Here is a 57,671-nt window from a genome sequence, read left to right as displayed (position 1 = left end):
TAATGCAAACATCCTTTATGTTTCAATAATGCACAACGGATATTCAAGCGAGAACCCATTATCAAGCCACATCGTGGCTATTGACCTTCAGAAAAATGAAGTGATTTGGCGAAGCGAGCCACTTGTATCAGGCCTTTGTAATTTCATCGTGGATGGCGATACAATCATCTGCGGATATGGTTTTACATCGGAGCCAGACTACATCTACTTGCTAGATAAGCATACAGGCGATAAGGTGGATGAGATTTCGGTAAAATCAGCACCAGAGCAGTTTGATATCAAGGGTGACACACTTTATGTGGCCACATACAACACAGCCTACGAGTTCACAATTCAAAGATAGAAAAGGATAAATGAATGAGCGAAAACGAAAAACTTGAGTGGGAAGAGGTATCCTGCGAGCATATTGTAAATGACGAATGGATAGATTTCAGAAAAAGCAGATACAGATTTCCCGACGGAAGAGAATTTGAGCCATACTATAGCTACAGCCGCCGTGATTATGTGGTAATAGTAGCCACAGATGAAGACGGAAATTATATTTGTGTTAGACAGTACCGTCACGGAATCAAGCGAGTGACCACAGAGTTTTGTGCTGGCGGAATTGAGCGCACAGATGGCAAAGAATATGGCAACCGCCAGGATGCTGAATCTACAGAGGATGCTCTTGCGGCAGCAAAGCGCGAGCTTATGGAGGAAACAGGATACGAAAGCGACGACTGGAAGTTCCTTCTGACAGTTCCATCAAATGCCACTATGGCGGATAATTACGCCTATATTTATGTTGCAAAGAACTGCAGAAAGGTGAGCGGACAGAACCTTGATGAGACAGAAGTCTTAAACGTACATCTTTACAATAGAGCACAGATTGATGAGATGATTGCCTCAGGTGAATTCCCACAGGCTAATCACATTTTGGCCCTTCTTCTTGCAGATAAAGAATGTAATAAGTAATAAAAAAGTGATTACTCCGATAAAACAGAGTAATCACTTTTTGAATTCCATAAAATCCACTCATCATAGCCGGCATCGTAGACAGCCTGAATCTCGCTGTCGATGGCGGCTTTATCATATTCTATGTGGCCTTCCACATTTTCTGCGGTGAAAGCCTGAAGCCATGGGCGGACTGTCGATTTATCTTCATCTGCGATGGAAGCCAGCGCATCAGTGGAGCCAGATAAAGCACCGTAGATGGTATCGTAAGGATTGGCATCGGGTACATCCAGACCGAAATCTCCGGCAGCATAATGAGATGGATAAATCATTGGGCTGATGTAATCAACAGTTGAGGCGAAGTCAGTGTAGCTTTGTCCGATGTGTTTTGCATCCACATCACTTGTAATGATTGTTCCGAAGACATTGGCGCTGACAGGGGTAAAAGCTTTTTCATGAACAGCAGAAGTGATTTGTGAAAGGAAGCTGTTGATGTATTCTTGTCTGCTTTCATCATCAGAGGCAACGCCATAAACAGCATCTTCTGAGTTCTGGCCTACTGGAAAACGAACATAGTCAAGCTGTATCTCATCAAAACCGAGGAGAGCGCAATCTACAGCAATGTCTGTCACATAATCCCATACTTCCTGTTTGCATGGATTAACCCATGCATTTCCCATTGAATCAACCACTGGCTCACCAGTTGAATCCAACAACGCCAGCTCAGGATAAGCCTCAGCTAAAACTGGATCCTTAAAACAGGAAATTCGTCCAATGACGTAAATATCGTTATCATGAAGGGTTTGCAGTAGCACTTTAATGTCTTTTATGTATGGGATACAAGCTTTGGTCTCGTCGGTATCTGGATTGTCTAGATAAAAGGAGATGTTTCCGGAATCTTCCTTAATATCAAGTACAACAGCATTTAAATCAGTGGAGTTGATAAGATCTATTAATTCATCCATTTTTTCAGCGCCGGCGGTTGGCGCAGTCACATAGATGCCATGGACCTTAGGATGTGAGAAGGAATGTTCATCAGGTGAAATAATAGGAGCGGATCCATTATCATCACTATGTTCATTGATAACGGAGGCTTTATTAACTGAACTTATAATCAGCACGGCAACAAGAATGGCCGCGGAAATTCCAAATGCAATAGCTAAAGGTAAATATCGTTTTATATATTTCATAAAAATCTCCCCAAAAGTATGTTAGGTATAATAATACAACATATTTAAATAATTTTAAAACGCTCTGACAAAATAGTGCTAGAATTAGAACAAGAGATTTGTTGTAATGAGAATGATTCTATGATACAAAATATAGTAAAAATCTTAGGATAATAGGAGTGGCTATGACATATTTAACTTGTTTTTTTCTCGATAATGAGAAGGATATTATTGTAAATCTCTACAAGAATCTAGACAGGATGTACTATGTCCTGACCACGCCAAATCACAGTACGGGCAACCTCATTCGTAACCTTTCAAAAACCTGTAAGCTTCCGCTATCTCAGGATGACAATGGAATGCTTATTATCACAGACGAAATCCCATGTTTTATAGATGGAAATAATCAGGAAAGCTATATATTCAAGCTGGCAGAAACAGAGATTGCAAGCATTTATCCAGATGGCACTGTAGAAAGAAAAGCTACAATCCCTGCCATTGCAAAGACACTCATGAGCCAGACAAAGGATTTCAAGCTTCCTGCTGGAAAGACCATATTCAAAACATTCATCCGCAAGGATTTAAAATTCAGAGCAGATTTGCACACCCACATGAACGGCAATTTAACAGGCGATATCCTTATTGCGCTGGGAATCGCTCATCAGATTCGCTATCCACTTTATTATGTGAAGAAGCTGGAGCTACAGCTCACTGACGCTCAGTGGGAAAAGGTAAATGCGCAGCGTGAAAAGGTTGCTCGCCAGTTCGTTTCTTCGGATTTACAGGGCAAGTATCTGGACCGCAGAATCAATGATAATACATTTATAAACTTTGCAGACCTAATCCTAAATAACCTGGACAATGCAGAGATGAATATCGTAAAGATTAGAAATTCTCTGGCTGTTATCAAGGATGGACAGGCCGTATTTACAAATCTGGAAAAGGTTTACCTATATCGCTATGTATTCTGTAAGGGAAAAGAAAGCGAGGAGCAGATACCTTTTGCAAAGGTGGATATGATTCCAGATGAGGATGTTAAAAACGCCCTTAAGCAGATGCTTCGTGATAGGGAAAATCCTGATTATTGTCACAATACAATCTTCCAGGATAAGCTTCTTTGGATTGCCAGAAGCTACAAAAAGCAGGGCGTTTGCTATGCAGAAATCAGTGACACAACCCTTGTTAAAAAGTACGAATCAATCGAAATGCTTAGACAGGTACATGCGGTGATGCCAAGCATCTACCAGGAGACGGGCGTCATGATTCGTTTCCTTGCAGCTATGCGACGTATCCCTCTTACAATCGTAAAGGATGCCGTCACTCCAGCCAACTACTTAGAGCAGAACCTAGAGGTGCTTAAGGCTACAGCCCTTGATCCATACGTGGCAGGCTGCGACTTCGTAGGTGAGGAGATAAACGATATCATCACTCTCAAGCCTGCCTTCAAAGAAATCGTAAAGATTGCAAAGGCAGACCCAAGCTTTGTTATCAGAGTTCATGCAGGAGAAAACGATAGCCAAAAGGATAACATCGCTCATTCAATTGCCTGTGTAAAAGAATCATTAGAGCCAGGTCAGCAGATGCCAAGAATGCGATTAGGCCATGGACTTTATACATACAGCCTTGCTTCGAAGAAGGGCAAGGAGACATTAAAAGAGCTTAAGGAAAACAATGTGGTTCTTGAGTTCCAGATTACAAGTAACGTTAGATTGAACAACCTGAACTCACTTCAGAACCATCCACTTAAGCAGTACCTTGAAAAAGAAATTTCCTGCGTGCAGGGTACAGATGGTGCAGCCCTTTATGGCACAAACTCTATCGACGAGCAGCTTTCTCTGGAGAAAATGCTTGGTCTTACAGACGAAGAGCTTAAGCAAATGCATGATTCCGAGAGCAAGATAATCGAAGAGAGCCAGAAGGCATATTCTACTAAGAAGGCAGCATTCACAGAGCTCTTAGGTGACAGAGACATGGAGGAGGTTCTACTTGAAAAGATGCAGGCTGTTACCATTTCAAAGGCCAAGGCAAAATCTGCACCAAAGCTTGATGCCAACACAGAGCTGAAGGACCAGATCGAGGAAATCACATGGGATAGAACACCAGTTGTTCTCTTGGGAGGAAGCTTTAACACTGAAAATAGAACAACCAAAATCAGCGCCAATGCTATAAAGCAAATGGACGACATGCTCGAATACATGAGCCCAGATGAGGTTTGCTTTGTCATAGGTCATAAGCTTTCCGGCTATGAAAAATATCTTTTAGACCACAATGATAAGGGCTTCAGAATCTACTCATTTGTGCCATCACTCATCACAAAAAAAGAGGCAGAAAAAATCAAAGACGCCAATGTGAAGGTGCGAGTATCGATTGAGTCGGAAGGCATGGGAATATACAAAAGTATTAACTATGAGATTTTCGAGCGCCGCCCATCAGTGGTAGTAGCCTTCGATGGAAACAGTGCAGCAGCTAATCTTATTCAGGAAGCAAAGAATGGAAAAGGCCGCTCAGCTATCCTGATTTGGAACCATTCAAAGACTCTTATGCAGAAGGCAAAATCCCTTCACGGCTATGTATATTCCTTCGATGGGGACAATCAGTTGGTAGATATGCTTGACTCATTAAAAACTAAATTTAAGAGCAAATAAATAGCTCAAATTTATTTACTAAAAAAAGCAAATGAGCTATATTTAAAGGAGCGAATTTTAGCGACATAATAACAAAAAGGAAGAATATTTGTTAAGGAGGAAAAAATGGGTTTTTTTGATGATTTTGGAAAAAAGATTTCCGATGCTAGTCAAGGAGCTATTGCTAAAACAAAAGATTTTGCAGATGTAGCAAAGCTTAACTCAAATATTTCAGATGAGGAGCGCAGAATCAACAATGCATATCAGCAGATTGGTAAGCTCTATTTTGAAATGCATCTTGAAGACTTTGAAGATTGCTTCAAGGATCACTTTGCTGCAATCAATGAATCACTTGGAAAGATTCAAGACTACAGACAGCAGATTACAAACATTAAGGGCGTTGTAAAGTGCCCTAACTGCGGAGCTGAGGTTCCTAAGGATTCAGCTTTCTGTAGCTCATGCGGTACACCAGTACCAAAGCAGGATGTACCTGCAGCAGAGGCAGTTCCAGTAGAGGAAGCAACTCCTGTTGAGGCACCTGCAGAGGAGGCTCCAGCAGTAGAAGCCCCAGTAGAAAAGAAGTGCCCATCATGCGGTGCAACACTTGAAAATGGTGCATTATTCTGCACAAATTGTGGAACTAAAGTAGAGGAGAATTAATAGATTATGGAAAAGACAAAATTAGGTTTACCAGTAGGTTTATTTGGAGCATTTGCGATTGCAGCAGTAGGTTTTGGTGGATATGTAGCAACAGCTCTTGTAGTAGGATATGTTCTTCTTATGGAAGAAAACACATGGTTAAAGAAGGCTGTAGTTAAGGCAGCTGCAACAATGGTATTCTTTGATTTCCTTATTGCATTAGTTGGAATCATTCCAGATGCTGCTGATTGGGTTGTATCTCTCATCAATACATTTGGTGCAGATATCTACGGAAACTTTGTTTCAAATATCTTCAACCTTGTATGCAGTGTGCTTAGCATCTGCGAAGATATCATCTTCCTTGGTCTTATCTTCAAGGCTCTTAACCAGGGCACAATTGCTATTCCATTTGTTGATGGTTTAGTTGACAAGAATATGTAATATAAATTTCATCATTTAAACAAACTAATTTGCTATACTGACCCCACAGTAAAGGTGGGATGCAGTATGGATTACAATTGGCAAGACGAGAGTAAGCCTTATAGTTCTGACGATGCATATGAGGATTTGGAAAAGCTTAAAGAAATGCTTCACGAGGCTCAGCGCAAAATCAACAGAGGCAAGCTTGAGAAAAGCGATATTGATTTGAGCATCAATATCGAAGTAGATGAAAATAATAAATAGTGTTTAAACCCCTGATTATTCTAATCAGGGGTATTATTTTATATAAACCGTGAAAACTCGGTGAATTTTGCAAAAAAGATTGCGTGCTACTTAATAAAAAATATATAATAAACCCGTAAATTAAATAAAGAAATGAGGAAAAATTATGTGGTTATTTTTTACCCTCGCAACAACCTTTATCTGGGGTCTTGCGGAGCTATTCTATAAGAAAGGGGCAAGACCGGAAGAGAAATTCGCACACCTAAAGATTTGCGTTTCAGTAGGTGTGATTATGGGTATGCATGCAATCTTCACATTGCTTACTCAGGATATCGGATATGATCCAATCAACCTTGTCCGTTACCTTCCAGTATCCCTTTGTTACATTCTTTCAATGGCATTTTCGTTCTTTGGAATGCGATTCATTGAGGAATCAATCTCAGATCCAATCGAGAACACATCAGGTGCCATCGTATCACTTATGTGCGTAATCATCCTTGGTGAGACAATTGCCACAGGCTCAATCATTGCAATCGTCATCATCGTTATCGGTATCCTTGGACTTGGATTCCTTGAGAACAACGGCGATACAGACCGAAAGAAAAAGCTTGGAAAGAAGATGGCAATTATCGCATTTGCGATGCCATTCTGTTATGCAACACTTGATGCACTTGGAACATTCCTTGATATCTATTATTTGGAAATGGAAACAAGTCCACTTGCAAACGTAAAAGAGGCAACAATCGAAGAGGTGGCAAACACATCTTATGAGCTTACATTCTTCATTGGTGCAATCATTCTTTTGCTTTTCATGTGGAGCCGCGGAGTGAAGTTTGAGCTTCCAAAGCAGAGAGATAAAGTGCTTGCAGGTGTTTGCGAGACAGCAGGTCAGTTTACATACGTATATGCCATGAGTGGAAACGGTGCAATCGCTGCGCCAATCATTTCAGCAGTATGCGTAGTATCACTTACACTTTCAAGAATCTTCCTTAAAGAAAAGCTTACAAGAAAGCAGTATCTATTCTTGTTCCTTGTTATCGCAGGTATTCTAATTTTAGCGACAATTGAGGGAGACTAAAAATCGTAAATGCGATATAATCAAGATAATAAAGGAGATAAAATGGGGCGTACATTATATTTGGAATGTAATTCAGGCATCAGTGGCGATATGACTGTAGGTGCGCTTTTAGACTTGGGGGCCGATAAACAATATCTATCAGAGGTCCTAAGCACAATAAAGGCCGAGGGCTTCAAGATTGCATACAGCAGAGTGAAGCGAGCAGGCTTGGATTGCATGGATTTTGATGTAATCCTTGATGAGGAGCATGATGGACACGATCATGATATGGATTATCTTTATGGACATCTCCATGAGGAACATCATCATGACCACGACCATGAACATCATCATGAGCATAGGGACATGAAGGAGATAAATCAAATTATCGATTCTGCAGCCCTTACAGATAGAGCAAGAGAGATTGCCAAAAGAATTTTTAATGTGTTGGCAGAGGCAGAATCAAAGGCTCATGGGGTACCGGTGGAGCAGGTTCATTTCCACGAAGTGGGGGCTATCGATTCTATCGTTGATATCATTTCCATCGCAGTTTGCATGGATAATTTAGATATCACTGAAGTGATCGTTCCAAAGCTATACGAAGGCCAGGGAACAGTCAGATGTCAGCATGGAATTTTGCCAGTGCCGGTGCCAGCAGTGACCAATATTGTTTCTGAATACAAAATTGGATTAGAAATTCTAGATATCAATGGAGAGTTAGTCACTCCAACAGGGGCTGCCACTGTAGCAGCACTTAGAACAAGCGATACATTGCCAAAGGAATTCGTGATTGAAAAAGTTGGCATGGGTAGCGGTAAACGAGACTATGGTTTAGCAGGTTTTTTACGAGCAATGATTATTAAATAATCGGGGAGAAAAGGGGTTACTTACATGGAGAAGATTGAAGAATTTAAGGATTACTCAGCTAGTGAAGTTTTGTATATGCTAAAGGATTTGCCTGATGCCTGCTGTGTTTTCAGGGTTATGACAGATCCTTTTGGCACTGTACATGACATGCAGTTCATTTTCGTAAACGAAAAATATGCATCTTTAGTTGGAAAACCAACAGCAGAATTAATGGGTGCAACATACTATACAACTGTTTCAAACAGGGATGAGGATTGGATAAGACTCAGCTATCAGTCTGCAATTATGCGTCAATCGGTCATCAATCGCACGTTCAATACGCAGTTCAACAAATGGTTTGAATTCTGGGCAGTTCCTGTCTATAAAAAAGGCTTCTGTGCCTTCATCATTCATGATGTTACAGCAGAAAAGCGCAGAGAGGAAAACCATGAAATAACATCTAATTCTAATAATCTAATCTTGGATTGCGCCAAGGTTCTTTCCACAAGCGATTTTAAAAGAGGCATTAGGGCTACACTTAAGTCTCTTGGCACTAAATTAAAAGCAGATAGAGTTTATATCGTAGAATCAAAAGGTGGCGATCTGGGAGATATCTATGAGTGGACTGATAAAAAAAGCGGCACAGGCTTGCCAAACAGAAAAGACTTTGAGCGATTCGATTTCTTCACAATGTGGGATAGGCAGTTGCTGGAGAATAGGGTTGTAATTGTTGAGGATACAAAAGAAATCATTAAGAAAAATAAAGAAGTATACGAGGATGTGCTTCAGGGAACAATTTCCCGTTACATTATCACGGCTATACAGGACAAGGGTGAGACAATCGGCTATCTTGTTGCCGACAATTTCTCTTTGAACCTGGAAATAAATGTGGCAGAAGTATTTGAAACGGTTTCAATATTCATTTCCGAGGAGCTTAGAAACTACATCCTTGGTCAGGAAATGCAATATATGAGTTCACATGATGCTATGACAAACCTTAGAAACAGGAATGCATTTACAGCAACTCTAAACATGATAGAGGGTATGAAGATATCTGTTGGTGTCTGCTTTGCTGATATTAATGGCCTTAAGGCAATCAATGATGAGCAGGGCCACGATGCAGGTGACGAGTACATAAAGGAAGCGGGAGCCATTGTAGAATCAGTCTTTAAAAAGAAATACAGCTATCGAATTGGTGGGGACGAGTTTGTTGCTATCGTACCTCAGGTTGAGAAGGATTATTTCGAAGAGCTGGTAGCAAAGCTTCGTAAGAAATGTAAAAAAGTATCAATGGCCATAGGAGCAACATGGCAGGAAAATGCAGAAAATATGGAAGAGATGATTAACACTGCCGACAAGCTGATGTACAATGATAAGGCAGAGTTCTATTCTTTAAATAACGACCGAAGACGCTAGGATATATTATGGCAAAACAGAAAAAGCAGATTGAATACAGATATTATGAGATTCCAGAAGGTCATTATGTAATGGCTCTTTTGGGAGATAGTTGGGTTCGTAGCTACGGAGCGGAGCAGGAAAATCTGCTTCATTTCCACAACTACATGGAGATTGGTTACTGCTATTGGGGCAATGGCCAGCTTACAATCGAGGAGGCCAATGTTAATTACAAAGGCGGTATAATCACCATCATCCCAGAGAATATTCCACACGAGACCAAAAGTATCAACAATGGAATCTGTAAATGGGAGTATCTGTACATCGATATTAACAGCTTCATAAAAAAGGAAATGCAGTTCAAGCGCATGCTTCCTGAGGAAGTAATAAAGCGCCTTAACAATCAGGGCTATGTAATTCAGTGGAATCAGAATAAGACATTGAATACCATTGTTAGAAACATTATTGAGGAATATCGTGAGCAAAAGCCTTACTATAAGGAATCTGTAAAGGGCTATCTGAGAGCATTTATAGTGGAGCTGCTTCGTATCAACGAGGATATGAGTTCTTCCCTTACAATCGAGGAGAAACGCTTAAATAGCTACATCGAAAAGAGTATAAATTACTTTGCAGAACACTTCGCAGAGGAAATAAAGATGGCAGATGTTGCCGATGAATGCGGCCTTTCTGAAAGCCATTTTAGACGAATATTCGAAGAGACCATGAGCATGAAGCCTTTAGATTATTTGAACATGGTTCGAATAGACAAGGCATGCGAGATAATCCAGAACAAGGATTACGCCATGGAGGAAGTTGGATTTAGAGTTGGATATCAGACTCCATCAACCTTCAACCGCAATTTCAAAAAGCTCACTGGCAAGACTCCATACCAGTGGAAAAAAGAAGAGAATCATTTAGGAATAACAAAAAAGAATTATCAAATCAGTGCAAAGAAAGGATGGTAATTTAGCTAATGCTAAATCACCATCCTTTTTTCACGTTCTCAACATATTTTCGTAGAAAAACAATTATTTAACAATCTTTGATAGTCGAATTTGCACTTTTTTAGAGCAAATTTGTCAGACAATAACCATATATAACTAGTATTATGACCATATGAGGGGTAGGTATTGGGTAATAAGTTGTGCATGATGCACAATAGCCCCCGAACAATTTATACAAATGAAGGAGAAGAAGAGAATGAAGAGAAGATTACTTTCACTCATGCTTGTTGGTGCAATGGCAGCTTCTATGGTAGCATGCGGCAGCTCAAGCTCAGACACAGCAGCAACAGGCGATGCTGCTACAACAGAGGATGGCGCAGCAGCTGCAGCCGATGTTCAGTCAGATGACGAGAACACACTTACAGTTTATGCTTGGGACGAAAACTTCAATATCCCAGCACTTCAGGCAGCTGAGAAGGATTACCAGGATGTTAATCCAGATTTCCATCTTGAAATCATCACACAGTCACAGTCTTCAGATGTTGAGAATGCTGTAACACTTGCAGCAGAGGCTGGTGACTACAGCACATTACCAGATATCGTACTTTTCCAGGATCACTACATCCAGCAGTACGTTACAAATTATCCAGATGCATGGCAGGATGTTGACGATGCTGATTGCGATTGGTCAGGACTTGGAGCTGAAAAGCTTTCATACTCTACAATCGATGGCAAGCATTACGGATTCCCTGTAGATGCAGGAACAGCAATTTTTGCTTACAGAACAGACCTTCTTGAGCAGGCTGGTTACACAATCGACGATGTAACAGGCATTACTTGGGATGAGTTCGATGAGATTGGTAAAGATGTATACGCTGCAACAGGCAAGTATTTACTTTGCATGGACGGCGACGGAAACGACTTATTCTACATGATGCTTCAGGCTGAAGGTGCTTCACAGTTTAAAGACGGTGAGCCATACTTCACAGAGAATGAAAAGCTTGTAGATGTATTCAACGTAGTAGTTAAACTTGCTCAGGACAATGTTCTTTACCTTGCAAATGACTGGTCAGACTACACAGATCAGGCTATCCAGGGCGACATGGTTGCAGGTGTTTACAATGGTAACTGGATCATTCCTACAATCGAGCAGGTTGCAGACAACGCAGGTAAGTGGGAAATCACAACAGCTCCTACACTTACAGGTGAAGAAGGATATGCTTCAAATGGTGGTTCTTCACTTTACATCACAGCTAACTGCTCAAAGACAGACCTTGCTAAGGACTTCTTAGCTTACACATTTGGTGGTCGTTCAGCAGAGGACGGACAGTCTACAACATATGATGAGGCACTTACAAACGGTGGTGTTATCGGAACATGTGCAGCAGCTGCAGAGTCAGATGTTTACCAGCAGGGTGTTGCTTACTTCAACGATCAGCCAATCTACGCAACAATCGTTGAGTACACACAGCATGTACCAACAGTTGAGCAGTCAGATTATCACTACTCAGCACGTACACAGCTTGCTACAGCTCTTCAGAGCGTACTTACAGACGGTGTAGATGTTGACACTGCACTTGAGAATGCAGAGCAGCAGCTTAGATTTGATATGGGATTATAATTCCAATCAACTAAAAAGTACTAAAAGATAATTTTTGGGGAAGTGGTAAACCCACTTCCCTTTTTTAAAAAGAAGAGGGAAACATCGTGGAAAAGAGAAGAAGAGGAATGACGCTTGCTAATAAGCAATTAGCAGCCGGCTGGATTTTTCTTACACCAGCAACAATACTCATTTTCATAATGAGTTTTTATCCAATTATTAAGGCTTTTATAACATCATTAAAAACAGGTAAGGGCGTAAATATCGCATTTGCAGACCCACTTACTTACAATTACACTCGAATGCTACAGGATAGTATTTTCATGACATCCATGAAAAATACATTCTTTTATTTAATAATACAGGTTCCTATCATGTTGGTGCTTGCCATCCTATTGGCTCAGCTTCTTAACAACAAGGACTTAAAGTTCAAGGGACTTTTCAGAACATGTATCTTTTTACCATGTGCTACATCACTGGTTTCATACTCTTTGATTTTCAAGTCAATGTTTGCAACACAGGGTCTTATCAATTCAGTTCTTATGAAGATTGGTATCATCAGCGAGAACATCAACTGGCTTGGAACTCCAGCAACAGCAAAGGCCGTAATCATCATTGCTTTGATTTGGAGATGGACAGGATACAACATGGTATTCTACCTTGCAGGACTTCAGAACATTGAATACTCAGTATATGAAGCAGCAAAAATCGATGGTGCAAGTGGTTGGAAGACATTCTGGTACATTACAGTACCACTTCTTAAGCCAACAATCGTTATGACAGCAATCATGTCAATCAACGGTACATTACAGCTCTTCGACGAGTCAATGAACTTGACTAGTGGTGGACCTGCAAACTCAACAATCACAATGTCACACTACATTTACAACCAGGCATTTGGTCAAGGTGTTGGTCAGTTAGGATACACATCTGCAATGTCATTTATCGTATTCATTTTGGTTGGTATTCTAGCGTTTATTAGTTTGAAAGTAGGTGATTCACGTGACTAAAAAGAGAAATAAATCAATGATACAGCGTAGGCTCATACCTACTTACATCTTTTTGATAATCTGCTCGCTAATATCAGTTTTCCCATTGTATTGGATGATTGCAGCAGCAACAAATGAATCACTTGCAGTAGCTAGAGGTTCAATTGCATTTGGTAATCAGCTTGCTGTAAACTTTGAGCATTTACAAACAGCTGTACAGGGCACACTTTGGAGCAGTATGGGCAACTCATTCTTCTACTCAATTGTGCAGACTATATTTACACTTTTTGTATGTTCAATCGCAGGTTATGGCTTCGAGCTTTATCACGACAAGGGAAAGGATAGACTTTTCGGAATCCTTCTTCTTGCTATGATGGTTCCTGCAGTTGCAACAATGGTTCCTTTGTACGGACTTATTTCAAAAGCAAAATTACTTAATAGTGTTTGGGCGTTCATCCTTCCAGGAATCTCAACACCATTTATGATTATGATGTTCAGACAGAATTCTCGTAATTTCCCACCTGACATCATGGAAGCAGCCAGAATTGATGGACTTCCTGAATGGAAAATCTTCTTCAAGATGTATGTTCCAATTCAGAAATCAATCTATGCAGCAGCTGCTGTTATCACATTTATGAATGCATGGAACGCATATATGTGGCCAAAGGTAGTAATGAGCGACAACCGTGCTCAGACAATGCCAATGTTCATAGCAAACATTTCAAGTGGTTACACCGTAGATTACGGTATGACAATGCTTGGCGTATTATTCTGCTCAGTGCCTACAATGTTCGTATTCTTCGTACTTCAGAAGCAGTTTGCAGAAGGAATTACAGGATCGGTAAAATAAAATGAACGAATTCAATTATGAAATTGTAAAAGACCCAAGAGTTTTTCAACAAAATAGATTAGATGCTCACTCAGACCACGAATTTTATGACAGCGAAGCTTATGCATACGGTGAAAAATCTAATTTCAAGTACTCTTTAAATGGCACTTGGAAATTCGAATTTGCCAAGAATTATGAGTGTTGCGACAAGAACTTCTATGAGGACGGCAGAGATTGCAAGGGATGGGACGATATTAAAGTCCCAGCCCATATCCAACTGGAAGGCTACGATAAAATCATGTACGTGAACACTCAGTATCCATGGGATGGTCACGAGGCCGTAGAGCCTGGCGAAATACCAACGGAGGAGAATCCAGTTGGTAATTACGTCAAGTATTTTACAGTTCCAGAATTCATGAAAAAAGGTCCAGTTTACATCTCATTTCAGGGTGTAGAAAGTGGATTTGCTCTCTGGCTTAACGGCCAGTATGTTGGTTATAGCGAAGATTCCTTTACTCCAAGCGAGTTCGATTTGACACCTTTCATCAGAGAGGGAGAGAACAAGCTGGCAGTTCAGGTGTTCAAATGGACAGCTGGCAGCTGGTGCGAGGACCAGGATTTCTTCAGATTTTCAGGCATTTTCAGAGAGGTTTATCTGTATACAGTTCCGGAGACACACATTCGCGACATCCGTATCCAAACCCTTCTAGATGATGATTATAAAGATGCTACTCTTGTAATTGATATGGATGTTGTTGGAGAGGGACTTGTTCAGATGACTCTTTCTGATGATGATGCAGATGTGCTGAACAAAATGGCAGTAGAAAATGGCAAGAATCACATGGAAATTCACGTGAGGGAGCCAAAGCTGTGGAGTGCAGAACATCCTTATCTTTTCGATTTACAGCTGAATGTATTCGGCCCAACAGGCAGACTTTCAGAGGTAGTAAAGGAAAAGGTTGGCTTTAGAAAATTCGAGATGAAGGACCATATGATGCACATCAATGGAAAGCGCATCGTATTCAAGGGTGTTAACCGACACGAATTTTCATCGTCAACAGGACGTGCACTATCAGAGGAAGATATCCTAAAGGACATCATCACAATTAAGCAAAACAACATCAATGCAATCCGTACAAGTCATTATCCAAACCAGACATTCTTCTACAGATTGTGCGATATCTTTGGATTGTACGTTATTGATGAAACGAACTTAGAGACACACGGAACATGGCAGACACCTATCCAAATCCTGAAGATGAGGGATGATAGCTACGCTGTTCCGGGAGATAGACCAGAATACACAGACAACGTTATAGACCGCGCTCACAACATGTTTGAGCGTGATAAGAACCATCCATGTGTCCTGATTTGGTCACTTGGAAACGAAAGCTACGGCGGAACAAACCTTAGAAAGATGCAGGACAAGTTCCATGAATGGGACAATACACGTCTTGTACATTACGAGGGTGTTTTCAATGATAGAAGAGTAGATTTATCAGATGTTGAATCTACAATGTATGTCTATGTAAAAGATATTAAGAAATGGCTTTCAGAGCATAGAGAGAAGCCTTACATCAACTGCGAGTACATGCATGCCATGGGAAATAGCTGTGGCGCCATGAGCAAGTACACAGAGTACGCCTACGAGGAGCCACTGTTCCAGGGCGGATTTATCTGGGATTACATCGACCAGGCTATCACCAAGAGAGATGTAAATGGTGTTGAATTTGAAGGCTACGGCGGAGATTTCGACGATAGACCAAACGATGGCAGCTTCTCAGGGGACGGCATCTGCTACAGCAAGGACAGAGAGCCTAGCCCAAAGATGCAGGAGGTTAAATTCGATTATTCGAATATAAAGATAACCTTTGAAGACGGCAAAGCCATCATTGAAAACAGAAATCTGTTTACAAACACAAACGAGTACACAGCCATTCTTACAGTAGAAAAGCTTGGCGATTTAATTGCCGAGGAGGAGCTAGTAATCGATTGCCCTCCACTTGAGACTACAGAATATGCGCTAGAGCTTGATTTACCAAGGGATGACGAGTATGTAGTAACACTTTCATTTGTCCTTACAGAAGATACAATGTGGGCAAAGGCAGGCCACGAAGTGGCATATGGCCAGACAACAGTTGGCCGATTCACCTTCGAAAGAGGACCAAAGCAGCAGCTTAAGGTTACTCAGGGATTCCATAACCTGGGCGTAAAGGGAGACGATTTTGAGGTGCTATTCGTAGGACAGAAGGGCCTTAGCTCATACAAATATCATGGCAAGGAGCTGTTAAAGCGCATAGTGATGCCAAACTTCTGGCGTCCAATGACAGAAAACGATTTGGCGAACCAACTGCCATTTAGAGCGTCACAGTGGAAATTAGCAAGCAAATACATATCAACATCAGTTATGGATCAGGGAATCAACGAGTTCCCACAGGTGGATGCCACAGATGAGCGAGTGAAAGTAACTTATACATATCATTTGGCGACAAAGCCTGCAGGAACATGTCAGGTTGAGTATGTGGTATATGCAGATGGACTTGTTGAGTGCACCTTGAAGCTTCCTGCATCAGCGGAAATAGGCGAGCTTCCAGAGCTTTCAATGACATTTGCACTTGATAGCCAGCTTGAAAACCTGGAATGGTACGGCAAAGGTCCGGAGGAGACATACAACGACCGTGACCATGGCAAGCTGGGAGTATTTAGAAATAAGGTAGCTGATAACATGGCTAAATACTTAGTGCCACAGGAATGCGGTAATCATCAGGATACAAGGTATGCAAAGCTGACAGATAATCGCGGTGACGGAGTCCTCTTCCTTACAAAGAATAATGGATTCTCGGCCCTTCCTTACACGGTGCACGAAATCGACGAAGCAATGCATCCAACAGAGCTTCCACCAGTTCATTTCACACATGTGAGAATAGGCAAGCAAATGGGTGTTGCTGGAGATGATACCTGGGGCGCAAAAACACATCCAGAATTCATGCTAGATAATGCTAAAGACATGGAGATTTGCTTTAGTTTCAGGGGTATATAAGGTATAATTAGATTCGGCTACACACGTGGCCGGATCTTTTTATTTAGGAGGTAGGATAATGTTTGAATCAAACGACACATTCGTAGAAGAGGCAGTAAAGGTTATAGAAACAGCCCAGGACAAAACAAAAAAAACATGTGCTGCTGTAGCAACATTCTGCTTGTTGATTGGTACTGTTGGCTATTCAAGAGGGATTTTAACACTTATTATGGCGATTTTGCTCATTATTATGGGTATATTTACGATAATCTTATATTCGAACAAAAATATCGAGTATGAATATGACTACACAAACGGTAGCCTTGAAATTGCTAAAATCATTAACAATGAGAAGAGAAAAAAGGTTGTTACTATCGAGTCTAGCGAGATAAAGATGGTTGCAGCTGTTGGAACAAACGAATCTCTTAAGTTTGACCATGTTCAGCTTAAGACATATGATTGTTCAGCACACGATGAAGAAGTAAAAGATTACATCTTAGTGGCTCATAGCGAGGCAAAAGGCAACGATTTTAAAGTAATATTCAATCCTTCAGACAAATTGCTTACAGCAATGGAGAAATACAATAAGAGAGACATTTATCGTTAGAATTAAAGGAGTAATGTAATGAACGAGCAGGAGTTAAAAGTAATTTTTGAGGAAAAGTTCGGCCAGGGTGGCGATATTCGCACATACTTTGCACCAGGCCGTGTAAATCTTATAGGAGAGCACACTGATTACAACGGTGGCCACGTATTCCCATGTGCCCTAACAATCGGCACATATGCAGTTGCAAGAAAGCGTGAAGATAGAGCTATCAAGCTTTACTCAGCAAACATCGAGCAGGTAGGAGTTATCGAAAGCTCACTTGATGACCTTACAAATAAGGATGCATATCATTGGGCAAACTATCCACTTGGCGTAGTTTGGGCTATGATTGAGAAGGGTTCGGAAATTAAATCAGGATTTGAAATGTGTGTTTGGGGTAATATTCCCAATGGTTCCGGCCTTTCATCATCAGCATCACTTGAGGTCCTTACAGGCACAGTAATCACTGATTTATTCGGTATCGACAAGACAATGACAGAGTTAGCCCTCATTGGACAGTACTCTGAGAACAATTTCAATGGATGCAATTGCGGTATAATGGACCAATTTGCGGTTGCAATGGGTAAAAAAGACCACGCCATTTTCCTTGACTGTGCAGATTTATCCTATAAATATGCCAGCGTAAAATTGGACGGAGCAAAGATTGTAATCACAAATTCAAAGGTTAAGCACTCACTTGTAGATAGCGCATACAACGACAGACGTAACGAAAGCGCTCAGGCTCTTGCTGATCTTCAGACAGTATGTGGCATCAGCACACTTGGAGATCTTACAGACGAAGAATTCGAAAAGTACGGCTCAGCAATCAAGGACGAAGTAAACTATCGTCGTGCAAAGCATGCCGTAGCAGAGAATCAGCGTACAATAAAGGCTGTAGAAGCTCTTAACAAAAACGACATCGAAACATTTGGTAAGCTTATGAATGCCAGCCACGTATCACTTCGCGATGATTACGAAGTATCATGCGAGGAGGTTGATTTCCTTGTAGAGACAGAATGGAGCGTTCCAGGCGTAATCGGCGCTCGCATCACAGGAGGCGGATTCGGAGGCTGCACAGTTGCTATCGTAAAGGACGAGGCTGTTGAAAACTTCAAGGAGACAGTAGGTAAGGCATACAAAGAAAAGTATGACTTAGATGCTGAGTTCTACGTAGTAGACATCGGTGATGGAGCTAGAAGATTAAGCTAATAAAAGATTTTGTAGGGAGGCTATCCGAAAGGGTGGCCTCTTTTTTAATCTAAACAGTTGCATACAACTAATCCTTGTTTTAAAATTACAAAAGATTAAAAAGAATAATGGAGGTATGACATGATTAAAGTTGGTATTTTAGGATACGGAAATCTTGGACGTGGTGTAGAAGCTGCTGTTACTCTTAGCGAAGACATGGAGCTTGTAGCTATTTATACTAGAAGAGATCCAAGTACAGTTACAGTAAAGTCTAACGCACCTGTTAAATCTACTGCAGATTTGGATACAGGAAAAGAAGATATAGATGTACTTGTTATTTGCGGAGGTAGTGCTACAGATTTACCAGAAATGACACCAAAGTACGCAAAGCTCTACAATGTAATTGATTCATTTGATACACATGCAAGAATTCCAGAGCATTTTGCAAATGTAGATAAGGCTTCAAAGGAAGCTGGAAAGCTTGGTCTTATTTCATGCGGATGGGATCCAGGAATGTTCTCATTGAATCGTCTTTATGCAACATCAATCCTTCCAAAGGGACAGGCTTACACATTCTGGGGCAAGGGCGTTAGCCAGGGACATTCAGATGCAATTCGACGTATCGAGGGTGTTGTTGATGCTAGACAGTACACAGTACCAGTTCCAGAGGCTCTTGAAAGAGTTAGAAGTGGCGAGAATCCAGAGCTTACAACTAGAGAAAAGCACACAAGAGAATGCTTCGTAGTTGTTGAAGAGGGTGCTGATAAGGCTCGTATCGAGAAGGAAATCAAAGAAATGCCTAACTACTTCTCAGATTATGACACAACAGTAAACTTTATCTCAGAGGAAGAGTTAAAGAAGAACCACAGTGGTTTGCCACACGGCGGAAGCGTTATCTACACAGGCGAGACAGGATTTGATGGCAACAAGCACGTCATCGAATACAGCTTAAATCTCGATTCAAATCCTGAGTTTACAGGTGCAGTACTTACAGCATACGCAAGAGCAATTTCTCGCATGAACAAGGAAGGCGCTACAGGTGCTAAGACAGTCTTCGACATCGCACCAGCTTACCTTTCACCAATTTCTGCAGAAGAGCTTCGCGCTCACTTCCTCTAGAATATGGTGCCAGCAAGGTAATTCAACACAAGTAAATATAAAAAACAAAAAAGCAGCTAACTTAGTATAGATAAGCGCGAGTAGGGGATACCATGCCGAGCATGGGAAGGACCTACGCCGGCGGGAGGGTTCCCATGCGAAGGTATGGAGGGTGCCCTACGGGAGCTTGTAAAACTAGGATAGCTGCTTTCATAGTCTAGATAAATTTATAAATTGTAGTTGAGTGAGCCTTCTGGCCTGCTTTGGCGATTGGCTGCTCAAATGTAGGTACGTTTATTGCATTTGGGAAGTACTGAGACTCGAAGCATACTCCGAAGCGCTTGCCATAAGGGCAATCTCCCTTGCCGATGTGGCTGTCATCAAGGTAGTTACCAGCGTAAAGCTGTATGCCAGGTAAATCAGTGTAAACTTCCATCTTTCTTCCGCTTGCAGGATCTTCAAGTGTGCAACTTGGCTTGGTAAGAGATGGATTATTGAGGCAGTAATTGTGGTCGAAACCGCCTGCCCAGTTGAGCTGATCGTAGTCAGCATCTGTATCCTGCTTGAGAGCCTTAGGGGTAGTGAAATCCATTGGAGTTCCCTTTACTTCTCGGCATTCTCCGTGAGGAATAGACTCTGAATCAGTGTGAGTATATCTGTCAGCATCAATCCAAACGATGTGATCCATAACAGAACCTGAGTCATGTCCGTTCAAATTGAAATAGCTGTGGTTAGTTGGGTTGAAGATTGTATCAAAATCTGAAACCCCAGAATATTCAAGCTTTAATGAGTTGTCATCGCCAAGAGTATATGTGATAGTGATATCCATTTCTCCAGGGAATCCGCACTCACCATCAGCCTTGTGGCAAGTGAATGTGATATGGCTGTCATCAACAGACTCTACATTCCAAATACGCTTGTGCATTGGATGGAAGCCTGAATGAAGATTGTTCTTGCCATCGTTGGCATCGAGCTTGTACTCAACACCATTTAAAGTAAATTTTGAATCGCCGATACGGTTGCCATTAGGGCAGATGCAACATCCAAATCCAGGTGAATTCTCAAAATAATCCTCAATATTGTCATATCCTAAAACTACATCTGTAAGAATTCCTTCCTTATCTGGAACCCAAAGCTCTAAAAGGTTACAACCAAAATTCATGATTTTTGCCTGCATACCATTCTTATTAATAAGAGTATATGCAATCATATCTTCGCCGTTTTTAGTAACGCCAATTTTTTCTTTTTCCACGATAAAAACCTCCCTATAAAATTAACTTTGACTTCTTGCTGATAGAAAAAGGAAATTATCAGCAAGAATCTACACTAATGATAAATGTATGAGGTTTTTAATACAAGAGATACAAAATAATTAATCAATTTATAAAGGTTAAAATGTCAAAGAAATGACATTATGGTAATATATTTATATCAAAACAAGGCGGTCCGCGAATGAAGGCCAATAACAAGAAAATCTTTCGACTAATCAAACTTCAAATAGTACTGCTATTGCTGTTGGTTTCAGCTGTCACATATTACTATGCCAGCGGCTACGCAGCCCAGGTCTCTGAGTTAAAATCAGAGGCTACTTCTCTTGTAAAAAAATCCACGGAAGATACATTTAGACAGATAGAAACCAGTGAAGTATACGATGCAAATGGCAACACAATTTCTGTGCTGAAGGGAGAGAAAGATGTTTACTATATCACCTACGACCAGATTCCACAGAATGCAGTGAATGCCCTTGTTTCCATCGAGGATAAAAAGTTCTTCGAGCACAACGGTATTGATTATAAGGGAATCGCTAGAGCTCTTTACACAATGCTAAAGGATAAGGAAATCACCCAGGGTGGAAGTACCATCACCCAGCAGCTTGCCAGAACAATCTTCCTCAGCAATGAAAAGACTTGGCAGCGTAAGGTGGAAGAGATATATATCGCATCGGAGCTGGAAAAGAAGTATTCCAAGGAACAGATATTAGAGTTCTATTTAAATAATGTATATTTCGCCAACGGATATTATGGCATCGAGGCGGCAGCCAAGGGCTATTTCAGCAAAGACATATCAGAGCTGAGCCTATCGGAAGTGTGCTATCTACTTGCCATCCCGAACAGCCCAACCTACTACGACCCAGTGGTAAATCCAGAAAACACAATCACCAGACGAAATACTATATTGTCGTCCATGCTGAAGGATAAGGTGATTAGCGAAGCAACTTACACGTCGGCAGTGAACGAAAATATTGTGCTGACAAGGCCAGATAGCATAAAGAATAATTATGTTGAAACCTACGCCTATTACTGTGCAACAAGGGCATTGATGAAGGCGAATGGCTTCGAGTTCAAGACTGAGTTTGACTCGGATGAAGACGAGGAAGCCTACAACAGAGCATACGACGAAGCTTACAATCATTGGAACACCACATTGTTCACGTCAGGCTATCGAATTTACACATCCATAGATTTGACAATGCAAAATGAGCTTCAAACGGCCATAGATTCCCATTTGGAAGATTTCACAGATGTTAACGAAGATGGAATCTACACAGTACAATCCGCAGGAGTGTGCATCGACAACGAGACAGGCATGACAAAAGCAATTGTCGGTGGACGTAGCCAGGATGTGACAGGCTACACATTAAACAGAGCTTACCAAAGCTTTCGCCAGCCAGGCAGCTCAATCAAGCCGCTTATTGTATACACACCAGCCATCGAAATGGGCTACACTCCAGACAGCAAGGTGATGGATGTGAAGCAGGAGGGTGGCCCAGATAATGCCACAGGCACCTATTCTGGAGAAATCACATTGCGGCAGGCAGTGGCACAGTCCAAAAACACAGTTGCATGGCAGCTTTATTCAGAAGTGACACCACAAAAAGGTATTCAGTATCTAAAGAATATGGGATTTTCACACATAGAGAAGGACGACTATGGCATGGCAGCATGCCTCGGAGGCCTTACAGTTGGCGTCAGTCCACTTGAGATGGCTAAAGGATACGCAACCATCCAAAACGATGGTTACATGCGTGAGCCAGATTGCATTTTGCAAATCACCGATTCTGAGGGAGAGGTCCTTTACGAAGCCGAAGAAGAACAGGTGCAAGTTTACGAAGAAAATGCTGCCAGAACCATGACAGATATGCTACAATCGGTAGTGGCCGAGGGCACTGCAAGAGGTATTGACCTTGGCGAAATGCCAGCAGCAGGAAAAACTGGTACAACAAATAATAACCGTGATGGCTGGTTTGTTGGGTACACCAGATATTACACCACAAGCATATGGGTTGGTTCAGATCAGCCTAAGAAAATAGCGGGCTTGACGGGTTCATCTTACCCAGCTAAAATCTGGGAAGAATACATGAACACTATTCACGAAGGATTACTTCCTGCGGAATTCAAAAAGCCAGTTGAATACATCGGCACAGAAGAGCAGCAGGATGAAGTGGAAACTGAGGAAGAGGGCGAATCAGAAGAGGAGCCATATGGCGTCTTTGACGAGGAAAATCCTGGGGAAGAGCCTCAGGAGCCTAATACATATAGGATTATTACTGAAACTTATGATGGAGCAGAAGTTCCAGAGGGCGCAATACCAGATGGCGCCACAGATATAGAGATAACAACCACCACTGAAGAAGTGGAGGATCAGGTTGAATAGAAGTAATATGGAGGATTTTGAAAAAAATGGCAAAGTATGGATTTGGATTGGATCTGGGGGGAACAACATGTAAGTGCGGCTTATTCACAGCAGAGGGTGAGCTAATTGAAAAGTGGGAAGTTCCTACAGATACATCAAACGGCGGTGTAAACATCCTTAAGAATCTTGCACAGACAGTTGTTAAGAAGATGGATGAAAAGAATATTGCTGCTGACGATGTAGCAGGCGTAGGTATTGGAATTCCTGGACCTGTATCAGATGACGGTGTTGTAAACCGTTGTGTAAATCTTGGATGGGGCGTTTTCAACGTAGAGAAGGAATTCTCTGAGTGCCTTGGCGGTCTCAAGGTTAAGGCTGGTAACGATGCAAACGTTGCAGCACTTGGCGAAGCTTGGATGGGAGCTGCAAAGGAATATTCAAGCTCAGTTATGGTTACTCTTGGTACTGGTGTTGGTGGTGGTGTTATCATCAACGACGATATCATCAGCGGTGCAGCAGGTGCAGCAGGAGAAATCGGTCACATCAGAGTAAACTACACAGAGGAAAACACATGTGGTTGTGGAAATCACGGATGTCTTGAGCAGTATTGCTCAGCAACAGGTATCGCTCGTCTTGCAAAGATTCGCCTTGCTCAGAACGATGATGCAAGTAGCCTTAGAGACGTAGAAACACTCGATGCAAAGGCTGTTTTCGATGAAGCAAAGAAGGGTGATGTAGTTGCAAAAGAAATCGCAAGACGCGCTTGCGAGTACTTGGCACAGGGCCTTCAGGTAATCTCTTGTGTTGTAAACCCAGAAGCATTCGTTATTGGCGGCGGCGTTTCAAAGGCTGGTCAGTATCTTGTTGATGAAGTAGAATACAGATTCAATCAAATCGCATTCCACGGCTGCAAGAGCACAAAAATTGTTCTCGCATCACTTGGAAATGACGCTGGTATCTACGGCGCAATGAAGCTTATTCTTTAATTAAGAAATAAGGCAAACAAAAAGGCAGGTCATTTTAAGACCTGCCTTTAATAATTCATATTTACTTTTTAATAACGCCAGCGTATCCCTTGCCAACAAGCACACTTGCAACATCTGTAAGTGTCTTAAACTCTACGTCGCGGCCACTAGCCAACCAATCCTTGTAGATAGATGTGATTGCCTTTGTGTATGAACGTACAATTGAAGGATGCTCAGTCTGGTTGAAGAACTTAGAAAATTCTTCACTGTTCAAAACCTTATCTACAACTGCATTGTAGAAGAATGAATATGACTCGTCGCACATAAGCTTCTTCTGAACCTTGCTGCAAGACTCAAGATACTTGTAGAAGTATGTGATACATCCACTAAGATCCATATCTAATGCATATTTTCCAATGTGCTCTAATAAGTCTGAAGAAACCTCTTCCTCGATTTCATCAATCAAATCATCCAAAGATGTATAGTGAAGATAAAATGTCTTTCTGTTGATTCCAGCTCTTTCTGTAAGATCAGTGATAGAGATTTCGCGATAGTCACGTGCTAGTACGAGTTCATTAAATGACTTTCTAATTGCGGTAAGAGTTCTTCTTACACGTAAATCTTTGCTTCGTTCTCTCATGTTATACTCCTTTTCTTATTAATTACTTCCCTAAGGCGGATTAAGCAATAAATCCATTCTCTAACGATTATGTACTCCCCTATTCAAGTCCTATCATTATGTCTATTGTCTACTATACCACGGATGAGGTCGCTCGTGGACTTTTTAATAGAATTTTAATATTTTTTTTGTTGCTTGGACACAATTTGGAGTGTATAATGCAAATTGTCCGAAACCGAATTGTCCGGAACCGAACATTCCGAAGTCGGACATTCCCAAAGCAAATTAAAGAAAGAAATTATAGAGGAAAGGAGAAGAAATGTGTTCAAAAGAATTTGACAATAAGACACATATAGGTTTTTTGTGCGGAAGCATAGGTCGCGAAGTTAAGGACGCTATTAACAGAGGCGCCTGCGACAACAAAATGGATCTTTGCACAACAAAGAACGGATGGCTTATTGGTTATTTCGTAAGGCAGAAAGAGCCAATTTTCCAAAAAGATTTGGAAAAGATTTTCCATTTTCCTAAATCTACATTGGCAGATATGATTCAGACTCTTGAAAGAGACGATTTGATTGCGAAGGTACCAGTGGATGGCGACGGCCGCAAAAAGCAAATCATTGTTACAGAAAAGGGTATGGAATTCAATCATCTTATAGAGAGCCAAATCCTTGAGGTTGAAGAATACGTCACAAAGGATATCTCTGAAGAAGAAATCGCCACTGTGATTCGTGTCCTTGAAAAGATGCAGCAAAATGCTAGGGAATACAAATCATACGTAGAATTAAAGAAGGAGGATTAATCTTGGTAAAGAGATTATTACAGGAAACAAAAGAATACACCGCAGCAGCATTAGTTACTCCTATTTTTATGATTCTTGAAGTAGCAATGGAAATGATAATTCCACTTCTTGTAGCAGACTTAGTAGACAAAGGTGTTGAAGCGGGCAACATGAGCGAGATTTACCGAATCGGCGGATACATGCTTATTTGCGCAGTCGTAGGTTTGTTTGGCGGCGTAATGGGAGCTGTTTACGGAAGTAAGGCTTCTGCCGGCTTAGCTAAAAACCTCAGAAAGAAGATGTTTGAAAATATTCAGACCTTCTCGTTTGAAAATATTGATAAGTTCTCAACAGCAGGACTTGTTACACGTCTTACAACAGACGTAACAAACGTACAAAACGCGTTTATCATGGTTCTTAGAATGGGATTCAGAGCACCAGTTACAGTTATTGTTGCTATGGTTCTTTCATTTAGAATCAACGTACGTATTGCATCAAACTTCTTTGTTGCCATGGTCATCATTCTTGCATTCATGACATTCGTACTTATCAAAACAAGACCACTATTTGAAATCCTTATGAGAAAGTACGATGATTTGAACGCATCTGTACAGGAAAATGTCACAGGAATCAGAGTTGTAAAGGCTTATGTACGTGAGGCATTTGAAAAGACAAAGTTTATAAACGGCAGCCAGGGAATCTATAAGGCAGCTACATCTGCTGAAAAGATGATTGCATTCACGATGCCAATGATGAGTGCAGTTATTTATGTATGTATCATCCTTATCAGCTGGTTTGGAGCCCATGAAATTGTAATTGAGGGAACACTTACAACTGGTGAGCTTGTTTCATTATTCTCATATTGCATGAATATCCTTATGTCATTGATGTTCTTCGCTATGATTTTCATCATGGTAACTATGTCAGTTGCCAGCATGAAGCGTATTTATGAAGTGCTTGAAGAAAAGACAACAATCACAAATGGTGAGAATCCAATCTACGAAGTACCTGATGGATCAATCCAGTTTAAGAATGTTGTCTTCGGATACAACAAGACAGCAGAGCGTCCAGTTCTTGACCACATCAATCTTCAGATTAATTCTGGCGAGACAATCGGTGTGCTTGGTGGAACAGGTTCAGCAAAGACTACTCTCGTTTCAATGATCTCACGTCTTTATGATGTAGATGAGGGTGAAGTGCTCGTCGGTGGAATTAACGTTAAGGACTATGATGTTGAAGCTATTCGTAATCAGGTAGCAGTAGTGCTCCAGAACAACGTACTTTTCTCTGGAACAATCGCTGAGAATCTTCGTTGGGGCGATAAAGACGCAACAGACGAGGAAGTAAAGCGCGCAGCAAAGCTTGCATGCGCAGACGAATTCATAGAAAAGTTCCCAGATGGCTACAACACACACATTGAGCAGGGCGGTACCAACGTTTCCGGTGGACAGCGCCAGAGACTTTGTATTGCAAGAGCTCTTCTTAAGAAGCCAAAGATACTTATCCTTGATGACTCTACATCAGCAGTAGATACAGCTACAGATGCAAGCATTCGTCGTGCTTTCCGTGAGGAAATCCCTGGCACAACAAAGCTTATCATTGCACAGCGTATCTCATCTGTTATGGATGCTGACAGAATCATCGTTATGGATGATGGTAAGGTCAACGACTTCGGTACACACGAAGAGTTGATGGCTAGAAATGAGATTTATAAGGAAATCTATGAGCAGCAGACAGGAGCCGGTAGCGGCGACTTCGACAAGACTCAGGAAGGAGGCGAGGACTAATGGCTAGAGGACCACAACCAGGATCAATTCCTAAACTGACAAAAGAACAGAAGGCCGCAAGACGAGGAGTTCTCGGCCGACTTGTTAAATATGTAGGAAGCAGATATCCAGCACAGCTTGTACTTGTAATTATCTGCATCTTCCTCTCAGTAATCTGCAATGCAAAAGGAACAGCCTTCATGCAGGAGCTGATAGATTCATACATTCTACCAATGATACAGACTGGCAGCACAGATTTTGGACCACTTGCAGATGCTATCAAGACTTTGATTGTCTACTATGCAGTAGGTATCATCGCAATGTTCTCATACAACTTTATTATGATTTTCGTAGCCCAGGGCTCACTTAGAGACTTGAGAAACGAGATGTTTGAGAAGATGGAGGATTTACCAATCCGCTATTTCGATACACACGCACACGGCGATATCATGTCTGTTTACACAAACGATATTGATACACTTCGCCAGATGATTTCACAGAGCTTCCCACAGATGTTCAACAGTGCAATCACAATCGTTACAGTATTTGTATACATGCTTATGATGTCACCAACCCTTACAGGTGTGACAATCGCAATGATTATCATCATCTCACTAGTTACAAAGACACTCGCTGGCACATCCGGAAGATACTTCCGCAAGCAGCAGCAGGCCCTCGGTGCAGTAAACGGAAACATCGAGGAAATCATGAACGGCCAGAAGGTCGTTAAGGTATTCTGCCACGAAGAAGAAGTAATGGAGAAGTTCAACGGACTTAACGAGGAACTTTACAACAATGCTTATCGTGCAAACAGACTTGCAAACTGTTTAGGACCAGTAAATATGCAGCTTGGTAATGTAAACTACGTTATCTGCGCAGTTGTTGGTGGAACACTTGCCCTAAACGGCTGGACAGGACTTACACTTGGAGCGCTTGTTTCATTCCTTCAGTTTACTCGTTCATTTATCATGCCAATCCAGCAGGTATCACAGCAGTTCCAGTCAATCGTTCTTGCTATGGCCGGCGCTGAGCGTGTATTCGAACTTATCGACCAGGTACCAGAGACCGACGATGGCTATGTAATGCTTGTTAACGCCAGAGAGGAAAATGGCGAAATTGTTGAGTGTGAAGAGCGTACAGGAATGTGGGCTTGGAAGCACTTCCACAAGGCAGAAGGCACAACAACTTATCAGAAGCTTGAAGGCGATATCGTCTTTGATGACGTAGACTTCGCCTACAATCCAGACAAGGTTGTCCTTCACAACATCAAGCTTTTCGCTACACCAGGCCAGAAGATTGCCTTTGTTGGTGCGACTGGTGCCGGAAAGACAACTATTACAAACCTTATTAACAGATTCTACGATATCGCTGACGGAAAGATTCGTTACGACGGAATCAACATCAACAAGATTAAGAAAGCGGACCTTCGCCGCTCACTTGGTATCGTACTTCAGGATACACATTTGTTTACAGGCACAATTGCTGACAACATCCGCTACGGTAAGCTTGACGCTACTGATGAGGAAGTTATTGCAGCAGCAAAGCTTGCAAACGCTGACGGATTTATCCGCAGATTGCCACAGGGCTATGACACAGTAATCAAGGGCGACGGCGGCAACCTTTCACAGGGCCAGCGCCAGCTTCTTGCAATCGCACGCGCAGCAATCGCAGATCCACCAGTACTTATTCTCGACGAGGCTACATCATCTATCGATACTCGTACAGAGAAAATCGTACAGGACGGTATGGACAAGCTTATGCACGGCCGTACAACATTTGTTATCGCCCATCGTCTTTCAACTATCCGCAACTCTGATTGCATCATGGTTCTCGACCAGGGACGCATCATCGAGCGCGGTAACCATGAAGAACTTATCCAGGAAGGCGGTAAGTACTACCAGCTTTACACAGGAAAGATTCAGAATGCGTAAAGCTTTGGAATATAGGCTGGCTTAGGTCTGGTTTCAGGCCGAGTGAGTTGAATAGATTTGGAACCCTTCGCGGCGCTTCGGCGCTGCGGAGGGTTTTTTGTATTATGGAATGTAGTGAGTGTCTAATTGGAATGAGTGGGGGAAATAGGCCTGATTCTAGTTGTTGGTGATTATTGGCTATATTGGTTGACAAGTTTGATTTCAGCAGGTATAGTATCAAACGAGTTTTGAAAGATTTGTTTTCATATAACAATCTAATTGTGGGTTCACGTATCGAACCCGAAATCCCATTAATACTTTAAATTGAATTAGATCATCGTAGATATGCTCTCAGGCCGCCGCACTATGCCCGCCGCCTGAGGGAATGGGCTTTTCGTGCGTCCGTTGTAACAAATATGTAAAAACGATTGACGTTACATAAAATGTAACGTATAATGATGCAAAACAAAATTACGAGGGGAACTATGAAAGAGATAATCCTGGATACACCAGAAAAGAACAAAATATATATGAATCCGCAGCGACAGAGGTTGATTCGTCTGATGCAGATTAGTGGGGAGGCGATGACTCCAAAGCAGCTGTCGAAAGAGCTTGGAATATCGCCATCGGCGGCTACAGCTCACATCAAAAAGCTGGAGAGCTTGGGCGTGCTGAGGCTTGATCACACGAAGAAGATAAATGGAATCACGGCCAAATATTATGCCCTGGAGGATGTGAACATATCCCTGAAAACGAATGAACAGCAGGACGATAGCGTAGTAAATGAGCAGGAAGTGTTCCTAAACTACATGATGAATGAAAACTGGCAGGGGTTCCTAGAATATAAGAGAGATCTTTGGGCTAGAGGCGAGAAAACTACAGAGAAAAAAACTATAGAAGAAAAAGCTACAGAAGAAAAGCCAGAAGCTAGTAATGAAAACACAGACTTACCTGCACCGGTCACCGGCGATGTGATAAGTTCAGTGGCATTCCTTACAGACGAGGACGCCGCAGAGCTGAAGAACTATATAATTGATTTCCTAGCGGCCCACGCCGATAAACAACCAAATACTAAGCCATGGAGCACAACACTTCTAGCCTACCCAGTAGACAAGAAGTAACAACTCAGGAGTAAAACTAGAACAATCCCGGAACAGAATCAGAAAAATTTAAGAACACCCCCGGAACAGATAACTAGCAAACACAGACCTGTAAACAGCACACACAACGAGGTAGAGACATGAAAATTTTAACACAGTACAAAGGATTGACGAGGGCAAATTATGCATTAGCTATCGGAAGAATGGTCACAAACATGGGTGCCATGATTATGCCAATGCTTACGCTGATATTGAACCAGAAGTTTGGTCTGTCTGCATCTAAGACCGCATTATGGATAATGCTTGCGGGCCTGATTAACCTGCCAGCAAATCTGATTGGCGGCCAGTTGGCAGATAGAATTAGCAAGAAGGCCATGATAATTGCCTGTGATGTGGTGTCCATCACCATTTACCTCATCTGTGGAGTAAAGGCCTTCAACTTTGCATCCTTCATTATGATAATGGTGGCAAGCTTTTTCCAGACAATTGAAGGCCCTGCCTATAGCGCTCTGGTGGCACTTGTTACGCCGCCGGGCAAAGAGGATAAAGCCTTTTCAATCCAGTACATGGGCGCAAATGTGGGCTTCATCCTGGCGCCAATCATCGGAGGATTCCTGTTTAACAACTATCTGTGGCTGTGCTTTATAATCGATGCGGTTACAATCGCCATGTCCACAGTACTGATTATTTTGTTTGTAGATGAAAAGAGTAGCCAGGAGCAGGCCAAAGTGCATCAGCCGGAAGACTCAAGAACACCAGCAACCCAGGTAACTCCAACAACCCAGGCAAACCCAGCAGCTAAAGGTTTCATCAGCATGCTCATTAAAACAAACAAGCCTGTGATTCTTTTCATGCTGGCCTTCGCCCTGTACGAAGGTGGTTACAGCCAGTTCTCGTACCTGATGCCAATCGACTTTGCCAAGTATCACGGAGATATGGGAGCTACCATATACGGCACAGTAATGAGCGTAAGCTGCTTCTTGGTAGTCATCTTGACACCAATAATAACTCAAATAGTTGAATCAAGAAGCAACCAATGGAAGCTAACCGCCGGCGTAGCCGCTCAAATCCTTAGTTTTGGCGTATTTTTAGTAAGCCTTGGCCACATTCCAGCCTACTATATCGCCATTGCAATCTTCATTGTGGGAGAAATCCTTACCATGCTTTGCTTCTCCCCATACATCGTGCAGTCGGTTGGGCCAGAGTACAGGGGCCGAGCATTTGGTTGGATAAGCTTCCTCGGAGCCTTGGCAAGCGGTTATGTCATGTGGTACTCAGGTAGATATGTGGATGCAAACGACGACAGAAATGCCTGGATTTTCACAATCGTCATCTGTGTGATAGCCCTCGCACTGTCAATATTGCTGGATTTCGTCACCAAAACCAGGCCACAAACTAAAACCAGGCCACAAACCGAAAATGCCACTCAAACACCCAGTTATAAACCATAACAAAACAATTAAAAAATGTGATATAATAGAGCCATAGATTAACCACCAATTAACAATCGTTTCGGAATAATAGGTGAAAAATATGGTTTTTAATCCGATAAATAAGGAGAGATTAATGTCTACAGATGAGAAGATAGCTAGCGTCTCTGCCTCGTTTGCAATGGAGGACATGATACTCACACCGCTGGAGCTTGAACGTGGGAGAATGATCATTGAAAAAGAGATTGATGTGGAGGATGTGGTCCGCGAGATTACATCTAGGTATGTTTCAGTAGGATAAGCCTATGATGGATGAATATTACCGCTATGAGTACGAGGATAACGGTCAGTATTGTTATCCCCACACTCACATTCTCAAAAACAAACTTGATATACACGACAAGGAGCAGCTCTTTAAAGCAGAACAGGAGCTTAGCTCCGCGCGGTACTTTGAAATCAGCCAGCGCCCAATTCCTGGGGATTTTTCTTTGCAACATCTTTGTGCCATTCATCGGTACTTGTTCCAGGATATTTACGAGTGGGCGGGCAAGATTCGCACCGTGGATATTTCAAAGGGCACGATCTTTTGCCTGACGCAATTCATAGAAATAGAATTTAAAAAGGTCCATGATTGGATAATTGCCAACAACTATCTGAAGGATATTGATGATAAAGAAGAAATGGCAAGAAAGCTGGCCTACTTGATTGGAGAGATAAACATGATTCATCCTTTCCGCGAGGGAAACGGCCGCGCCCAGCGCGTATTCATCGAATACATCTGTAAAAACAGCAACCATTTCGATATCGATTTTTCTAAAACAACTAAAAATGACATGATTCTGGCCAGCAAAGAAAGCTCCGTCCTGAACTACGGTCCATTCGAGGAGCTTTTGTATAAATGCCTGGTAGATATAAAATAGGGATAAAGTATTGTGTGACATTGCCGACATAATCATTGTAACGAGAAAAATTACCTGAAATACAAGACATAGGGGAATGATTAATGGTAATCCAGCACAATACAAACGCTAGTAACTCTAGCCGTATGTACAACTTAACAAGTGATTCTCTTGGAAAGAGCATGGAAAAGCTTTCCAGTGGATATCGCATTAATCGTGCAGCAGATGATGCTGCAGGTCTTTCTATTTCAGAAAAAATGCGTCGCCAGATACGTGGATTGAATCAAGCATCAACAAACAGTGGCGACGGAATATCTATGGTTCAAATCGCAGATGGCGCGCTAAATGAAGTTCACGATATGCTTCAAAGAAGCAATGAGCTTGCTGTTCAGGCAGCAAACGGAACTTTGTCAGATAGCGACCGCAAGAATATCAACGCTGAAATCATCAAGCTTAAAGACGAAATCAATTCCATTACCGCAAGAACAAAATTTAATGATATACCAATCTTTAGTAAGGACGGCTATGTGCCAAAGCTAAAGTCTATTACTGCGTCATCAAGCCAGGCAACAGCAGTTGAAAAGCTAGCTACAAAGATATCTGATGAGTATTTCCCAAACGCAGTAAGTCAGATTTTGTCTGCATTTCCATCCATTGGAAGCAAGGTAAATGAGCTGGCAGCCACTGATAAAACACCATATGACACAAAGCTTTCAATCGAATACATAGACGGAGTATACGGAACACTTGCATATATGGGTGCAAGATTCAGAATCTACGGTTCGAAGCAAGAATTTGTATCAGGTTCCCTCGGCATGACTGTGGACGAGGCGGATTTTCCATCACTGAATCTTACGGAAAGTCAGATACAAGAACTGGAAAGTACAATCGCTCATGAGACTATGCATGGCGTCATGGACGTAGTAATGCCAAGCGGCATGTATGGCCGCGATGGCTCTGCAAGCGACATGCCAAAGTGGTTTGTGGAAGGCACAGCACAGTTGGCCGGAGGTGGTTTCACAACCGGATGGAACGATAGTCTCATAAACCGGGCAAAAAGTTTAACAAGTGCCACGGACACAAGTCAGGATTCTGCAATTGCTGCATATCTAAGCCAAGGCGGAGATTATACAGTGGATAGTCGCCCATACGGCCATGGATATTTGGCATCAGCTTACGCCAGCTATCTTGCCGCTGATGGAAACGAAGTATCTGCAGGAAATCTGAGAAGTGGAGCGGATAAAATATTTGGCGCACTGATAGAAAAGCAGGATGATAGCTTTAGCTCAGTAGTTGCTAGCCAAACAGGGGTTGATGTTAGCAGCATAGTAAATGCCATCAACACAGGTTCCACCGCAGCTTTTGGAGAAAAGCCAGATAAGCTTAGCGCAGTAGAGTTTGTACGCCAGCTAGCATACAACAGTCTGGGTGGCGCAGGCTCCCTCATTGCAGATGATTTAAAGATTGGTGGAACAGCAATCCTTGGTGATACAGCAGATAAGGATACTCAGCCAATACGTATAACAAACGTTGAAAAGAAGTATAGCAAGCTTGAAAACACAATGCCTGGCGGAACAGCCAATGTTGCTCTTCACTTGGGAACAGATGCTGACCAGACAAATAAGCTGGAAATTCGACTTTACAACATGAGCTGTCAGGCACTTACAATCGACACTACAGAAGTGCTCACTGAAGATACAGCAACTTCTGCAATTGATGAGTTTGGCAATGCCATCCGTTTGGTCAGCGGCGTCCGCAGCTACTTCGGGGCAATGCAAAATCGCCTGGAACACACCATCAAAAATTTGGATAATGTAGTGGAAAATACAGATGCGGCAGAGTCCAGAATACGAGACGCAGATATGGCTGATGAAATGGTGTCTTTGTCCAAGGATAAAATCCTTGCTCAGGCCGGAGAATCAATGCTTGCACAAGCAAATTCCAGCACCGATGGAGTTATGGCTTTACTTCAGTTTTAGAGTAAATACACAATTCAAAAATCCATACATAAAAAATTCAGATTTTAGCGCCCGCAAAGGGCGCTATTTTCACATTAAATTAACATATTTTTTCCGGAAACAGGCTAAAGTTAATAATAAGAAGTGCCGATAATGAAATCGTAAAACTATATTTACGTCTATTTTTGCGTGCAAAAAGCACGAGAAAAGGGGAATTGGCCTATGAACAACAGCATGAATATCTTGAAAAGGATGATGGCATTCTTGCTAGCCATGTTGCTACTTACAACCATGATGGGAGATGATTTCTCATCACTGGCTGATAGCGATTTGGACATGGTAACAGAAACCATCCAAGACGACGGGGCGGCAGCCGACGTAGAAACTACGGAAGGAGAAACTGCGGATACCGCTACGCCTGAGCCAGAGGTAACGGAAGAAGTGACAGAACCGGTTGTAGAAGAACCGGACGTTGTGGAGCCAGAAGTAACTGACCCAGAAGTCACGGATGAAGTAACGAATTCAGAAGAAATAAATATAGACGATTCCCAAAATATAGAAGAACCGGAAGAGGACGCAGAAGAGGAAGAGTGCGAGCACGATTGGAAAGCTGTGTCTAACAATGACGGAACACACACTTGGGTTTGTACAAAGTGCGAAGAGAAGGGTGAGACAGAAGACTGCGAATTCGGAGAAGACGGAATCTGCATCCACTGCGGATATGAGCAGCCAGCAGAAGAGGAAGAGTGCGACCACGAGTGGGAGTACACTTCAAATGAAGATGGAACACATACAAAGCATTGCACAAAGTGTGATGAAGAAGAAATAGAAGATTGCGAATTTGATGAAGATTGGGTATGTGTTCACTGTGAGTACGAGGATATGAGCCTTGTTCAGCAGGAATATTCAAAGACAATCCACGGAGTAAAGGTAACTGTTTCTGGTATGATGCCTAGAAACTCAAAGATTACAGTCTATACTAAATCCCTTACAAGAATGAGTGAGATTGTCAATGAGAACGTTGACGAGGAAGGTACATTCGAAGCCTACGAGGCATTTGATATCAATATTTACGACCGTCATGGAGACAAGTATCAACCAAAGGATGATGGCAACAGTGTTTCAGTTACATTCGAAGGTGTCTCAGAGCTTGCCGACACTCCAGACGAGGAAATCGTAGCATATCGAATTGAAGATGATCAGGAAACAGTAACAGAAATCCCAACTGACGTATCAGGTGAGGATGTTAGTTTTGATGCAGAACATTTCTCAATATATGTAGTAGGTACTCATAATTCAAACTTGTATGCAAGCTATCAGTCATATCAAAACTTTGCAACTATTCTTACTGCACCTACAACTAAAGCTTACACACGTGTAAAAAAAGTTAGATTTGATATGTACGTGGACAGTATTGAAGAATTTAATTTCACAGCCACAGTATATAAGGATTTAACTAGCACAACTAATCCAACATCAGGTACACCTGTAGCGACAAAGACTGATAAAGAAACACCAACATCTACTGGATGGATGACAGTGGAGTTGACGCTTCCAACTTCTACTTCAGGCTATATTCAGGCCGGGGAAAAGTTTTCTATAGTAGTATCTTCAACAAATGACCTTGTAAACATTGGATATGGAACTCAGAAGGATTCGACCTATAGTGCTCCTACATATGTAAAGGGTACAAGCAGCTGGTCAAGAAAAGGTGCAGAAGACGAGATATTCTACATAATAGAAGGCGATACAATCGAGCTTACTGATGTAACGGAAGACACTTATACAATTGATTCAATAACAGCTTCTACAGGAAAAGCGGATAACCAGAAAATATATCACTATGCTGTAGGAGATACTGATACACTATCAGCAATTATAAAAGATGTTGATGGAAATACAGTTAGCAGAACAGTTTCATGGACATCAGATAATGAAAATGTTGTTAAGGTAGATAGTAGCGGAAAGTTGACGGCTGCAGGAACAGGTACGACAACAGTACGTGCGTCTTATACTAATTCAACAACGACAAATACAAAAGATATTACAGTAAACGTTATTAGCGTTTCACTAGCTTCAACAACCAGTACCTATACAGGTAAGGCGATAGAGCCAGAAGTTACAGTAAGCGGAGGAAGTACTGACGCAACAGTAAAAACAAACTATGAAAACAATGAAGATGCAAGTACTTCTACATCAAAAGCAAAGGCCATCACAACCTATACAATTAACGGCCAAACCTATACATTTACAAATGAATTTACAATAACACCAGCAACATTGACTGATGCAGCCTTTGCTTCAGCTGATTTAGTGGTAACAGATGGAGAGGTTACAAGTATTACAGGAACAACTGCGATTGTAGACTCGGGAGTTGCACCTGTATTTAATAAGGATTTTACTGCTACAACATCAGCACCAGCATCTACAGAAAAAGGTATTACTTATGAAGTAGCTATAACAGGCCAAGGCAACTATACTGGCTCATTCACATGGAAAAAGACATTAACAGGAGTTGATGTTAGTACGGTACTTACAGCCAAATTGACATCAAAAGGTATCAATTTGAAGGATACCTATTACACAGGAATACCTAAAGCTCTTACAACAGATTCAGGAGTATGGCAAGAAGTAGCGTTCTATGATAGTGATGGCGTTCAGAATAAGACAATTATTAATGAAGGCACAGCAACATATGTGATTACAGATAAAGGTGGTACAGATTCTAGCCCTATTACAGCCGGAACTAAGACCATCACATTCACTATGAAATCAACTTCAGGATATACAGGTAGTATATCGGTGGATTTCACTATCCAAAAGGCAAACATGACTAGTACCACAATCAAGTGGAAGCATGGTGGAGTAGAAAACAATTATTCATTTGACCATACGGGTTCAGCAATAGAGCCAGTTGCTGGAAAAGATTTCGATGTTTACATCGGAGATGTTCTTCTTACAGCACCAAAACCAGATGATAGTAATTCTGATGCAGAATACAAGGTTTCTTATGTGGGAGATCATACTGCAGTAACAGACACACCATATGTACGTGTGACAGGAACAGGAATCAATTTTGACGCCACAACATATCAGCAATCCTCTTATGTAATTATCCCATGCTACGCTAATGACTTGGTTGTTCGTATTAGCGATGGCACAAACTATGATGGAACTGTATCCAACGGATATAAAACTGGCTATAGCACATATTACAATCCTGCAGAAACTAGCAAATACTTTGCAACAACAGATGCAAATTATAATGAAAGTGAGAACTCACCAAATATAAAAGTGCTACTTCCAGGAGCAACATTGACGAAAGATATAGATTATAAGGTAGAGGTATTCAACGATTCTGCATGTACACAAATACTTACTAATGATGTTACAAGTGGAACTACAAAGTATATCAAGGTTACAGGATTGGGAACTTATGCAACTCAAACTCCTGTAGTAGCCACATATACTGTAGACAAACTACCTTTATCAAACGTTACCGTAACAACAAAAAGTAACATTACCAAGACATTTACTGGAAAAGAAATAGAATTAACACCGGCAACTGCAAGTACAACGGCAACTGCAGATATTACGGTGAAGTATGGTTCAACTATCCTGACATATGGCACTGATTACACAATCGAATACAGTGACAATGTAAATGCAGGAACAGCTACTTATAAGATTGTCGGTTTAAACAATTACACTGGCGAGCTGACCAGCTCAACAAAATATAAATTCACAATCAATAAAGCAAGTATGGCCTCTGGAAACTCAGATGGAGTTACAGTAGGTTTAGTAACTGAGCAAACATTTAAGTATGATGGAAAAGTAAAGAAACCAGCGGTAAAGGTTGTTATAACAACAAATGGAACAACAACATTTGAAGAGTCAATTGACCCAACTACAAACACAACACTTTCAACAGATAACTTTACTGTTTCATATGAAAATGACCCTTCACCAGGAAAACATCTTATTACTTTATCAGCTACATCTACTGGTAATTTGAAAGATAGCGTTACTATACCAATCACTATTGGAAGCAACACCTCTAGCTTTGATATTTGGGTGACAGGAGATAACGGACAGAATCAGGCTCAGAGATTATCTACATTAGATACAACAAAAGAAGAGACTGCCGAAGACGGATCAACATATACGGTATATACAAGATATTATTACCTTGATAATAACTTTAAAACATACTATACAGGTAAGAAGGTAGCATGTGGATTCTCTGTATATGACAGTGAAGGAACACTTTTGGAAAAGGGCTCTGATTATAGTTCATTCTACAGTGGCACAGCTATTAAGGCTTATGTTCAAAGTGGTGATTACACAACATCAACAACAACAAGCTCACCATACCTTTCAATTACAGGATTGGGAAGCTATGAGCACAATAATGCGATAGTTTACTTCGACATCCAGCCACGTAACATTGATGAGGCAACAGTTACTGGAATAGCTGACAACTATCCATGGGTGAAGGATGTTGCTAAGACTCCTGATGCCCCAGTGCTTACATTCAATGGAAAAAATTTGACTGAGGACGATTACACAGTTAAGTACTACGATAATTACGACCCAGAGAATTCCGCAGAGAATAAGGACATCTCAGCAGATGCTGGAACAAAGTACGCAGTATTCACAGCAAAATCCGGTGGAAATTACACTGGTACAAAGGTTGTAACATATACAGTTGGAACAAGCCTTGAAAAGCTCAAGGTTTCAATTTCCAGCGCAACTAACGACAATACAACAGCTGATGGAACTCTTGTAAACAATCTTATTTGGGTAAATCAGGAGGATGTTTCTGCAAAGACCTACAATATAGATTGGATGTGCAAAGTAGAGTCAGATGGAAAGTCTTACGGCGCTGCACCTGTCATTACATTGTTTGACAGTACTGGAACTGTAATAGACGAAAGCAAATATAAAGTTGAGGAAAGCAGTTCTAAATATGGCACAGATAATACTAAAAAAGAATTCTATAACTCGAGAGAAGGCGATGATACTGAGTATAATGTAATAACATATACAGTAACACCTAGGGATAAAGAAGGTTACTTTGGTGAGCCTGTAGTTATTAAGTACAGAATCAACCCACAGCCATTTGCAGGCGGAAGAGTTATGCAGAATGCTGAGAAGCTTAATGACCAGCAGCAATATACAGGTGCGGATATTACAGTAAATCCAGCTTATGTATTTACATACAAATACCAGTTAAAGGACACTCCATTATCAAAAATTGTGGATGGATATTCATGTGAATTAGTAGCAGGAACAGATTTCAAACCTGCATCACTTGAAATTGGAAAGAATGTTGGAGACAACAAATCTGTAACAGTGCAAGGTACTGGCAACTTTATTGGTGACCGCAACATACCAATTAGCATTGTACAGGGTGATGTAAGAGTCTGGGCTGTTTACAATGGTAAAGAAGAAGAAATTACTTCTAAATTGGTAGAAGATACAACCACAACAGAAACAGACGACTATATCGTTGATTTAGGTGGTATATATAGTTACAAAGAGGGCGAAAATCAGTGCCCAGAAATATATGTAACACCAACAGCACTTGAAGGCAAAGAAAATGCATTAGGTACAGCTGACTGCGTCATTGCATATCCTGCAGACCAGACAAGTGCTGATGGTAACGATAAATTAATTACTGTTGACGTAAATAAGAATGGAAATACATCATCTAACTTCAAGACAAAGAAGATTACTGTTAAATATAAGATTAAGACAAATGAAATCACGGGCTTTTATGGAACAATGAGTGATGTTACATACACTCAGACAACTCTTAATTTGAATGCAATCAATACATTAATTGACACAAATAAAGTCGATGTACATTTGTATGAAACAAAGGGTGGTAAAGAGCTTACTAGAGGAACTGATTATGAAATAATTGACGTCGAAACAACGTCGCTTCCTTCATATCAGACTAGTTATTTGACAGTAAAAGGTCTTAATACTTACAGTGGAACAGAGAAGATTTACTTCAATATTGTATTGGATTTGACATCGACAACAGGTTCAAATTCTTTGGCAAGTGTATCCTTTGCATCTAGCAGAAATTTGCTTGTCAACGAGGATACAATAGTTCCAACAATCAAGTATAAGACATTGAATTCAACAGAGTATGATGGAACTATTCCTACAACTATTTCTATTGGTGGAAAAGATGAACCTACATATTCTATAGCAAGAACAAATCCGGGAGAGCCAGGTGAAGATCCAGCAGTATCAGTAACTGGACAGTACCTCTGCGTAAATACTGCAGCCCATGTACTAGCAGCTGATGGTTCCGAGATTTACTTCTTGGCAGATTTAGCAACATACTCAGGTATTTCATTAAAGACAACGACTATTGAGTACACAGGCTCAGTGCTGGACCCAACTACATTATTCAATGGATTATTAGGTAATGCAGGTTCGGCAGATACAAATGGCGATTATACAATAAGCTACAACTATAAAAAGACATCGTCAGCAACAGAAACATCAAATCCAAGCGATGCCAAAGAAGTTGGTGTATATAATGTAGTAGTAACAGCAACAGATAATAGTAAGTATTATGCAAAAGACTCTAATACAGGAACACGCTTTACTTTCTACATTAAATACAATCTAACAAATGCAACTATCAAGATATATGATGAAGCTAACAATGAGATTACAGAAACTTCATACACAGGAAGTGCATTCTCAATAGTTGATCATGTAAAAGTATTTGTAAAAGATACAAGTGAGGCTTCAAAGACAAAGGTTATTTATCACAAGGCATCAAGCTTAGATAGTAATGCGTATATTTCTGTTACACCAGCGACAGTAACAAACATAGACACTTATACTATTAAGGCTCAAAAGGTTACTGGATATGATGATGTTGTATATGGTGAAAAATCAGTAACATTTGATGTTTCAGGAGTTAGCTTAAAGACAAAGGGTACATTTACAATTACTACCCCTGATGATGGATTTATATACACAGGATCAGGAATTGAGCCTAAGGTAACAGGAACAGTTGATGTAGGCGGAACACCAAAGACACTTACAGAAGGAAAAGACTTCTCTGTAACTTACTACAATAATACAAATGCAACTAATGGTGGTGATAAGGCATACATAGGTATTACTGGACTTGGTTCTTATAAGTGCCCAACATTCTACCCAGATAGTCTTAAGTTTGAAATAGAAAAACTTGACTTATCAGATACAGACCATGTAGTTGTAGAGGTAGAAGATGCAACCTATAGCGGTTATTTCCTTGATCCAACTACAGGCGGAGATAAGGTTAAACTTACACCAGACTATGCTGTTTACTATGTAGATAAAGCTAATGGAATCAAGAACAAGCTTCAGGTCCAGACAGGAACAACATCTACAGGTGATTATTATGCACCAGGTGTTGTAGATGGCTCGTTCTATTCAAATAATACAGTAGCAGCAAACAGCACAGATACAGATGCTCCTAAATTAACAGTAACTGCAGGTGCTTCTGGTAATACAAAGAATAGTGCATCAGGAACATTTAATATCAAAAAGCTTGATTTGAATAGTGGTTCAGTTTCCTTTGCACAGAAAACAGCAGAGTACACAGGTGGAGAAATAGATGTAGCCAATATTGTAAAAATGACAACAAGCTACACTGATGCATCTGGAAATGTAGTAACAGTTCCACTTACACAAAAAGGCGCATATCAAGCAGTGGATGATGCTAAGTGCGACTATAGCGTAACAATCAAGAAGGGCAATACAAATATTACAAATGGCAAGGTTACTGAAGCTGGAACGTATACTATTGAAATTAGTGGTTTAAATAGCTGTGAATCAAAGATTACTGACACATTTACAGTAACTGAGCGTTCACTTTCAAGCAATTATCACTACTACTATAGTGCTGGAAATGGATTCCAAGGAACTTGGACATATAAGAGTGATTTGGATACAAACACTACAACTGCAGAACCTGGATATATTACAACAGGTGGTCTTAAGGACTCAGCAGGTAACATAACTGATACTCTTACAATTATGGTATATGATGTGGTTACCAAAGATGCAAATGGTGGCGTAAATGTACCAAAGATTGCCATTACAGATGTTTACAAAGGTGCAGGAACAAATGGCGCAGATGTAACCTATGAATTGGTTGAGAATAAAGACTTTACTCTATCTGTAGAAAACGCAAAGGATACAGGTTCTGCCGAGTGGAGTGCAACGGTTACAGATGATAAACATGCACCAGTTGCATCAACATCACCAAAAGTAATTATCACCGGTACAGGTACATATACGGGTACTTTGGAATTACCATTTAATATTGGTAAGAATCTTAATAATTTAGGAATAACTGTAACATATAGGTATGGAAGCAACACTTATGAATACAATACTTCTGAGAATAATTCAGAGAAGTTTAAAGATCAGTGGACATACGATTATGATTCTAAAGCTCACAAGCCAGTAGTAGTAAGTGTTGGAAGTATATCAGCAAAGAATTACACAGTTACATATACAGATGAAAGTGGAAACACTGACGCATGTATAAATGCAGGTTACAAGAAAGTTGTAATAACGGGTGAAGGCGATTACTGTGGAACAATAACACAGACGTACAAGGTAAATAAGAGAAAGATTAGTGATTCGACTACCTCTCTATTTGAGACCCAAAACCCTATGCAGTCATCTGATGGAATGTTGCAGTTTACAATTTCAGGAACAAATCTGTCAAGAATGACAGCTGATGATGTTCAAACATATCTTGTGGACACAGGAAAGATTAAAACAACTGATACTGACAATCAGACTAAATTTGTAGGATACTATTACACTACTTACGATGGCGCTACAGTTAAACCAACCGTGAAGATAGAAGATTTAGGATTAAATACAGTTGTAGATAATACTAAAGATGTAAAGATTACATATGAACCTGATTGTGGTACTGCATCTACATTTATTTACGAAGGAAGTACATTAAAATACACCACTAGCACAATTAACATAGAGTTTAGGACAGATAATGATGCAGAGAATATAGGAAACTATTATGCTCCTACAAATCCTATTACATTTACAATAAAATTTATTATTCTTGAAGACGCGCTAAATGACTTTGATGTCAAGTTTGTAAATGGAACAGATGATAACATGTATGATTATGCTGATGGTGACGAGATTAAACCAGAGGTAACAGTATTTAATACTAAGAGAGAACTTGAATTAGGTACAGATTATACTCTTAAATATGATGATAATGTAATGCCTGGTAAGGCTACAGTCACTGTAACAGGTATAGGTAATTATTCAGGGGACAAGAGCTTGAATTTCTACATAACAGGAGATTTAAGCAAAACATCTGTATACTATTACGATGAGAATAAGAACTTCGTAAAAGCCGGAGATGATATTGGACCAGTTCAAACATATCATGGTGAAGGTATTACTAAGGGTGATCCGCAAATGTATCTCGTATTAGAGCGAGATGGTGGAAATCCTGAAGATGAAAAGCTTACCTATGATGTTGAGTATAGCTGTGTTAAGTCCGATTCAGACACTCGAACAGGTGAGGTTACATATAGAGGTATTACTGATGCTTCCAAGGATATCTATTGGTCAGGCGATAAGAAGGTAACATTTAACGTTGATTTTGATATTTCAAATATTGGTATTACAAACTATAAGTCTGAATATCAGTACACAGGATATCCTATCATTCCTGACTTTAAGCTTGATTACAGCGAGTCAGTTGCATCAATCACTAGTATCGAATACAAACGTGATGGCAAGACAATCACATATACTGGTGATGGTGAGACTGTTACAGAAGCACCAGACTTTGTAGAACCTGGAACAATTGAAGCTACAATCAACTATGAAGTAAATGGTGAAGCAGGATCGAAGACTATTAAGTACAAGATTACACCAAGAAATGTTTCAGTAGCTGAAAGTGATACAAGCTATTGTACAGTAGTATTGGCAAGTGAGCAGAGATATACAGGATTATCAGTTATCCCTTCTTACACAATATTTATTACATCGTACAATTTACAGACAGATAAGAAGCAGATTTTCAAAAAGCTTGTTGAATACAATTCAGAAACTGGTGTTGGTGATTACGAAATCAGCTATCCAAATAAGGTTTACAGTACTTCGAATGAAGATTGCACATTTACACTCACAGGTAAAGGTGGAAGACTTACTGGCACATACACAAAGAACTACACGATAAAGCTTCAAAGTGTTGCTAATCTTGTAGTAACAAGCAAGACTTCTGAATCAATATCAGTAGAATGGGTACGTGATATATTCTCTGATGGAACAACATTGACTCTTGAGAAGATTAATTCATCTGGAGATTATGAGGTAATCAAGATTGCTGGTGCAGCAAAGTCGACGACATATACTTTTACTGGATTAACAGGAAGTACAACTTACAGAGTTAGTGCGACTGCATATGCTAATGCTCCTGATGGAACAACATTACACAGTAAAGCCGAAACAGTAGAAACAACAACAGATATTTCTACATCAAGCTTCGATGCAAATAGTTATGAAACAGGTAATGCAACATTAACATGGAGCACAACAGGCAATGTAACAATTTACTACATTTACAGAGCAGAAGATGAAACAAGTGAAGGAAAGTTAGTAGCAATCCTTCCTGCATCTACTGGAGCTTACACAAATACTAAGCTTACTTCAGGTCAGACATATTACTATCATATAGATGGTTATGGTCGCGTAAATGGAGTGCGTCAAAAGATTACAGAGTCAGAGCATAAGCCAGTAACTATCAAATAATATGTAGAATGAAGGCTCTAGGGCAGTATGCCCTGGAGCCTTTTTTGTAACTGAAGATTATCGTATTGACGCAATGCGTATATATTGATATTATATATTCTAGAGATGTATTAGGTATGGATGCTGCAGCAAAGTAAGAATTAAAGAAATGAAATTGGTGTAAAAGATTTAGCAAAACAAATGAGGTATTATAAGGAATCAGAGGAAGGGGTGGAAGCTGTGTGTAAATTGATGGAAGATATGAAAAATCAAAAAGCACAAGAAACAAGGCTTGATGATATACAAAAAATGATGACAAAGCTTAAATTAACAGTAGAGCAGGCTATGGATGTATTGGATATACCCCAATCAGAAAGAATGTCATATCTAGAAAGAATAGATGCTAGATAATTTGAGAGACGCCAGAGAGGTACATAGTGTGGATACTGCAGAAGAAATAAAAAACTTAAGAGATGAAATGGGAATGAATCGCAAAGAGTTTTGTGAGTACTTTGAGATACCATATAGAACAGTTACTGACTGGGAAGCTGGCAAAAGAAATATGCCAGAGTATGTTTACAGACTTATGAGATATAAAGCTGGTATTGAAGAGCTTATAAATATACAGAATAACGAATAGTCATACTAGGGCCAAGGATTTTTATCCTTGGCCCATTCTATAAATAGAAAAATTTTTAATCAATTAATTGTGTGTTCCTATTGAATTTGATACAATATATTGTAGTATCATGTGCAATAGGAAGAACGATATATGTCAGACAAGAAAAGGTTTAGTATTGGTGGGTTCGAGTTTGAAACTCACTATGAATATCGTGCAGCCCAAGAGGACGTCAAAAAAATAGAGTGCATCAATGAGGAGCTTGATATACAAGATCCAGAGGTTGCCCTACGCCTATATAATGATATTCGTGATGGCATCATTACATTCAACAGTCCAATCGGAGCTCAGTACACAGAGCACGTGGCTGATATTGTGGCAAACAAATCGGCAGGACTTCTAGACGATAGAGAGATAATCGAAGAGGCAGCAACAAAGGCTAAAAGCTCCAGACGCCTTGGCTTGGTGTTTGTAGCTATGGCTGTGGTGCTCATTGGAGTATACGCGGCAGTGGAAATAAAGGACGTTTACGAGACCAGAAAAATAGCTGCAGAAATACAAAATCGAGAAGATAATACCCAAAACACTAATATTTCACAAAATAACGTTAATATTGATAATGATAATGACGATATAGATTCTGTAGAGGACTCAAATAGCGGTGATGTGTCGTCCAATTCAGCTGCAGCTAATGAAATTACTGAGGATTTAATAGTTAGTCCTTGGGACAAGAATTATGCGGCTGATGAGCGCGAGATTCTTCCAGATATGACTGATTTATACTCACAAAATAGCGACTTTGTGGGAATCCTGGAAATCGTTGACACGGATATCAACTATCCAGTCATGCAAACGCCGAACGACCCAGAATACTATTTGAGAAGAGATTTCTATGGAGAAACGAGTACCGCCGGTACTTTATTCGTCGATTATCGTTGCGACATAGTTAATCCGACCACTAACACCATCATATATGGTCACAACATGAGATCAGGGACCATGTTTGGTGGATTAAAGAGATACTTAGACTATGATTATTATCAGTCGCATAAGACGATAATCTTTAAAACTCTATATGAGGAGCAGGAGTACGAAGTTGTTGGTGTAGGCCTGTCAGCAGTGGGTTATGATGATGACGACAGCTACAAATACTACAATTTCATCGACGCAGTTACAGGCTCAGAGCTCCAGGAGTTTTTAGATAATATCCAAAGTTTATCGGTATACGACGAGACAATCGACATAAGTTCTACTGACAAGATTTTGACCCTTAGCACTTGCAATAGCTACACCGAAGACGGTCGCATGTTTGTGGTGGCAAAGAGAGTCAAATAAAAATAACAGAGCCTAAAAACTTGGATTTAGGGATGGGAATGCTATGGTGAAAAAGAACAAGGGATTATTGAAAAAAATAGGATGTATTCTAATTAGCGCATCTATTCTTCTGACGGGCTGGACCTTCTTTGGCAGCTCAATTTCGATTGCAGACGGGGACACGGCTATCGTGGACGAAGTTCTGAATGAGGACCCAGATATAATTGAAGAAGATGTTGAAGAGGTGGCAGAGCCTGAGGAGCCTGAAGAATCTGAAGACGTAGTTGATTCTTCAGAGGAAACAACAGAGGAAGCCACAGACGAAACAACCACGACCTTCAGCACTGATTCATTAGAATTAAATAGCTTACCAGAAGATGCTCTTGGCGCATCGCTTGCATCAACAAATGACGATGGTTCATACACAGCAGATGACGGTGCAACTTATGCTGATAGTAGCATGACAGAATTAGTAAAAGTCCCAAAATCAGTTGGTACATCATTTACAGTTCCTAGCTCTGTAACAGTAATTGACGCAGGAGCTTTCGATGGAAGCGATGTTAAAAATCTTACATTTGAAGATGGAACAAAAATCACATCTATTGGAACGCATAATTCTTGGCCAAACACAGGCTCTGTAGATGATATGACATATGTTTCTTGCTTAGGATGTTCTTCAACATCAGTAGTAGTAACCTATTTCCAGGAGTTACAGGACGCAGGAAAGTTTATCGAGATTAATTTTGACAACTCAGGAACAACAACAACATTTACTATTACATATGACTACACTTTATTAGCAAAAGATGGTACAGTTCTCAGAACAGAAACTGGAGTTTCAAACGAAACAGTTGTTGCAGGAAAAACACCAAATGGAGTCACAGCTACAACATATACAGATGCTAATGGTGTTGAGTATGCTAGAATGACAGATTTAGATCCTGATTTAGTTGTTGCGACAAAGAATACAACTTATACATATACTTTCCAAGCGACAACAGAAACATACGAGATTACTATCATATATCAGTTGAATGATGCTGATGGTAATAAAGTAAAAGATGTTACCGCTACAAAATTAGATTTAGCTTCAGGCACAACACCTACCTACACAGCAGACTCAACATACACAGACGGAACAACAACATACAAACTTACATCTAGCCCAACATTTGAGAAAGTTACAGCAGATGCAACATATACATACGTATACACAGCATCCTCATCCGAAGAAGAAGGCGGTGGCGGTGGCGGCGGTTCAGATGCCAAGAAGTACTCAGGTACAATCGTGGGTAACTTCTACGAGAACGATGGCAAGACAGCTATCGGCACACGTCAGGTTGGTTCATTCTCTCAGGCAGCAGGCACAACAGTTTCAGCACCTGCAGTAGATGGTTACACAGCATTTGGCACTACAACTTATAAGGTAACAGCTACAGATGGCCAGACAGCCACATTCAATTACAAGAGAAACAGCTCATCTTCATCAAGCTCTACAAAGAAGTTTAAGGTCACAGTTTATGATGAATTCTATGACCAGACAATGACAAAGAAGATTGAGACAAAGACACGTCAGACTGACACATATGCTCAGGGAGATACATACAGCTACGAGCCAAAGACATACTCTGGTTACGAGTTCGTTACAGCAGAGAATCAGTCAGGTACAGTAAATCAGGATAGAACAGTAACATTCAAGTATAAGGCAACAACAGGCTCTACAAAGACTGTTACAAATTCTAAATATACAATCACAGCTGGTGCAAACCAGAAGGTACCATCAAACGTAGGAACTGTTAAAATCACTTGCGACGGTCCACTTGATAAGATTGTTGCAATCAAGGTTGATGGTGTAGCACTTGCTCAGAACCAGTTCACTGTAGAGTCAGGTTCAACAATCCTTACTCTTACTGCTTCATATGTTGCAAGCCTTTCAGCTGGCGACCATGTAGTCAGATTTGAGTACACAGACGGTTGGGCAGAGACATTACTTACAATCACAGGAAAGACAACAACCACAGTTACTTACAAGGTAAGCAGCGACGGTTCAATTTCTTCTGGCCACACAAAGGATACAACACCTACTACAGCAGATGGTTTCGATAGCAGATATTTACTTTGCTTAGCAATCTTCTTACTTGGAGCAGGTACAATTCTTTTCAGTAAGCAGAAGAAGCTTGAGGCTATTCTTGCAGGTGAGAGAGACGACGAATAAGTCGGGTGAAAAATATGATAATAGAAACTATTATTTATGTAGCACTTATAATTGCATTATTTGCTGTATGTGATAATAGATTTTCAAGGAGATACTATGTCCCATTAAAGGTGATCTGTAGTATCTCCTTTTTGGTTATTCTATTTATCAATCAGTGGTATTCAGAAAGACTAGGTTTGCTTCTGTGGGCCCTATTAGCCTGTTTTATAGGCGATTTGATGATGGGCCTATACAATACCTATAGCCGGAAACAAGCCATGGAAATAGGCATTATAGCCTTTATGCTGGGCCATGTAGGATTGCTTAACTACATGTGTCGAATCTCCGTCGGAACCAATGTGCTTGTGTACATCGTGCCAGTGATTCCATGCTTGATACTCATAGGCATGCAGAAGTGGTGTCACCTCCATATGGGCAGTCTTTTCGTTTCATGCATAATCTACTGCTACTTCGTATCTACAATGACTTTAAAGGCCCTAGAATGCGGTTTAAACGGCACACCAATCCTTGGCATCGCGGGAATGCTTTTCCTATTCAGCGACTTCACAATATTGTTTTTGTATTTTTATCATTATAAAAACCGCAACAACAAGCGGTTGGTTCACTATGTGAACCTAGGCACTTATTATGCTGCGGTTTTATTATTCATATATAGTTTACTGTATGTATGATACAAAGACATTACCAAATGACTCAAAATAGTCACTAGCTTCGGTTAGTGACATTTTTTGATTCTGGCTTGTCATAGGATCGAAGTATATGATGGAGCTTGCATCGTATCCTACGATAAGTACTGCAGTGTCATCACCGGTGTAAGCGTACACTGGTGTGCCAAGGTTTACATAGTAGAGCACCTGGCTAAGTGACAATCCTGTTAAATCAAGAATGTCGTAATCCTTCAATGTCTTTGAAAGCACCGAAATAGGTGTTTCTCCTGATTCCAATAGTGTGTGAACCTGCACATTTTCCCCAGCTTGAACAAGCATAGCTGAAAGAGCTCTGGCGCTGCCGGAAGCCTCCGAATCACTAGAACCAACAGCGATTCCTGTGATTGCATTCTGATATGACTTGCGGCCTCGTTTCCACACATATTTAGGTGTGTTATCAAGTACGATTCCCATGTTTTCATCGGCCTCAGTAATGGCACGATTCAAATCGTCAGTGGCCAGCGAAACCTTGCTGCCTACATATACAAAGTATTGTGTAGAGCTTGTGGCAGAGGCAACTGAAATTGAGTGACTGCCATCGGCAAGTACCAAGCCAGGCACATCGTAATCCACTTTGCCAAGCTTTTCGTCTTCCTCCAGCTCGGCCATTGTAAGAACAACAACCTGCTCCTTAGCGTCGTCTGATATTGTGCTAACATCAACGGCTTTGTTTTGCTCGCCGGCACTGTTTTTGATGGTGTCCCCATCAGCGGTGGTGATAATTCCCTCAGAATCTATCTGAATTCGTTCCAGATAAATGGTGTAGGATTCAATTGAAACATCTGTAATGTAGTAACCATTCTTCTGATATGTCATCAGCTCACGTCCTGAGCCAGAGGAGATATCAGCAATTGTCAGTTTGTACATTGGATAAACAGTGGAGCCGGCACCGTCAGTAGTGATGTCGTTCTCATTTAAAGTACCATAGATCAAATCGTCATCCAAAAAGGCAAGCGGCTTTAAAAGCTGTCCTGTGCCTGCGGTAATATCATAGGAATTTCCAGTCTCCAAATCCATGATGTGGATTGAATCTGACATATCCTCCTGATCCATCCAAGCCAGGTATCTGCGGGATGCAGACACGGCGTACTGAGCATCATCAAGGCCTGTCATCAGCTCCTTGGTCGTAAGCTCGTTTAAGTTCATATATAGAAGAGTTCCATTTACCATGATGTAGAACTGGTTGTCAGCTGTCTCGTACAAAAGCTCCGAGAAGTTGGCGTTCAAAATCTGGTAAGAGCTTGTAGAGGTGATGAACACCTGCTCAGTGGAAGTATCTTCGATGGCATCATAGTGATAAAGATTGATACCACATTCGCCTTCGTGGCTGCCGGAATTCATGTATCCATAAACAACATAGTCCATAGTACCGGATTCATCGATATTCAAAAGAAGAATCTGGTGTTGGTCATAAATAGAACGGCTGTCAGTAGGGTCGTCCACAAAGCTGAAAATTTGCTTGAGTGTGCGGTCCGTCTGATTGTATTCGTAAAGTGAACCGTTTTGAACGAATGAAACAATGGTTCCAGTTTCGTTTGACATATACTGTAAATCTGGATTAGTGATGCCGATGTTTAGCAGGTTTTTGTTAAAGGAAACGGACTCCTCATCCAAAATCTGCTCCATAGTTCTGTCGTAAGAAAGCAGATATAATCTGTCGGAAGTATAGCGGATTCTGAAATCCTCAACACATGTGTAGTACTCAGATTTACCAGAGTTATCTCTATTTAATAGGTAAGTGAATGTGAGGCTGATGTAGTTGCTGCTGATATCGGTGAGAGCAGTGTTTACATCACCTACCTGTGTGCCATCAAATCCGCTGTATGAAATCTGTGCAAGATTTGAATTGATAGTAACATGGTTTAAATCCGCTGAAGCAGAAGATGAAGGCTCAATATATGTGGCTAAATCTGTTGCATCCTCTGAAAGAGCAGTGTTGTGGAAGTACTGAGCAAAATCAAGTATCTCTTCCTCGTTACATCCGTCAGGCTGCATGATTCTAGTGTAGTAGTAGATTTCCTCTGAGCCGCTTGTAAGAGTAAGAATAAGAAGATACTCCTCATTCTTTTCAATCAGGTTTTCCGCCTGGAAGCTAGCTGTGAGAATGCCATCATTAGATGTAAATTCCAACTCGTTATTCGAAATGTTTCGCTGGGTATCCAAAGAGCGTATCTCATATGATAATCCATCCACATCGTAGTCCTTGGAATCCACCGTGATAGACACGTTTCTTTCAGAATCCAAAGGGATGATGGCGTCTCGCATGTAGGCTGGGTCCATCTCTGTTACATAGCCGTGAAGCTCAGTATAAGCATCACCAAGGTAATCAATGGTGACAGTAGGCAGTGTAGGAGAGGACTGGGCCGATACCTCCTGGGGCTCGCTGATATTGGTGACTATTTCGAAGAACACCACTGAAACCACGAAAACAACCATCAAAATGGCCACTCGCTTAAGGATTTCTGTAGGGATGCCCTTCTTATAGAATTGTAACTTCATATATTCTCGCTTTCTTGATTAAATATCTTTTAAGTGTTATAATCCGTTGGAATTTTGATTTTAAGATATTCAGATGTCCTATCTTTAATAAGAAATGTTTTTCTTTGATAGGCTCTGAATATTTAACATTTTATCACTATTTTTTCATACTGTCTTGATTAAATTAGATTAGATGTAATTTGTGCTAATCGGAGGATTCATGAAAAGATTTTTTTCAAAAATAAAGACCGGCGTTGTATGGCTGGGAAAGAACATAAAAAAGCCATTTATCAAACTAGCTAACTCAAAGGCTGTTCAGTCTTATATAGGAAGTAAATTCCATAAAACATGGTTGATGCTGTGGGATAAATACTCATTCTGGATGCACATTCCACTGGCCATGCTACTGATATTTGTTATGGAGTGGATGTCACGACATTCATTTACAGCAGCATGTGGCTTCGTAGTTAATCACACAGGACCTTTCCTATTTAATTCATATTGCATATTCGTAGCACTTTCAATTGTGTTCCTAAGCAAGAGACGTGGTTGGTGGCGAGTATTCGTCAGCATGATATTTATAATCCTCGGTATTATAAACAGCGTCATTCTGTTGAACCGTGTTTCACCATTCGGCTACACTGATTTATACATGATCAGCGATTTGCTTACAATGCAGGATTCCAACTACTTCTCAGCACAGGAAGCTATGCTTGCAATCACAGCCTTGATAATCTACATAATCATCATGATTATCTACTTGAAAATAGGCAAGAAAAAGCAGAACGGCAAGCCATTCTGGCAGAGATTGATACTTGTGGTGGCCCTTTGGGTTTCTCTTTATCCATCCACATTGCTTCTTAGAAACTCAGGAATCATGACATCCTACTTCGGCAACCTTGCCCAGGGATATTTGGATTATGGTTACTTATACGGCTTCTCTACTTCGGTTCTCGACCGTGGTATGAACCGCCCATTCGGTTATTCAAAGAGCAAAATCGAAAGCATTGTTGATGAAGATTCTGCTTATGTCAGCACACTTGAGATTCCATCAGAGGACGACTCACAGCCAAACATCGTTGTTATCCTACTTGAGTCATTCTACGATGTATCAGAGGCAGATTTTATCGAGACAAGTGAGGACCCAATTCCTTACATTCATTATTTGGAGCAGAACTACTCTACAGGCCACTGTATCGTACCTGTAGTTGGTGCCGGAACATGTAACTCCGAGTTCGAAGTACTTACAGGTCTTAGCTGTAACTTCTTCGGCCCAGGTGAGTACCCACAGAAGACCATCCTCAAGGAGACAGATGTTGAGAGCTACGCCGATGTACTTTCAGAAGATGGCTACAGCACTCATGTTGTTCACAACAATGGTGGTAACTTCTATTCAAGAGCAAACGCATTCTCCATGATGGGATTTGATACATTCACATCAAAGGAGCTTTTAGATATTACAGATTACACTCCACTTGGTAACTGGCCTACAGACGACATCCTTATTGATGGTACTCTTGATGCCATGAATTCTACACCAGAGAGTGATTTCGTATACACTATCACAGTTGAAGGCCACGGTGCCTACCCAACTTACCAGGTTGAGGAAGACCCAGCTATCAAGGTCAACGCAGTTGGCAAGACAGAAGAAGAAAACTGGGCTTGGGAATACTACATCAACCGTATCTACAACGTAGATGATTTTGTTAAGCAGTACATCGAGGCGCTTGATGCCAGAGGTGAGGATACACTTGTTATCATGTTTGGTGACCACCTTCCAACTATGGGTCTTACAGATGATGAGATTGCTACCGGTGATCTTTACAAGACAAAGTACTTCACATGGAACAACTTCGGTATGGAAAAGGTTGATGAGGACCTTGCTTCATACCAGCTTGTATCAGAGTTCTTAAACAGACTTAATATTCACAACGGAAACATCAACGCTTACCACCAGACAGCAATGGCTGAGGGCAAGGAGCGTGGAACTAGTGAATACATGAACGACTTACGTATGCTTCAGTACGATATCATGTATGGAGATCGTTACACATACGAGGTTGGCACAGAGTACGGCCCTTCAGACATAATCATGGGTGTAAATGATGTCACAATCGACAGCGCATACTTCTTCAATGGAAGGTTGCATATCTACGGTGATGAGTTCACTAAATGGTCTAAGGTATACGTAAACGACCAGCAGGTTTCAACAAAATACGAATCGGGACAGGTTCTTTCAATAAAGGCTTCCGATGTTAAAAACGGCGATGTAATCAAGGTTTGCCAGGTAGGTAGTTCAAACACTATATTCCGCGAATCAAATGAGTACACCGTATTCGATCCAAACTATGTTGAGGAAGAAGAGGAATCAGAATTAGAGGAATCTGAAACATCAGAAGATGCAGATGAATAAAAATAAGGTCGCAAGGCATTAAGCTTTGCGACCTTTGTTTTTATGTGTGACTGTTTCGATATTCGCTAGGAGATAGATTGCTGTATCTTTTGAATGCCTTTGAGAAGGTGAAGGAGTCAGAATACCCTACATTAAAGGCAATGGTATTGACGCTTTCATTTGACTTTAAAAGCATTTCAGAAGCCTTTTTCATTCGATATGTGGCCAGATAGGATTGAGGAGTGTAACCGGTGGCATGTTTGAACACTCGGGTCAAATAACTCCTGTTTAATCCACAGGCATTGGCGATGTCTTCCACATTGATTGGCTCGGAATATTTCAGCCTGATATATCTGATAGCGTTTTTTACATAGGCAAGGCGAGGGTCTACTTCTGTGGATTCGGTCTTGGTGCTGGACTTCTCTAAGAGACAGCTGAACATCTGATAAACCATGGCATAGCAATAGCACTCATTATCATAATTATCGTATATACGATTTATATATTCTACTATTTCGCTGGCATCACCATTAGGCGTAAATATTGGCTGCTCTAGGGAAATTCCTGCTGAATTGAAAAGCTCGGTAACACGAGGACCGTCCACATGTATCCAGGTATATTCCCAAGGATTCTCGGAATCCGCCTCATAATAAGCCTTCACCTTGGCGGGAATCAGAAAGCCTTGGCCCGCATGAATCTCATATTTCTTATCATTCATATACAGATATCCCACACCGGAAATAACATAGTGAAAGATGGTCCTTGTGCGGACGATTGGCCCATAATTATAGTGTGGCTCGCATTTATATCGTCCAACCTCAAAAAGATAAAAATCATTTGAGGTAGTAATATCTATAAATCGGCACTTATCTACGCCTCTAATTTCCATACGATTCTCCCAAATGTCACAAAGTGACATGAACATGAAAAATTGAAACATCTTAATTGTTCTATGTAATCAATATAATAATTATAGCAAAAAAGAAGGGCAAAGGAGAAAATATGGGAATAATTTTTAATGAGCAGGAAAAGCAATTTCATATATTTAATAAATCACTGAGTTATGTAATTGGCGTATGTCAGGATGGAGATATTGGCCAGCTATATTTTGGAAAGCCAATTCGCACATATCAAAAGCTTCAGGATTATCAGTCATACGGCATCAGACCACTGTGCTGTAACGAAAAGGATGATGAAAAATACACCAAGGAACTGGCCCTTTTGGAGTACCCAGCATTTGGCGATGGAGATTTTGGTTCAAGTGCATACGAAGTTCTTCAGGAGAATGGTTCTAGAGTGACAAAGTTTACTTACCAATTTCATAGAATCTACAAAGGCAAGGCGCCTATTCCAGGTCTGCCAGCCACATACACAAATGAGGATGATGAGGCAGAGTCATTAGAGATAGTTTGCAGGGATTTGATATCTGGCCTTGAAGTAACTTTGTGCTATACAGTTTGGGAGAATTATTCTGCCATCTGCCGTCATACAAAGCTAAAGAATACTGGAGACAAGAAGCTAAAGCTTGAGCAGGCGCTTAGCTGCAATGTTGATTTTCCAGATACCAAGTTCACATGGCTTCAGTTTGAAGGTGCATGGGGCAGAGAGCGAAGTCCAAAGGAAAGAGATATTTCATCGGGCATAACTGCCATTGAAAGCCTTCGTGGCCATTCCAGCGCTAATTACAATCCATTTGTAATTATCAAAAGAAAGAATACAGATGAGTTACAGGGGGAAGCTTTTGGCTTCAATCTGGTCTATAGCGGAAACTATATTGCAAAGGCCCAGGCTGACACTTTCGGAAAGCTTAGATTCAATATGGGAATCAATCCAAAGTGGTTCCAGTGGCCACTTGAGCCTGGGGAAGAGTTTAATACTCCAGAGGTTATCATCACCTACACATCAAACGGGCTCAACGATTTGAGCCAAAACATCCACAGGCTGATGAACAACAACCTGGTGAGAAGCGCCTATAAAAACAAGCCACGTCCAATTCTTCTCAACAACTGGGAAGCTACAGAGATGGATTTTGATGAGGAGAAAATCCTGAAGATTGCCAGCAAGGGAAAGGAAGCAGGAGTGGAGCTTTTTGTTCTGGATGATGGCTGGTTTGGAAAGAGAAATGACGATTTTGCTGGCCTGGGAGATTGGTACGTAAATAGGTCTAAGCTTCCAGATGGCATCAGCGGATTATCAAAAAAGATAAATGATTTGGGATTAAAGTTTGGTCTTTGGATTGAGCCGGAGATGGTAAACGAGGATTCCGATATGTACCGCCAGCATCCTGATTGGGTGCTTGCAGCACCATACCGACCACGCACATTAGGCCGCCATCAGATGGTATTGGATTACTCAAAGCCAGAAGTTGTAGACAACATCTACAATCAGCTTTTCGATGTGATTTCAAATGCCAGCATCGATTACATCAAGTGGGATATGAACCGTTCAATCACCGAGTGCTATAGCCAAGATGTAGATAAAAATCAGCAGGGCATGGTTT

The 57,671-nt window shown here is 40.9% G+C and carries 40 protein-coding genes (2 of these 40 only partly in view); 35 read left to right on the top strand and 5 right to left on the bottom strand.

The features are described from left to right. Together BO15_RS0103385 and BO15_RS0103380 are read left to right on the top strand one after the other, a co-directional pair. A protein-coding gene (locus BO15_RS0103385) for a hypothetical protein (RefSeq protein ID WP_033152442.1) crosses the window boundary here: on the top strand, positions 1-343 show its 3' end. Its footprint begins 593 nt before the window's first position; only the last 343 of its 936 coding nucleotides appear in the window; the start codon falls outside the window, past its left edge; it ends in the stop codon at positions 341-343. Positions 344-357: 14 nt separating this feature from the next. Then, positions 358-954 (top strand): NUDIX hydrolase, encoded by a 597-nt coding sequence (locus BO15_RS0103380; RefSeq protein WP_033152440.1) that lies wholly within the window; start codon positions 358-360, stop codon positions 952-954. Between the two features lie 11 nt (positions 955-965). Here BO15_RS0103380 and BO15_RS0103375 read toward each other — a convergent pair whose 3' ends face one another. Continuing rightward, positions 966-2,054, bottom strand: coding sequence for a putative glycoside hydrolase (locus tag BO15_RS0103375; RefSeq protein WP_167541203.1), 1,089 nt, complete (start codon positions 2,052-2,054; stop codon positions 966-968). 233 nt (positions 2,055-2,287) lie between these two features. Between BO15_RS0103375 and BO15_RS0103370 the strand changes: the two genes are divergently transcribed. The 15 genes from BO15_RS0103370 (at position 2,288) to BO15_RS0103305 (ending at position 19,600) form a co-directional block, all read left to right on the top strand. Next, the gene (locus tag BO15_RS0103370) at positions 2,288-4,747 is read left to right on the top strand and encodes a hypothetical protein (RefSeq protein ID WP_033152438.1); all 2,460 of its coding nucleotides are present in this window, start codon (positions 2,288-2,290) and stop codon (positions 4,745-4,747) included. 105 nt (positions 4,748-4,852) lie between these two features. Then, positions 4,853-5,386 carry a zinc ribbon domain-containing protein gene (locus BO15_RS0103365; RefSeq protein ID WP_052169748.1) on the top strand — a complete coding sequence of 178 codons (534 nt, stop codon included), beginning with the start codon at positions 4,853-4,855 and terminating at the stop codon, positions 5,384-5,386. Between the two features lie 6 nt (positions 5,387-5,392). Then, the gene (locus tag BO15_RS0103360) at positions 5,393-5,806 is read left to right on the top strand and encodes a hypothetical protein (RefSeq protein WP_033152436.1); all 414 of its coding nucleotides are present in this window, start codon (positions 5,393-5,395) and stop codon (positions 5,804-5,806) included. A gap of 66 nt (positions 5,807-5,872) precedes the next feature. Beyond that, positions 5,873-6,049 (top strand): hypothetical protein, encoded by a 177-nt coding sequence (locus tag BO15_RS13615; RefSeq protein WP_157752308.1) that lies wholly within the window; start codon positions 5,873-5,875, stop codon positions 6,047-6,049. A gap of 145 nt (positions 6,050-6,194) precedes the next feature. Then, positions 6,195-7,106 (top strand): DMT family transporter, encoded by a 912-nt coding sequence (locus tag BO15_RS0103355; RefSeq protein WP_033152434.1) that lies wholly within the window; start codon positions 6,195-6,197, stop codon positions 7,104-7,106. 42 nt (positions 7,107-7,148) lie between these two features. Further along, a complete protein-coding gene (locus tag BO15_RS0103350) occupies positions 7,149-7,952 on the top strand; it encodes a LarC family nickel insertion protein (protein WP_033152433.1) in 804 nt (267 codons plus the stop codon). 24 nt (positions 7,953-7,976) lie between these two features. After that, positions 7,977-9,347, top strand: a complete 1,371-nt coding sequence (locus BO15_RS0103345; protein ID WP_033152428.1) for a sensor domain-containing diguanylate cyclase — start codon at positions 7,977-7,979, stop codon at positions 9,345-9,347. An 8-nt stretch (positions 9,348-9,355) separates the two neighbouring features. Continuing rightward, positions 9,356-10,291, top strand: a complete 936-nt coding sequence (locus BO15_RS0103340) for an AraC family transcriptional regulator (RefSeq protein ID WP_033152420.1) — start codon at positions 9,356-9,358, stop codon at positions 10,289-10,291. Between the two features lie 235 nt (positions 10,292-10,526). Next, the gene (locus tag BO15_RS0103335; RefSeq protein WP_033152419.1) at positions 10,527-11,891 is read left to right on the top strand and encodes an ABC transporter substrate-binding protein; all 1,365 of its coding nucleotides are present in this window, start codon (positions 10,527-10,529) and stop codon (positions 11,889-11,891) included. Positions 11,892-11,998: 107 nt separating this feature from the next. Then, positions 11,999-12,880, top strand: coding sequence for a carbohydrate ABC transporter permease (locus BO15_RS0103330; RefSeq protein WP_033154658.1), 882 nt, complete (start codon positions 11,999-12,001; stop codon positions 12,878-12,880). Between the two features lie 16 nt (positions 12,881-12,896). After that, positions 12,897-13,709 carry a carbohydrate ABC transporter permease gene (locus BO15_RS0103325; RefSeq protein ID WP_033152417.1) on the top strand — a complete coding sequence of 271 codons (813 nt, stop codon included), beginning with the start codon at positions 12,897-12,899 and terminating at the stop codon, positions 13,707-13,709. 1 nt (position 13,710) lies between these two features. Then, positions 13,711-16,728 (top strand): glycoside hydrolase family 2 TIM barrel-domain containing protein, encoded by a 3,018-nt coding sequence (locus BO15_RS0103320; protein WP_033152416.1) that lies wholly within the window; start codon positions 13,711-13,713, stop codon positions 16,726-16,728. 58 nt (positions 16,729-16,786) lie between these two features. Continuing rightward, complete coding sequence (locus tag BO15_RS0103315; RefSeq protein WP_033152414.1) at positions 16,787-17,314, top strand: DUF6106 family protein; 528 nt, start codon at positions 16,787-16,789, stop codon at positions 17,312-17,314. An 18-nt stretch (positions 17,315-17,332) separates the two neighbouring features. Continuing rightward, entirely contained in the window at positions 17,333-18,502 is a 1,170-nt protein-coding gene (locus BO15_RS0103310; protein WP_033152407.1) for a galactokinase, read from the top strand. Between the two features lie 120 nt (positions 18,503-18,622). Beyond that, complete coding sequence (locus tag BO15_RS0103305) at positions 18,623-19,600, top strand: diaminopimelate dehydrogenase (protein ID WP_033152405.1); 978 nt, start codon at positions 18,623-18,625, stop codon at positions 19,598-19,600. A gap of 196 nt (positions 19,601-19,796) precedes the next feature. Here BO15_RS0103305 and BO15_RS0103300 read toward each other — a convergent pair whose 3' ends face one another. Continuing rightward, complete coding sequence (locus BO15_RS0103300) at positions 19,797-20,831, bottom strand: aldose epimerase family protein (RefSeq protein WP_242843749.1); 1,035 nt, start codon at positions 20,829-20,831, stop codon at positions 19,797-19,799. 200 nt (positions 20,832-21,031) lie between these two features. Here BO15_RS0103300 and BO15_RS0103295 point away from each other — a divergent pair, with 200 nt between their 5' ends. Then, the gene (locus BO15_RS0103295; RefSeq protein WP_081828543.1) at positions 21,032-23,233 is read left to right on the top strand and encodes a transglycosylase domain-containing protein; all 2,202 of its coding nucleotides are present in this window, start codon (positions 21,032-21,034) and stop codon (positions 23,231-23,233) included. 26 nt (positions 23,234-23,259) lie between these two features. Continuing rightward, a complete protein-coding gene (locus tag BO15_RS0103290; RefSeq protein ID WP_033152400.1) occupies positions 23,260-24,198 on the top strand; it encodes an ROK family glucokinase in 939 nt (312 codons plus the stop codon). A 61-nt stretch (positions 24,199-24,259) separates the two neighbouring features. Here the strand turns inward: BO15_RS0103290 and BO15_RS13035 are convergent, their stop codons facing one another. Continuing rightward, positions 24,260-24,817 carry a TetR/AcrR family transcriptional regulator gene (locus BO15_RS13035; protein ID WP_049960437.1) on the bottom strand — a complete coding sequence of 186 codons (558 nt, stop codon included), beginning with the start codon at positions 24,815-24,817 and terminating at the stop codon, positions 24,260-24,262. Between the two features lie 298 nt (positions 24,818-25,115). On the opposite strand from BO15_RS13035, the gene BO15_RS0103280 reads away from it, so the two are divergent. From BO15_RS0103280 to BO15_RS13925, 14 genes are all read left to right on the top strand, one after another. Next, positions 25,116-25,598, top strand: coding sequence for a MarR family winged helix-turn-helix transcriptional regulator (locus BO15_RS0103280; RefSeq protein WP_033152399.1), 483 nt, complete (start codon positions 25,116-25,118; stop codon positions 25,596-25,598). A 2-nt stretch (positions 25,599-25,600) separates the two neighbouring features. After that, positions 25,601-27,364, top strand: coding sequence for an ABC transporter ATP-binding protein (locus BO15_RS0103275; protein WP_033152391.1), 1,764 nt, complete (start codon positions 25,601-25,603; stop codon positions 27,362-27,364). Continuing rightward, complete coding sequence (locus BO15_RS0103270; protein ID WP_033152390.1) at positions 27,364-29,274, top strand: ABC transporter ATP-binding protein; 1,911 nt, start codon at positions 27,364-27,366, stop codon at positions 29,272-29,274. The genes BO15_RS0103275 and BO15_RS0103270 overlap by 1 nt, the downstream gene beginning before the upstream one ends. 464 nt (positions 29,275-29,738) lie before the next feature. Beyond that, complete coding sequence (locus tag BO15_RS0103265; protein WP_033152387.1) at positions 29,739-30,374, top strand: winged helix-turn-helix domain-containing protein; 636 nt, start codon at positions 29,739-29,741, stop codon at positions 30,372-30,374. 119 nt (positions 30,375-30,493) lie between these two features. Then, entirely contained in the window at positions 30,494-31,804 is a 1,311-nt protein-coding gene (locus BO15_RS0103260) for an MFS transporter (protein WP_033152385.1), read from the top strand. Positions 31,805-31,919: 115 nt separating this feature from the next. Further along, positions 31,920-32,084: a hypothetical protein gene (locus BO15_RS13610; RefSeq protein ID WP_157752307.1), complete on the top strand. Its 165-nt coding sequence runs from the start codon at positions 31,920-31,922 to the stop codon at positions 32,082-32,084. A gap of 4 nt (positions 32,085-32,088) precedes the next feature. Further along, a complete protein-coding gene (locus BO15_RS0103255; RefSeq protein WP_052169747.1) occupies positions 32,089-32,703 on the top strand; it encodes a Fic/DOC family protein in 615 nt (204 codons plus the stop codon). Positions 32,704-32,786: 83 nt separating this feature from the next. Then, entirely contained in the window at positions 32,787-34,661 is a 1,875-nt protein-coding gene (locus BO15_RS0103250; RefSeq protein WP_033152383.1) for a flagellinolysin, read from the top strand. A gap of 201 nt (positions 34,662-34,862) precedes the next feature. Next, positions 34,863-45,467 (top strand): fibronectin type III domain-containing protein, encoded by a 10,605-nt coding sequence (locus BO15_RS0103245; RefSeq protein WP_033152381.1) that lies wholly within the window; start codon positions 34,863-34,865, stop codon positions 45,465-45,467. A 180-nt stretch (positions 45,468-45,647) separates the two neighbouring features. Continuing rightward, complete coding sequence (locus BO15_RS0103240; RefSeq protein ID WP_167541202.1) at positions 45,648-45,857, top strand: hypothetical protein; 210 nt, start codon at positions 45,648-45,650, stop codon at positions 45,855-45,857. Beyond that, a complete protein-coding gene (locus tag BO15_RS0103235) occupies positions 45,847-46,086 on the top strand; it encodes a helix-turn-helix domain-containing protein (RefSeq protein ID WP_242843748.1) in 240 nt (79 codons plus the stop codon). The genes BO15_RS0103240 and BO15_RS0103235 overlap by 11 nt, the downstream gene beginning before the upstream one ends. 132 nt (positions 46,087-46,218) lie before the next feature. Beyond that, the gene (gene srtB, locus BO15_RS13030; RefSeq protein ID WP_052169746.1) at positions 46,219-47,400 is read left to right on the top strand and encodes a class B sortase; all 1,182 of its coding nucleotides are present in this window, start codon (positions 46,219-46,221) and stop codon (positions 47,398-47,400) included. Between the two features lie 43 nt (positions 47,401-47,443). Beyond that, positions 47,444-49,594: a hypothetical protein gene (locus BO15_RS0103225; RefSeq protein ID WP_033152377.1), complete on the top strand. Its 2,151-nt coding sequence runs from the start codon at positions 47,444-47,446 to the stop codon at positions 49,592-49,594. Between the two features lie 14 nt (positions 49,595-49,608). Continuing rightward, positions 49,609-50,265: a lysoplasmalogenase family protein gene (locus tag BO15_RS13925; RefSeq protein WP_033152375.1), complete on the top strand. Its 657-nt coding sequence runs from the start codon at positions 49,609-49,611 to the stop codon at positions 50,263-50,265. On the opposite strand, the gene BO15_RS0103215 is transcribed toward BO15_RS13925, so the two are convergent. Continuing rightward, complete coding sequence (locus tag BO15_RS0103215; RefSeq protein WP_052169745.1) at positions 50,251-52,800, bottom strand: hypothetical protein; 2,550 nt, start codon at positions 52,798-52,800, stop codon at positions 50,251-50,253. The two genes, BO15_RS13925 and BO15_RS0103215, sit on opposite strands and share 15 nt — an antisense overlap. Before the next feature lie 199 nt (positions 52,801-52,999). Here BO15_RS0103215 and BO15_RS0103210 point away from each other — a divergent pair, with 199 nt between their 5' ends. Beyond that, positions 53,000-55,192 carry an LTA synthase family protein gene (locus BO15_RS0103210; RefSeq protein WP_033152373.1) on the top strand — a complete coding sequence of 731 codons (2,193 nt, stop codon included), beginning with the start codon at positions 53,000-53,002 and terminating at the stop codon, positions 55,190-55,192. A gap of 40 nt (positions 55,193-55,232) precedes the next feature. Here BO15_RS0103210 and BO15_RS0103205 read toward each other — a convergent pair whose 3' ends face one another. Then, positions 55,233-56,060 (bottom strand): AraC family transcriptional regulator, encoded by an 828-nt coding sequence (locus BO15_RS0103205; protein WP_033152371.1) that lies wholly within the window; start codon positions 56,058-56,060, stop codon positions 55,233-55,235. Positions 56,061-56,173: 113 nt separating this feature from the next. On the opposite strand from BO15_RS0103205, the gene BO15_RS0103200 reads away from it, so the two are divergent. Next, positions 56,174-57,671, top strand: partial view of an alpha-galactosidase gene (locus BO15_RS0103200; protein ID WP_033152369.1) — the 5' portion only. Its footprint extends 716 nt past the window's final position; 1,498 of the gene's 2,214 nt are visible here — the first part of the coding sequence; the start codon lies at positions 56,174-56,176; its stop codon lies beyond the right edge, outside the window.

The organism is Pseudobutyrivibrio ruminis HUN009 (assembly GCF_000703005.1).
Lineage (GTDB): Bacteria > Bacillota > Clostridia > Lachnospirales > Lachnospiraceae > Pseudobutyrivibrio > Pseudobutyrivibrio ruminis_A.
The sequence above is the reverse complement of the archived record's forward strand: the minus strand, read 5'-3'. Positions and strand labels throughout refer to the sequence as shown.

Coding starts and splice junctions, on each gene's coding strand:
- BO15_RS0103380 (WP_033152440.1), top strand. CDS start 358: ATGAGCGAAAACGAAAAACTTGAGTGGGAAGAGGTATCCTGCGAGCAT.
- BO15_RS0103370 (WP_033152438.1), top strand. CDS start 2,288: ATGACATATTTAACTTGTTTTTTTCTCGATAATGAGAAGGATATTATT.
- BO15_RS0103365 (WP_052169748.1), top strand. CDS start 4,853: ATGGGTTTTTTTGATGATTTTGGAAAAAAGATTTCCGATGCTAGTCAA.
- BO15_RS0103360 (WP_033152436.1), top strand. CDS start 5,393: ATGGAAAAGACAAAATTAGGTTTACCAGTAGGTTTATTTGGAGCATTT.
- BO15_RS13615 (WP_157752308.1), top strand. CDS start 5,873: ATGGATTACAATTGGCAAGACGAGAGTAAGCCTTATAGTTCTGACGAT.
- BO15_RS0103355 (WP_033152434.1), top strand. CDS start 6,195: ATGTGGTTATTTTTTACCCTCGCAACAACCTTTATCTGGGGTCTTGCG.
- BO15_RS0103350 (WP_033152433.1), top strand. CDS start 7,149: ATGGGGCGTACATTATATTTGGAATGTAATTCAGGCATCAGTGGCGAT.
- BO15_RS0103345 (WP_033152428.1), top strand. CDS start 7,977: ATGGAGAAGATTGAAGAATTTAAGGATTACTCAGCTAGTGAAGTTTTG.
- BO15_RS0103340 (WP_033152420.1), top strand. CDS start 9,356: ATGGCAAAACAGAAAAAGCAGATTGAATACAGATATTATGAGATTCCA.
- BO15_RS0103335 (WP_033152419.1), top strand. CDS start 10,527: ATGAAGAGAAGATTACTTTCACTCATGCTTGTTGGTGCAATGGCAGCT.
- BO15_RS0103330 (WP_033154658.1), top strand. CDS start 11,999: ATGACGCTTGCTAATAAGCAATTAGCAGCCGGCTGGATTTTTCTTACA.
- BO15_RS0103325 (WP_033152417.1), top strand. CDS start 12,897: ATGATACAGCGTAGGCTCATACCTACTTACATCTTTTTGATAATCTGC.
- BO15_RS0103320 (WP_033152416.1), top strand. CDS start 13,711: ATGAACGAATTCAATTATGAAATTGTAAAAGACCCAAGAGTTTTTCAA.
- BO15_RS0103315 (WP_033152414.1), top strand. CDS start 16,787: ATGTTTGAATCAAACGACACATTCGTAGAAGAGGCAGTAAAGGTTATA.
- BO15_RS0103310 (WP_033152407.1), top strand. CDS start 17,333: ATGAACGAGCAGGAGTTAAAAGTAATTTTTGAGGAAAAGTTCGGCCAG.
- BO15_RS0103305 (WP_033152405.1), top strand. CDS start 18,623: ATGATTAAAGTTGGTATTTTAGGATACGGAAATCTTGGACGTGGTGTA.
- BO15_RS0103295 (WP_081828543.1), top strand. CDS start 21,032: ATGAAGGCCAATAACAAGAAAATCTTTCGACTAATCAAACTTCAAATA.
- BO15_RS0103290 (WP_033152400.1), top strand. CDS start 23,260: ATGGCAAAGTATGGATTTGGATTGGATCTGGGGGGAACAACATGTAAG.
- BO15_RS13035 (WP_049960437.1), bottom strand. CDS start 24,817: ATGAGAGAACGAAGCAAAGATTTACGTGTAAGAAGAACTCTTACCGCA.
- BO15_RS0103280 (WP_033152399.1), top strand. CDS start 25,116: ATGTGTTCAAAAGAATTTGACAATAAGACACATATAGGTTTTTTGTGC.
- BO15_RS0103270 (WP_033152390.1), top strand. CDS start 27,364: ATGGCTAGAGGACCACAACCAGGATCAATTCCTAAACTGACAAAAGAA.
- BO15_RS0103265 (WP_033152387.1), top strand. CDS start 29,739: ATGAAAGAGATAATCCTGGATACACCAGAAAAGAACAAAATATATATG.
- BO15_RS0103260 (WP_033152385.1), top strand. CDS start 30,494: ATGAAAATTTTAACACAGTACAAAGGATTGACGAGGGCAAATTATGCA.
- BO15_RS13610 (WP_157752307.1), top strand. CDS start 31,920: ATGTCTACAGATGAGAAGATAGCTAGCGTCTCTGCCTCGTTTGCAATG.
- BO15_RS0103255 (WP_052169747.1), top strand. CDS start 32,089: ATGATGGATGAATATTACCGCTATGAGTACGAGGATAACGGTCAGTAT.
- BO15_RS0103250 (WP_033152383.1), top strand. CDS start 32,787: ATGGTAATCCAGCACAATACAAACGCTAGTAACTCTAGCCGTATGTAC.
- BO15_RS0103245 (WP_033152381.1), top strand. CDS start 34,863: ATGAACAACAGCATGAATATCTTGAAAAGGATGATGGCATTCTTGCTA.
- BO15_RS0103240 (WP_167541202.1), top strand. CDS start 45,648: ATGAGGTATTATAAGGAATCAGAGGAAGGGGTGGAAGCTGTGTGTAAA.
- BO15_RS0103235 (WP_242843748.1), top strand. CDS start 45,847: ATGCTAGATAATTTGAGAGACGCCAGAGAGGTACATAGTGTGGATACT.
- srtB (WP_052169746.1), top strand. CDS start 46,219: ATGTCAGACAAGAAAAGGTTTAGTATTGGTGGGTTCGAGTTTGAAACT.
- BO15_RS0103225 (WP_033152377.1), top strand. CDS start 47,444: ATGGTGAAAAAGAACAAGGGATTATTGAAAAAAATAGGATGTATTCTA.
- BO15_RS13925 (WP_033152375.1), top strand. CDS start 49,609: ATGATAATAGAAACTATTATTTATGTAGCACTTATAATTGCATTATTT.
- BO15_RS0103215 (WP_052169745.1), bottom strand. CDS start 52,800: ATGAAGTTACAATTCTATAAGAAGGGCATCCCTACAGAAATCCTTAAG.
- BO15_RS0103210 (WP_033152373.1), top strand. CDS start 53,000: ATGAAAAGATTTTTTTCAAAAATAAAGACCGGCGTTGTATGGCTGGGA.
- BO15_RS0103205 (WP_033152371.1), bottom strand. CDS start 56,060: ATGGAAATTAGAGGCGTAGATAAGTGCCGATTTATAGATATTACTACC.